Source organism: Microbulbifer sp. SE14 (assembly GCF_059834885.1).
The window spans coordinates 172,750-230,420 of sequence record NZ_JCBAJA010000003.1; the positions used below are offsets into that span (position 1 = coordinate 172,750).

General features: G+C 65.0%; 44 protein-coding genes (2 of these 44 only partly in view). 15 read left to right on the forward strand and 29 right to left on the reverse strand.

Annotated elements, in window-relative coordinates:
- The 10 genes from AC6R19_RS03730 to AC6R19_RS03775 all read right to left on the reverse strand — a co-directional run.
- Nucleotides 1-594: the 5' end (the start) of an ATP phosphoribosyltransferase regulatory subunit gene (locus tag AC6R19_RS03730; RefSeq protein ID WP_500578214.1), read on the reverse strand. 600 nt of this gene lie to the left of the window's left edge; only the first 594 of its 1,194 coding nucleotides appear in the window; it begins with the start codon at nucleotides 592-594; its stop codon lies beyond the left edge, outside the window.
- Nucleotides 595-1,005: 411 nt separating this feature from the next.
- Nucleotides 1,006-1,878 (reverse strand): protease modulator HflC, encoded by an 873-nt coding sequence (gene hflC / locus AC6R19_RS03735; protein WP_500578216.1) that lies wholly within the window; start codon nucleotides 1,876-1,878, stop codon nucleotides 1,006-1,008.
- Between the two features lie 11 nt (nucleotides 1,879-1,889).
- The gene (gene hflK / locus AC6R19_RS03740; RefSeq protein ID WP_500578217.1) at nucleotides 1,890-3,032 is read right to left on the reverse strand and encodes an FtsH protease activity modulator HflK; all 1,143 of its coding nucleotides are present in this window, start codon (nucleotides 3,030-3,032) and stop codon (nucleotides 1,890-1,892) included.
- 239 nt (nucleotides 3,033-3,271) lie between these two features.
- Entirely contained in the window at nucleotides 3,272-4,585 is a 1,314-nt protein-coding gene (gene hflX, locus AC6R19_RS03745) for a ribosome rescue GTPase HflX (protein WP_500578219.1), read from the reverse strand.
- A gap of 292 nt (nucleotides 4,586-4,877) precedes the next feature.
- Nucleotides 4,878-5,159 carry an RNA chaperone Hfq gene (gene hfq / locus AC6R19_RS03750; protein WP_500578222.1) on the reverse strand — a complete coding sequence of 94 codons (282 nt, stop codon included), beginning with the start codon at nucleotides 5,157-5,159 and terminating at the stop codon, nucleotides 4,878-4,880.
- Nucleotides 5,160-5,331: 172 nt separating this feature from the next.
- Nucleotides 5,332-6,255 carry a tRNA (adenosine(37)-N6)-dimethylallyltransferase MiaA gene (miaA, locus tag AC6R19_RS03755; RefSeq protein WP_500578224.1) on the reverse strand — a complete coding sequence of 308 codons (924 nt, stop codon included), beginning with the start codon at nucleotides 6,253-6,255 and terminating at the stop codon, nucleotides 5,332-5,334.
- Between the two features lie 73 nt (nucleotides 6,256-6,328).
- Complete coding sequence (mutL, locus tag AC6R19_RS03760; RefSeq protein WP_500578226.1) at nucleotides 6,329-8,209, reverse strand: DNA mismatch repair endonuclease MutL; 1,881 nt, start codon at nucleotides 8,207-8,209, stop codon at nucleotides 6,329-6,331.
- Between the two features lie 112 nt (nucleotides 8,210-8,321).
- Complete coding sequence (locus AC6R19_RS03765; protein WP_500578227.1) at nucleotides 8,322-9,623, reverse strand: N-acetylmuramoyl-L-alanine amidase; 1,302 nt, start codon at nucleotides 9,621-9,623, stop codon at nucleotides 8,322-8,324.
- Nucleotides 9,624-9,750: 127 nt separating this feature from the next.
- Nucleotides 9,751-10,242, reverse strand: a complete 492-nt coding sequence (gene tsaE, locus AC6R19_RS03770) for a tRNA (adenosine(37)-N6)-threonylcarbamoyltransferase complex ATPase subunit type 1 TsaE (RefSeq protein ID WP_500578229.1) — start codon at nucleotides 10,240-10,242, stop codon at nucleotides 9,751-9,753.
- A complete protein-coding gene (locus AC6R19_RS03775; protein WP_500578231.1) occupies nucleotides 10,242-11,723 on the reverse strand; it encodes an NAD(P)H-hydrate dehydratase in 1,482 nt (493 codons plus the stop codon). The genes tsaE and AC6R19_RS03775 overlap by 1 nt, the downstream gene beginning before the upstream one ends.
- Before the next feature lie 94 nt (nucleotides 11,724-11,817).
- On the opposite strand from AC6R19_RS03775, the gene queG reads away from it, so the two are divergent.
- Nucleotides 11,818-12,921 carry a tRNA epoxyqueuosine(34) reductase QueG gene (queG, locus tag AC6R19_RS03780; protein WP_500578233.1) on the forward strand — a complete coding sequence of 368 codons (1,104 nt, stop codon included), beginning with the start codon at nucleotides 11,818-11,820 and terminating at the stop codon, nucleotides 12,919-12,921.
- Nucleotides 12,922-12,949: 28 nt separating this feature from the next.
- Here queG and orn read toward each other — a convergent pair whose 3' ends face one another.
- Complete coding sequence (gene orn, locus AC6R19_RS03785) at nucleotides 12,950-13,489, reverse strand: oligoribonuclease (RefSeq protein WP_500578236.1); 540 nt, start codon at nucleotides 13,487-13,489, stop codon at nucleotides 12,950-12,952.
- 88 nt (nucleotides 13,490-13,577) lie between these two features.
- Between orn and rsgA the strand changes: the two genes are divergently transcribed.
- The 4 genes from rsgA to AC6R19_RS03805 all read left to right on the forward strand — a co-directional run bounded on the left by rsgA (nucleotide 13,578) and on the right by AC6R19_RS03805 (nucleotide 17,199).
- On the forward strand, nucleotides 13,578-14,612 hold the full coding sequence (gene rsgA / locus AC6R19_RS03790) for a small ribosomal subunit biogenesis GTPase RsgA (RefSeq protein WP_500578238.1): 1,035 nt from the start codon (nucleotides 13,578-13,580) through the stop codon (nucleotides 14,610-14,612).
- 2 nt (nucleotides 14,613-14,614) lie between these two features.
- Nucleotides 14,615-15,409 carry a sulfurtransferase gene (locus AC6R19_RS03795; RefSeq protein ID WP_500578240.1) on the forward strand — a complete coding sequence of 265 codons (795 nt, stop codon included), beginning with the start codon at nucleotides 14,615-14,617 and terminating at the stop codon, nucleotides 15,407-15,409.
- 187 nt (nucleotides 15,410-15,596) lie between these two features.
- Nucleotides 15,597-16,460 (forward strand): archaetidylserine decarboxylase, encoded by an 864-nt coding sequence (gene asd / locus AC6R19_RS03800; RefSeq protein WP_500578242.1) that lies wholly within the window; start codon nucleotides 15,597-15,599, stop codon nucleotides 16,458-16,460.
- A gap of 199 nt (nucleotides 16,461-16,659) precedes the next feature.
- Nucleotides 16,660-17,199: an MFS transporter gene (locus tag AC6R19_RS03805; RefSeq protein ID WP_500578341.1), complete on the forward strand. Its 540-nt coding sequence runs from the start codon at nucleotides 16,660-16,662 to the stop codon at nucleotides 17,197-17,199.
- 99 nt (nucleotides 17,200-17,298) lie between these two features.
- On the opposite strand, the gene AC6R19_RS03810 is transcribed toward AC6R19_RS03805, so the two are convergent.
- From AC6R19_RS03810 to AC6R19_RS03860, 11 genes are all read right to left on the reverse strand, one after another.
- The gene (locus AC6R19_RS03810) at nucleotides 17,299-18,669 is read right to left on the reverse strand and encodes an HD-GYP domain-containing protein (RefSeq protein WP_500578244.1); all 1,371 of its coding nucleotides are present in this window, start codon (nucleotides 18,667-18,669) and stop codon (nucleotides 17,299-17,301) included.
- 172 nt (nucleotides 18,670-18,841) lie between these two features.
- Nucleotides 18,842-19,921, reverse strand: a complete 1,080-nt coding sequence (hemE, locus tag AC6R19_RS03815) for a uroporphyrinogen decarboxylase (protein ID WP_500578245.1) — start codon at nucleotides 19,919-19,921, stop codon at nucleotides 18,842-18,844.
- 251 nt (nucleotides 19,922-20,172) lie between these two features.
- Complete coding sequence (locus tag AC6R19_RS03820) at nucleotides 20,173-21,600, reverse strand: FAD-dependent oxidoreductase (RefSeq protein WP_500578246.1); 1,428 nt, start codon at nucleotides 21,598-21,600, stop codon at nucleotides 20,173-20,175.
- 13 nt (nucleotides 21,601-21,613) lie between these two features.
- Entirely contained in the window at nucleotides 21,614-26,062 is a 4,449-nt protein-coding gene (gene gltB / locus AC6R19_RS03825; protein WP_500578247.1) for a glutamate synthase large subunit, read from the reverse strand.
- Between the two features lie 313 nt (nucleotides 26,063-26,375).
- Nucleotides 26,376-27,461: a 3-dehydroquinate synthase gene (gene aroB / locus AC6R19_RS03830; protein ID WP_500578248.1), complete on the reverse strand. Its 1,086-nt coding sequence runs from the start codon at nucleotides 27,459-27,461 to the stop codon at nucleotides 26,376-26,378.
- 97 nt (nucleotides 27,462-27,558) lie between these two features.
- The gene (gene aroK / locus AC6R19_RS03835; protein WP_500578343.1) at nucleotides 27,559-28,083 is read right to left on the reverse strand and encodes a shikimate kinase AroK; all 525 of its coding nucleotides are present in this window, start codon (nucleotides 28,081-28,083) and stop codon (nucleotides 27,559-27,561) included.
- Complete coding sequence (locus tag AC6R19_RS03840) at nucleotides 28,083-30,353, reverse strand: type IV pilus secretin PilQ (protein WP_500578250.1); 2,271 nt, start codon at nucleotides 30,351-30,353, stop codon at nucleotides 28,083-28,085. Before AC6R19_RS03840 ends, aroK begins: the two co-directional genes overlap by 1 nt.
- On the reverse strand, nucleotides 30,353-30,883 hold the full coding sequence (locus tag AC6R19_RS03845; RefSeq protein ID WP_500578252.1) for a pilus assembly protein PilP: 531 nt from the start codon (nucleotides 30,881-30,883) through the stop codon (nucleotides 30,353-30,355). The genes AC6R19_RS03840 and AC6R19_RS03845 overlap by 1 nt, the downstream gene beginning before the upstream one ends.
- Nucleotides 30,880-31,500, reverse strand: coding sequence for a type IV pilus inner membrane component PilO (locus AC6R19_RS03850; RefSeq protein ID WP_500578254.1), 621 nt, complete (start codon nucleotides 31,498-31,500; stop codon nucleotides 30,880-30,882). The genes AC6R19_RS03845 and AC6R19_RS03850 overlap by 4 nt, the downstream gene beginning before the upstream one ends.
- 12 nt (nucleotides 31,501-31,512) lie before the next feature.
- On the reverse strand, nucleotides 31,513-32,091 hold the full coding sequence (locus AC6R19_RS03855) for a PilN domain-containing protein (protein ID WP_500578255.1): 579 nt from the start codon (nucleotides 32,089-32,091) through the stop codon (nucleotides 31,513-31,515).
- A 1-nt stretch (nucleotide 32,092) separates the two neighbouring features.
- Complete coding sequence (locus AC6R19_RS03860; protein ID WP_500578256.1) at nucleotides 32,093-33,169, reverse strand: pilus assembly protein PilM; 1,077 nt, start codon at nucleotides 33,167-33,169, stop codon at nucleotides 32,093-32,095.
- Nucleotides 33,170-33,315: 146 nt separating this feature from the next.
- Here AC6R19_RS03860 and AC6R19_RS03865 point away from each other — a divergent pair, with 146 nt between their 5' ends.
- The gene (locus tag AC6R19_RS03865) at nucleotides 33,316-35,964 is read left to right on the forward strand and encodes a penicillin-binding protein 1A (protein ID WP_500578257.1); all 2,649 of its coding nucleotides are present in this window, start codon (nucleotides 33,316-33,318) and stop codon (nucleotides 35,962-35,964) included.
- 65 nt (nucleotides 35,965-36,029) lie between these two features.
- Here AC6R19_RS03865 and AC6R19_RS03870 read toward each other — a convergent pair whose 3' ends face one another.
- The 6 genes from AC6R19_RS03870 to pilG form a co-directional block, all read right to left on the reverse strand.
- A complete protein-coding gene (locus AC6R19_RS03870) occupies nucleotides 36,030-36,512 on the reverse strand; it encodes a chemotaxis protein CheW (protein WP_500578259.1) in 483 nt (160 codons plus the stop codon).
- Nucleotides 36,513-36,603: 91 nt separating this feature from the next.
- A complete protein-coding gene (locus AC6R19_RS03875; RefSeq protein WP_500578261.1) occupies nucleotides 36,604-42,783 on the reverse strand; it encodes a hybrid sensor histidine kinase/response regulator in 6,180 nt (2,059 codons plus the stop codon).
- A 134-nt stretch (nucleotides 42,784-42,917) separates the two neighbouring features.
- A complete protein-coding gene (locus AC6R19_RS03880) occupies nucleotides 42,918-45,062 on the reverse strand; it encodes a methyl-accepting chemotaxis protein (protein ID WP_500578262.1) in 2,145 nt (714 codons plus the stop codon).
- A 170-nt stretch (nucleotides 45,063-45,232) separates the two neighbouring features.
- A complete protein-coding gene (locus AC6R19_RS03885) occupies nucleotides 45,233-45,775 on the reverse strand; it encodes a chemotaxis protein CheW (RefSeq protein ID WP_500578263.1) in 543 nt (180 codons plus the stop codon).
- A 279-nt stretch (nucleotides 45,776-46,054) separates the two neighbouring features.
- Entirely contained in the window at nucleotides 46,055-46,417 is a 363-nt protein-coding gene (gene pilH, locus AC6R19_RS03890; protein ID WP_500578264.1) for a twitching motility response regulator PilH, read from the reverse strand.
- 254 nt (nucleotides 46,418-46,671) lie between these two features.
- A complete protein-coding gene (pilG, locus tag AC6R19_RS03895; RefSeq protein ID WP_067084389.1) occupies nucleotides 46,672-47,067 on the reverse strand; it encodes a twitching motility response regulator PilG in 396 nt (131 codons plus the stop codon).
- Between the two features lie 494 nt (nucleotides 47,068-47,561).
- Here pilG and gshB point away from each other — a divergent pair, with 494 nt between their 5' ends.
- From gshB to AC6R19_RS03940, 9 genes are all read left to right on the forward strand, one after another.
- The gene (gene gshB / locus AC6R19_RS03900; RefSeq protein WP_500578265.1) at nucleotides 47,562-48,518 is read left to right on the forward strand and encodes a glutathione synthase; all 957 of its coding nucleotides are present in this window, start codon (nucleotides 47,562-47,564) and stop codon (nucleotides 48,516-48,518) included.
- Nucleotides 48,519-48,581: 63 nt separating this feature from the next.
- The gene (locus AC6R19_RS03905) at nucleotides 48,582-49,490 is read left to right on the forward strand and encodes an energy transducer TonB (RefSeq protein WP_500578267.1); all 909 of its coding nucleotides are present in this window, start codon (nucleotides 48,582-48,584) and stop codon (nucleotides 49,488-49,490) included.
- 93 nt (nucleotides 49,491-49,583) lie between these two features.
- Entirely contained in the window at nucleotides 49,584-50,168 is a 585-nt protein-coding gene (locus tag AC6R19_RS03910) for a YqgE/AlgH family protein (protein WP_500578269.1), read from the forward strand.
- Entirely contained in the window at nucleotides 50,168-50,608 is a 441-nt protein-coding gene (gene ruvX / locus AC6R19_RS03915; protein ID WP_500578270.1) for a Holliday junction resolvase RuvX, read from the forward strand. The genes AC6R19_RS03910 and ruvX overlap by 1 nt, the downstream gene beginning before the upstream one ends.
- 75 nt (nucleotides 50,609-50,683) lie before the next feature.
- A complete protein-coding gene (gene hemC / locus AC6R19_RS03920; RefSeq protein ID WP_500578271.1) occupies nucleotides 50,684-51,616 on the forward strand; it encodes a hydroxymethylbilane synthase in 933 nt (310 codons plus the stop codon).
- A 10-nt stretch (nucleotides 51,617-51,626) separates the two neighbouring features.
- Complete coding sequence (locus AC6R19_RS03925; RefSeq protein ID WP_500578272.1) at nucleotides 51,627-52,448, forward strand: uroporphyrinogen-III synthase; 822 nt, start codon at nucleotides 51,627-51,629, stop codon at nucleotides 52,446-52,448.
- 119 nt (nucleotides 52,449-52,567) lie between these two features.
- Nucleotides 52,568-53,866: a uroporphyrinogen-III C-methyltransferase gene (locus AC6R19_RS03930; protein WP_500578273.1), complete on the forward strand. Its 1,299-nt coding sequence runs from the start codon at nucleotides 52,568-52,570 to the stop codon at nucleotides 53,864-53,866.
- The gene (locus AC6R19_RS03935; protein WP_500578274.1) at nucleotides 53,863-55,113 is read left to right on the forward strand and encodes a heme biosynthesis protein HemY; all 1,251 of its coding nucleotides are present in this window, start codon (nucleotides 53,863-53,865) and stop codon (nucleotides 55,111-55,113) included. The genes AC6R19_RS03930 and AC6R19_RS03935 overlap by 4 nt, the downstream gene beginning before the upstream one ends.
- A 40-nt stretch (nucleotides 55,114-55,153) precedes the next feature.
- A complete protein-coding gene (locus tag AC6R19_RS03940) occupies nucleotides 55,154-56,161 on the forward strand; it encodes an alpha/beta fold hydrolase (protein WP_500578276.1) in 1,008 nt (335 codons plus the stop codon).
- A gap of 1 nt (nucleotide 56,162) precedes the next feature.
- On the opposite strand, the gene AC6R19_RS03945 is transcribed toward AC6R19_RS03940, so the two are convergent.
- Nucleotides 56,163-57,671, reverse strand: the 3' portion of a protein-coding gene (locus AC6R19_RS03945) for a serine hydrolase domain-containing protein (protein WP_500578277.1). It continues 360 nt past the right edge of the window; only the last 1,509 of its 1,869 coding nucleotides appear in the window; its start codon lies beyond the right edge, outside the window; its stop codon occupies nucleotides 56,163-56,165.

The following is a 57,671-nucleotide window of genomic DNA, read 5'->3' on the forward strand; positions in this document are numbered from 1 at the left end:
CACATCGGCGCTGGCCTTGCTCTGCAGCAGGGCGAAGAGCTCGCGGCGCTGCTCGGCGTCCAGCCCCGCGGCGTCGGCGAGGCTGCGGTAGATGGCGACGTGGCCCAGGTCCAGGTGTATCTGCTCGACGCCGGCGACCTGCAGGCTCTCCAGCATCAGTGAGATGACCTCGATATCCGCCTGCAGGCTGTCGACGCCGTACAGCTCGGCACCTATCTGTATCGGCGCCCGCGAGCCCATGGCCGTGCGCGGGCGGGTGTGGAGCACATGGCCGGCGTAGCAGAGGCGGTTGGCGCCGGCGCGGGGGAAGCTGTGGGCGTCGATGCGCGCGGCCTGGGGGGTGATATCGGCACGGATACCGAGGGTGCGGCCGGAGAGCTGGTCGGTGACCTTGAAGGTACTGAGTTCCAGGTCGCGCCCCATGCCGATCAGCAGGGACTCGGTGAATTCCAGCATCGGCGGTATCACCAGCTCGTAGCCCCAGCTGTGGTAGAGGTCCAGCAGGCGGCGGCGCAGGGTTTCTATCTGCAGGGCATCCGCGGGCAGGATTTCCGCGATGCCGTCCGGCAGCATCCAGCGATCGGCTTGGGTCATGGTGAAAAAACAGTTTTGTCGGCGGTGCGTTAAGGGCGGGAGCGGCCCTCACAAAAAAACCGGGCGGGGCCCGGTTTGCGTGATTTTACCATCAAGTGTTTGCGGGAAGGTAGAGGTATTGCGCCATGCGGTTCCGCAAAACCTGACTGTAGGGGCGAATCTTGTGTTCGCCCTTGCCTGGAGCGGCACCTGACGCCGGGGCCTGCAACCGACTCCGTGGCGGCCCTGCTGCCGGGGGATGTTTGCGGGACACGCCGTGAATACGTCCCTGTAGGCTCGTAGTCGACATCCCTGTCTCATACGGTCCCGCAAACATCCCCCGGCACCAGGACCTTCGCATCATCTTTCGAGTCCCGAGTCCCGAGTCCCGAGTCCCGAGTCCCGAGTCCCGAGTCCCGAGTCCCGACAATGTTACTTGCCCTCCGGATCCTTCAGATAGCGGAAGAACTCGCTCTCCGGATCCACCAGCAGCATGTCGGACTTGCTCTGGAAGGTCTCCTGGTAGGCCTTGAGACTGCGGGTGAAGCGGTAGAACTCCGGGTCCTTGTTGTAGGCGCTGGCGTAGATGGCCGCGGCCTCGGCGTCGCCGGCACCGCGCAGCTCTTCCGACTGGCGGTAGGCCTCGGCCTCGATCACTATCTTCTGGCGATCGGCGTTGGCGCGGATGCGCTCGCTGGCCTCCTGGCCCTTGGCGCGGTGGTCGCGGGCCTCCAGTTCGCGGCCGGCGCGCATGCGCTGGAAGACGGACTCGGACACTTCCGGCGGCAGGTCGATGCGTTTCACGCGCACGTCGACGATTTCCACACCCAGGTCCTTCTGCGCGGTCTGGTTCAGGTTCTTGGTGATCTCCGCCATCAGCTCGTCGCGCTGGCCGCTGACCACTTCGTGCAGGTCGCGCACACCGAACTGGTTGCGCAGGCGGTTGTTGATCTGCTCCGCCAGCAGGCGCACCGCGTTGCGCTCGTCGCCGCGGGTGGCGACATAGAAGCGGCCCACGTCGAAGATGCGGTACTTGGCGTAGGAGTCCACCATCATGAACTTGTTTTCGCTGTTCAGCATGCGCACCGGGCTGGAGTCCACGGTCTGGATACGCGCGTCGAACTTGCGCAGTTCGTGCACCAGCGGAATCTTGAAGTAGAGCCCCGGCTCGTAGTCGGTGCGGATCAGCTCACCGAAACGCAACAGCACGGCCTTTTCGGTCTCCTTGACCACGAAGGCGCTGGAGGAGATGGCCAGGACTGCGAGCAGCAGGGCGGCGATGATTACCAGTGTTCTGTTGTTCATTGCGTCACCCCTCAACGGACATTCTGGTTGCGGCGCCGGTTGGCGGCCTCGGCGCTCAGGCGGTCGAGCACCCGCTGGTAGATCTCGTCCACCACCTGCGGCGACACATCCTTGCGCTGCACCGCCTGGGTGCCGCTCTGCTGGGCCAGCTTGTCCAGCGGCAGGTACATCATGTTGTTGCCGCCCTCGACGTCCACCATCACCTTGGAGGCGTTGGCCATCACCTGCTGCACCGCATCCAGGTATAGGCGCTCGCGGGTCACCTGGGGCGCGCGCTCGTATTCCGCCAGCAGTTTCTCGAAGCGCACCGCCTCACCGCGGGCGCTCTCCACCACGCGGGCCTTGTAGGCCTCGGCCTCCTCGATGATGCGCTGGGCCTGGCCGCGCGCGACAGGGATCACCTGGTTGGCGTAGGCCTGGGCCTCGTTCTGCAGGCGCACCTCGTCCTCGCGGGCCCGGACCACGTCGTCGAAGGCGTCCTGCACTTCCCGCGGCGCCTTGGCGTCGGTCAGGTTGACCACGTCGACGCGGATACCGGTCTGGTAGAGGTCCAGATAGCGCTGCAACCGCTCCTGGGTATCCGCGGAAACCTGGGTGCGGTTCTGGGAGATGACGCCGTTCAGCGTCAGGGAACCGACCACGTGGCGCAGGGCGCTGTCGGTGGCCTCCTGCAGGCTCTTGAGCGGATCGCGCACGCGCAACACAAAGGATTCTGCGTCGTCGATATGCCACTGCACCTGCAGCACTACGTCCACGATGCTGGCATCCTCGGTGAGCATCTGCCCGGTGGTGCGTTCGGTGCGCACCTCGGTCATGTTCACCTTGGTGACTGTGTCGATCAGCGGCGGATTCCAGTGCAGACCGGAAGTCTCTGTGGAGTGGTATTTGCCCAGGCGCAACACCACCGCGGACTCGTTGGCATTGACCTGGTAGAAGCCCAGCAGGCCGTAGAGTACGGCCAGCACGATAAACACCAGCGACCAGGGGAACTTGCCCTGGCCGCCGGCACCGGACGCGGAGCCGCCGCCAAACAGGTTATTCAGTTTCTGCTGCAGCTTGCGCAACAGTTCATCCAGATCCGGCGGGCCGTCATTGCGCTTGCCGCCTCCACCCCAGGGATCCTTGCCGTTACCACCCGGTTCGTTCCAGGCCATCGAAACACTCCAACTCTGGTCGTTAAACTTCTTGTACCGCGGGATTTTAGCCCGGATATCGCACCGAGGGCCACGCCATCGCTTGATCTCTGCACGCGCAGTGTTTTTTTGCGGCCAATACGTGCAAAAGCATGCATATACGCCACAAAAAAACACTGCGCGCACAGATCTCGGCGCGCTCATCGCGGCCCTCGGCACGATAACCGGGCTAACACTCTTCGCCGGCGAATTATTGCCGCTTATCCCGACATAGCCTCGCTATAAGGCTGCCACTGCGGGGCATTTTCCCCCTCTTTGTACGGCGCCAGCAGCCGCTGCAAATCGCTGCGCGGCAGCAGCAGCCGCAGTTCGCAGTCGCCGTTGTCACGGTAGCGCTCGCCCTGCACCGCGTTGATTTCGTAGAGCTGCGCGCGCAGGCGCGACTGCTGGGGTGTGGTCACCAGCAGGCCGCTGACCATCTGCTCACCGAGGCGCTCGGCGATAGCGTCGATCAGCAGGTCGCAGCCGGCACCGGTGATGGCAGACAGCCACACGGCGCGCGGCACACCCTGCTCGTCCCGCTCGATTCTGGGCGCATTGTCCTGCAGCAGGTCGATCTTGTTGTAGACAATCAGCTGCGGCAGCTCCGCCGCATCTATCTCCTCCAGCACGGTCTGCACCTCTTCCATCAGGTGCAGCCGGTCCTCCGCTGCCGCGTCCACCACGTGCAGCAGCAGGGTGGCATTGGCGGCCTCCTCCAGTGTGGCGCGAAAGGCCTCCACCAGCTTGTGCGGCAGGTGGGACACGAAGCCCACGGTGTCCGCCAGCACCATGGCCCCCACGTTGGGCAGGTCCACCCGGCGCATGGTCGGGTCCAGGGTCGCGAACAGCTGGTCGCGCACATAGACGCCGGCGTCGGTGAGGCGGTTGAACAGGGTGGATTTGCCAGCGTTGGTGTAGCCCACCAGGGAGACGGTGGCGATCTCGGCGCGGGAGCGGGCGCGGCGGCCCTGCTCGCGCTGGCGGCGGACCTTTTCCAACTTCTTCTCGATGGAATCGATGCGCGCGCGCAGCAGGCGGCGGTCGGTTTCCAGCTGGGTCTCGCCGGGACCGCGCAGGCCGATACCGCCCTTCTGCCGCTCCAGGTGGGTCCAGCCGCGCACCAGGCGCGTGGCCATGTGGCGCAGCTGCGCCAGCTCCACCTGCAGCTTGCCCTCGTGGGTGCGGGCGCGCTGGGCGAAGATGTCCAGGATCAGGCCGGTGCGGTCCAGTACCCGGCACTTGAGCTCGCGCTCGATATTGCGCTCCTGGGAGGGCGACAGCGTGTGGTCGAAAATCACCAGCTCGGCGCCGTGATCCACCACCGCCTGGCGTATCTCCTCCAGCTTGCCGCGGCCCACAAAAGTCTTGGGATCCGGCGTGGCGCGCTGTCCGAAGATAAAGGCCACCGGATCCGCGCCGGCGGAGAGCGCCAGCTCTTCGAATTCGCGCGGGTCGTCGGGGCTGTCGATGGCGGAAAGTTCCAGGTGGACCAGCACTGCCAGTTCACCGGATTCCGGTCGTTCAAAAAACAATAGGAAATCTCTTGTGTGGGCTTGGGTCCGAATGTCGCTGAGTTAAGGACTCTGGATTGGCCCTGCTGCCGGAAACCACCCGGGGAAAAGCCCCATCGGCACTATTAATTGACCAGCCGCAGGCGCTTTTCCCGGAGGGCTGCCGGCAGCAGGACCTTGCTCCGAGCCAGCCTAAAGGTCAATACCGGCTTAACTTGCTTTCGCTAGCCCGGATTGGGGCCCGATTTCACGGCGCCAAACTGCAGGCGCCCCGGCAAGCCGAGGCGCAGGTCAAACCGGGAAACGGGACGGGTTAACCGAAGGTTTCTCGCTCACCGCCCTCACCGGCGCCCTCGCCCTGCTGAGCCTGGGGGTTCAACAGCGGCACGCGCACCGCACGGGACGGGACTACGGTGGAAATGGCGTGCTTGTACACCATCTGGCTGACGGTGTTTTTCAGCAGTACCACAAACTGATCGAAGGATTCTATTTGCCCCTGAAGCTTGATGCCGTTGACCAGATAGATAGAAACCGGGATACGCTCTTTGCGCAATACGTTGAGGTAAGGGTCTTGTAAGCTGTGCCCTTTTGACATCTTTTTTCTCCTTGTCAAAAGCTGGAAGCGAATGCAGGCCGCAATCGCGCCCACGAAGCCCGTGGACTAAGAGACGACTGTGGTTGAATACGCGTATAAATAAAGAGCCGGAAGTGGCCGGACTCTGTGAATAAACTGACTGAGCGGGCTTGCCCAATCACGTTATGGATGCTCAGGCAAGAAATTTCAAGGCCTTCGCCAATATTTCGTCATTTTTGCGCACTCGGCCATCGCTATCCTGTGCGTAAATAAGCGCCAGGTCCGGCCAGCGCCTCAGCCAGGTCAGCTGGCGCTTGGCCAGTTGGCGGGTGGCGGCGATTCCCGCCTCCACCATCTCGTCGTAGCCGAGCCGCCCCTCCAGGTACTGCCACACCTGGCGGTAACCCACCGCGCGAATGGCCGGCAGGTCCTCGTGCAGGTCTCCGCGCTCGCGCAAATGCCGCACCTCGTCGACAAAGCCCGCATCCAGCATGCGCCGGAAGCGGATGGCGATCCGCTCGTGCAGCAGTGCCCTGTCCCGCGGCAGCAGCGCCAGCTGGCGCAGGTCGTAGTGCTCGGCCACCGAATCCCGCGCCTGCGCGCGGCGCAGCTCCGACAGGGGCCTGCCGGTCAGCCGGTAGACCTCCAGGCCACGCTCTATACGCACCGAGTGATTGGGGTGCAATTGGGAGGCCAACTCCGGGTCCACCCGGACCAATTCCGCGTGCAGGGCCGGCCAGCCCTCGCGCGCGGCGCGCGCCTCCAGTTCGGCGCGGATGGCGGGGTCCGCCTCCGGCAGCTGCGCCATGCCCTCCAGTAGAGCGCGAAAATACAGCATGGTTCCACCGACTAACAGCGGAATTTTGCCGGCGGCGACAACTTCGGCCATGGCCGCCAGCGCGTCCTCGCGGAAACGGCCGGCGGAGTAGGGCTCGGAGGGGTCGCAGATATCGATCAGCCGGTGCGGGTAGCGCGCCAGCTCGGCGGCCGAGGGCTTGGCGGAGCCGATATCCAGGCCCCGGTAGACCAGCGCCGAGTCGACGCTGATCAGCTCCACCGGCAACCGCTCGGCCAGCGCCATGGCCAGGTCCGTCTTGCCCGACGCCGTCGGCCCCATCAAAAATATTGCGCGGGGTTTGGATTTGCTTCCCGAGTCCCGAGTCCCGAGTCCCGAGTCCCGTCTGTTCAACTCACTGCCCACGCATAAACCACTTGTCCATATCGGCGAGCTTCACCTGGGTCCAGGTCGGGCGGCCGTGGTTGCACTGGCCGCTGCGCTCGGTGCGCTCCATATCGCGGAGCAGTGCGTTCATCTCCGGCACCGTCAGCTTGCGGTTGGCGCGCACGGATCCGTGGCAGGCCATGGTGGAGAGTATCTCGTTGATGCGCTCGCCGATGCGGTCGCTGCCGCCTTGGGCCAGCAGGTCCGAGAGCACGTCGCGCACCAGTTGTTCCACCTCGGCGCCGTGCAGCATGGTGGGCACCTGGCGCACCAGCAGCGTCTCGGGGCCGGCCCGCTGCAGCACGAAACCCAGTGCCGTGAACACTTCGCTGCGCTCCTCGAAGCAGTCCGCCTCCCGTTGGCTGACCGCCAGGCTGACCGGCACCAGCAGCGGCTGTGCCTGTATGCCGCCGGCGGCGTGGGCGGCCTTCATCTGTTCGTAGACGATGCGCTCGTGGGCCGCGTGCATGTCGACGACGACCAGGCCCTGCTCGTTCTGGGCCAGGATGTAGATGCCGTGGAGTTGGGCCAGGGCGTAGCCGAGGGGTGGGGCATCCTCGGGACTGGGGGTAAAGCCGGGACTCGGGACTCGGGACTCGGGACTCGGAGGTCGGGCTTCCGCGACGCCATTGTAGGATTGGTGCAGGGCGCCGTAGTTCTGCATCTGCTGTTGCAGGTCGCCGGGCGATGGGCGCGAAGTGAGCGGCATCTTCTGTTGGCCGGCGAACTCGCCGACGGCAATACCGCCGGCGACTTTCGGTTGACCCGAGTCCCGAGTCCCGAGTCCCGAGTCCCGATCCACCCCCGAGTCCCGAGTCCCGAGTCCCGAGTCCCGATCTCCGGGCCTCACATCCGCCAGGGCCCGGTGCAGGGAGCCGAACAGGAAATCGTGCACCAGGCGGCTGTCCCTGAAGCGCACCTCGTGCTTGGTCGGATGCACATTCACGTCCACCGAGGCCGGATCCAGCTCCAGGTAGAGCACGAAGGCCGGGTGTCGGCCGTGATAGAGGACATCGGCGAAGGCGCGGCGCACCGCGTGGCTGACCACCTTGTCGCGGATGGCGCGGCCGTTGACATAGAAGAACTGCAGGTCCGCCTGGGAGCGGGAAAAGGCCGGCTCGGCCACCCAGCCCCACAGGCGCAGGCCGTTGCGCTCTACGTCGATATGCAGCGCATTCTGCATAAAGGCCGGGCCACACACCTGGGCCACGCGCCGCTCCATCTCCACGCGGCCGCTGCCGGCGCGCAGGTTGTGCACGCCCTTGCCGTTGTGGCGCAGGCTGATGGAGACATCGAATCGGGACAGGGCCAGGCGCTTGATGGTCTCGTCGACCCGGTTGAATTCGGTCTTTTCGGTGCGCAGGAACTTGCGCCGCGCCGGGGTATTGAAGAACAGATCGCGCACATCCACGGTGGTGCCGCGGGGATGCGCCGCCGGCGCCAGCTGCGCCTGCATGTCGCGGCCCTCCGCGCTGACCTGCCAGCCCTTGCCGCTGTCGTCGCGGCTGCTGGTCAGCTCCAGCCGCGCCACCGAGGAGATACTGGCCAGGGCCTCGCCGCGGAAACCGAGGGTGGCCACCGCCTCCAGGTCCTCCAGCGCGTGGATTTTCGAGGTGGCATGGCGGGCCAGCGCCAGCGGCAGGTCGTCCCTGTCAATGCCCTTGCCATTGTCGCGCACCTTGATGCGCTTGATGCCGCCGTTGTCGATCTCCACCTCCAGGCGCGAGGCGCCGGCGTCGAGACTGTTCTCCAGCAGCTCCTTGATCACCGAGGCCGGGCGCTCCACCACCTCGCCGGCGGCGATCTGGTTGGCGAGGCGGGGGGACAGCTGCTGGATTCTATCGGACATATCAAAATTCCCAGTAGGAGCGGCGGGGCGGCCGTCCGCCGTTGGCCGCGATCAGGCTTTCGGCTGCCCCGGACATCGATGGCGGCCAACGGCCGCTCCTACGTGTTGTGGTTCAACCCGAGGGGATGGTCAGTGTCTGGCCGACGCGGATCACCGAACTGTCGATACCGTTGACTTTCTTCAATTCGGAAAGCGACACATTGTACCGCGCGGCGATGCCGGACAGGGTGTCGCCGCGGGCGATGGTGTGGCGGCGTTCGACGCTGTCGCGATTGGCGGCCAGCCAGCTGCCCGCCGGCGGGCGGCTGGTGAAGTGCGCCACTATACCGTCGCTGACTTTTTGCGCCAGCCTGCGCTGGAAGGCCGGGTCGCGCAGGCGCCTGGCCTCCTGGGGGTTGGTGATAAAGCCGGTCTCCACCAGGATCGAGGGCACGTCCGGGTTGCGCAGCACGGCGAAATTGGCCTGCTCCACGCGCTTCTTGTGCAGATGGGTGATCGAGCCCAGCTGCGACAGCACGCTGGCGCCAATATCGAGGCTGGCGTTCATGGTGGCGGTCATCGACAGGTCCAACAGCACCCCGGCCAGAGTGTCGTCCTTGTCGCCCAGGTTCAGGCTGCCGGCGCCACCGATCAGGTCGGATTCGTTTTCCCGCTGGGCCAGGAAGCGTGCCGTCTCACTGGTGGCGCCGCGGGAGGACACTGCGTAGACACCGGCACCGCGGGCGTCCTTGCGGGTAAAGGCATCGGCGTGAATGGATACGAACAGGTCGGCGCGCATCTGGCGGCCCTTGTTCACCCGCTCGCGGTGCGGGATATAGTAGTCGCCGCTGCGCACCAGCTTGGCGGAGAAGCCCCGCCGGCCGTCGATGGCCCTGTGCAGCTGTTTGGCGATGGCCAGCACCACGTCTTTCTCGCGCAGTCCGCCGGGGCCCAGCGCGCCGGGGTCCTCGCCGCCGTGACCGGCGTCGATCGCTATGACGATATCCCGCTCGCGACTGACCTGCTGCAGGGTTTTCTCCTCATTCTTTATCCTGTCGTAGAGATCGATCACCAGCCGGTCCGGCAGATCTCCGTGGCGGCCGAGGGCGAAGCTCTTGGGCTTGACCTGCTGCTTCAGGTCCAGCACCACGCGCAGGTCTTTCCTGTCGTGGCGGCCGTGGCGCACGCGCTCTATCGGGGTGTTTTCCAGCTCCAGGCCGTCCAGCGCCGCGGCGAGGCGGGTGTCGGCCACGTCGACCACCACCCGGTGCGGGTCGTTCAGGGTGAACAGCTTGTGCTCCGCCGGGCCGCTGAGGTCGAACACCAGGCGCGTGTGGTCCGGCGCGCGCCACAGGCGCACCCCCTCCACTTCCGTTGCCGCCCGGGCAACAAGGGCGAGCGAGCACAAAAGCGCGAGTATGAAAATTCTGAGCATTGTTTTTTTGCTGGCCTCTTGCCAATCACTTGATCGCACTTAATCGCAGGTTGGGTGAGTTCCACCCCAACTCAGGGGCGGGCCGCGGGTTGTCGGGGTTCGAGCTCACCCCAACCTACGCATTTCCTTATAGCAGTTTCTTCATTGCGTCCAGCACCGCTTCGCCCTCGGAGGAGTGCGCAATGAAACGTAATTCTCGACCGCTGTCCGGCACCGTCAGTTCCAGCTCCAGGTCCGGTTCCGGCAGTACGCCGGCGCCGCGTTCCGGCCACTCCACCAGGCTCAGGCTTTGCGGGGCGAAGTAGTCCCGCACTCCCATGAATTCCAGTTCCTCCGGGTCCCCAAGCCGATACAGGTCGAAATGGAAGACCCGCTGCACACTCCCCGCAAGGGGAAAGTCGTAGGGCTCCACCAGCGTGTAGGTGGGACTCTTCACTGCGCCCTCGTGGCCAAAGGCGCGCAGCACACCGCGGCAGAAGGTGGTCTTGCCGGCGCCCAGTTGACCGTGCAGGAAGAGCGTCAGCCCGTTCTGCATGCCGGTGGCGAGGCAGGCGCGGCCGAGGGCGAGGCCTGCGGCGACGGTGGCCTCTTCGTCGGCCAGTGCCAGTGTCAACTCCATCAGTCCACCAGTTTCCGGAGATGGGGCAACAAATCCGTGGCCAGCAGGCCGCGCTGGCCATCCTGCGCGGCGCGGTTGCCCGCCTCGCCGTGCAACCATACTCCCAGGCGCGCCGCCTCCAGCGGTGTCATATGCTGGCCGATCAGCGCGGCGATGATGCCGGTGAGCAGGTCGCCCATGCCGCCGGAGGCCATGCCCGGGTTGCCGCTGTTGACCAGGTCGACACCGCCAGCGTGGGCAATCAGTGTGCCCGCGCCCTTTAGTATCACCACGCCACTGAATTTCTGCTGAATCGCGATGACCGCCGCGCGCGGATCGGCGAGCACCTCGGCGGTATCCCGGTCGAGCAGCCGCGCCGCCTCGCCGACATGGGGGGTCAGCACCCAGTCGTCGCGCCGGAAACCGGCCAGCACGCGGCCACCGGCGAGGATGTTCAGCGCATCAGCATCCAACACCAGCGGCACTTCGGCACGACCGGCGCGGGCGAGCAGCTGCTCGCCCCAGGGCGCGCGCCCGAGGCCGGGGCCTACGGCAATCACATCGGGGCCCTCCAGCAGCGGCTCCAGTTCCTGGCCGGAGATCACCGGGTGCGCCATCACTTCCGGGCAGCGGGTCAGGGACGCCGCCAGGTGCTGGGGATGGGTGGCCAGGGAGACGAGGCCGGCGCCGGCGCGGGCGGCGGACTCCGCCGCCATCAGTGCGGCGCCACCGGTGCCGCTGTCGCCACCGACCACCAGCACGTGGCCGAACTGGCTCTTGTAGCTATCCGCCGCGCGCGGGGCCAGGCGCCTGATGCTGGCGCCGCAGAAGCGCTGCGCCAGCGGCTCGACTTCGGCGTATACCTGCTCCGGTGCGCCCAGGCGCTCGAACACCACCTCGCCGCACAGGGCGGGACCGCGGCCGCAGTGGAGGCCCAGCTTCCGGCCGATAAAGGTCACGGTGACATCCGCGCGCACCGCATGGGCCGCACTGCCGGTATCGGCGTTCAGGCCGGAGGGGATATCCACCGCCAGCACCGGCGCCGCGCTCTTGTTGATGCGCTCCACCGCGTGGCCCACCGGCTCGCGCAGCTCGCCGGCAAAGCCGGTGCCGAGCAGCGCGTCCACGATCACCGTATCGCCGTCGGCGCTATCGAGTTCGGTCAAAGAGGTCACTATATGCACCCCCTCGCGGCGGGCGTATTCACAGGCCTCCAGCGCATCGCCCACAAGCTTTTGCGGCTCGACGCAGGCGTAGGCGGTCACCGGCATCTGCTTTTGCGCCGCCAGCGCCGCTATCACGTAGCCGTCGCCGCCGTTGTTGCCACCGCCGCAGAACACCTGGATCCGCTTCACGTCCGGCCAGCGCTCCAGCAGCCGCGCGAAGGCGGCGCGGCCGGCGCGTTTCATCAGCGCTACGGAGGGAATCTTCAGCGCGGCGATGGTGCGGCGGTCGAGCTCGCGCAGCGATTCGGCGCTGTACAGGGGTTGGGGCGTGTCCATGCGGCTCCTGTGGTCACTTTTTAAACTGTGGCAAAATAGCGGAAATTATACCTTTCCGGGCGCGCAATTTGCTCCCGGTGGACCGAATCCGCCCATGACTGAATCTGCACTCGCCGAGCTGGCGGCCCTGGTCAAGACCTGGGGCCGCGAGCTGGGCTTCCAACAGATAGGTATCACCGACTGCCGCCTGCAGGAGCACGGCGAGCGGCTGTGCGCCTGGCTGGAAGCCGGCCACAACGGCGATATGGAGTGGATGGGCGCCCACGGCGAGAAGCGCTGGCACCCGGAGCTGCTGCAGCCCGGCACCCTGCGTGCCATCAGCGCGCGCCTCGACTACCTGCCGCCGGACACCGAGCCGGTGCGGGTTCTGAAGGATTCCCGCAAGGCCTATGTATCCCGCTACGCGACCGGACGCGACTACCACAAGCTGATCCGCAAGCGCCTCGCACAGCTGGCGCAGAGGATAGACGCCTGGTGCGACGAGCGGGGACTCGAATCTTCCGGCCGCGCCTTTACCGACAGCGCGCCGGTGATGGAACGCGCCCTGGCGGAGAAGGCGGGGCTGGGCTGGATCGGCAAAAACTGCATGGTGATCAACTCGAATGCCGGCTCCTGGTTCTTCCTCGGTGAGATATACACCAACCTGGCGCTGCCAGTGGATCAGAGCGAGGAGAAGAACCAGTGCGGCGACTGCAGCGCCTGCCTGAAGGTCTGCCCCACGGATGCCTTCGTCGGCCCCTACCAACTGGACGCGCGCCGCTGCATCTCCTACCTGACCATCGAGAACAAAGGGCCCATCCCGGAGGAGTTCCGCGAGCCGATGGGCAACCGGGTGTTCGGCTGCGACGACTGCCAGATCATCTGCCCCTGGAACAAGTTCGCCAAGCCCACTGCGGAGCGGGACTTTCACCCGCGCCACGGGCTGGACGACGGCGAACTGCTGACACTGTTTGACTGGAGCGAAGCCGAGTTCCTGCGCAGGACAGAGGGCTCGGCGATACGGCGCATCGGCTACGAGCGCTGGCAGAGGAACCTGGCGGTGGCGCTGGGGAATGCGGAGCCTTCGGCGGAAATTGTCGCCGCCCTGGAGTGGGCGCTGCCCGGCGCCACGCCACTGGTGGCGGAGCATATCGAGTGGGCGCTGGCGCGCTTGCGCAGCAGCCGGCGGAGAAAACGGAAGATCAAGCGGGCTGTGTAGGGGCGAACCTTGTGTTCGCCCGGCCGGATCACAGCCGGAAAAAATGCTCCCGGTAGTGCTTCAGCTCCTCGATGGAATCGCGGATATCGTCCAGGGCCAGGTGGTTACTCTGCTTCTTGACCCCTTTGAGCACATCCGGCCGCCAGCGCCGCGCCAGCTCCTTGACCGAGCTGACATCCAGGTTGCGATAGTGGAAGTAGGCCTCCAGCTGCGGCATGTATTTGACCAGGAAGCGGCGGTCCTGGCCGATCGAGTTGCCGCACATGGGCGAGGCGCCCTCCGGTACCCAGTGGCGCAGGAACGCGATGGTCTCCCGCTCCGCCTCCCGTTCTGAAACCGTCGATTCCCGCACTCGCTTCACCAAGCCGGAGCCGCCGTGCTGCTCGGTGTTCCAGTCGTCCATCGCGTTCAGCAGCGCATCGCTCTGGTGCACCGCCATATTCGGCCCCTCGGCGAGGATATTCAGTTTCGAATCGGTCACTACGGTGGCTATTTCGATGATGCGCTCTTTTTCCGGATCCAGACCGGTCATTTCCAGGTCGATCCAGATCAAATTATTCTGGTCCACAAGGCCTCCTTAGTCGATTCGAGCAAGTTACCGCATTGGACCGCCGTTGCAAGCTATAATCCGCCGCGAATCGTGTACCGAGCCCCGAATGAGCAAACGCAAACTGAGCCGGCGCCAGCAGTGGCGTATCGACAAGATCCAGAAAGAGCGCGAGGAGCGCGCGCAGAAGCGTGCGCAGAGCGCCGAGCAGGCGCTAGACGAGGGCCATCTGGGACCGGAACAGACGGGCCTGGTGATCGCCAACTACGGCTCTCAGGTGCTGGTTGAAAGCGAGGCCGACCCCGGGCTGCGCCAGCGCTGCCACCTGCGCGCCAATATCGAGACCCTGGTCACCGGCGACCGGGTGGCCTGGAGCCCCGCCGTCGGCGACAGCAGCGGCGGCTACGGCGTCGTGGGCGCGCGCCTTGAGCGCCACTCGGAGCTGCAGCGGCCGGACCGCTACGGCGACCTGAAGACGGTGGCCGCCAATATCGATCGCATAGTGATCGTGATCGCCCCCTACCCGGAGCCCTTCGCCAATGCGATAGACCGCTACCTGGTGGCCGCCGAAACCACCGGCATTCACCCGATTCTGCTGCTGAACAAGACAGACCTGATCGACGACAGCAACCGGGAACCGCTGGAGGAACTGCTGACCCCCTACCCGAATCTCGGCTATGAAGTGCTGCGCCTGTCCACCAAGACCGGCGAGGGGCTCCCGGAACTGCTGGAAACCCTAGCCCAAGGCACCAGCGTCTTCGTTGGCCAATCCGGCGTCGGCAAATCTTCGCTGGTCAACGCCCTGCTGCCGTCCGCCGGCGCGCGCACCGGCGCCCTTTCCGAGGCGAGCATGAAGGGCACCCACACCACCACCGCGGCGGAACTATTCCACCTGCCCGGCGGCGGCGATCTGATAGACTCCCCCGGCATTCGCGAATTCGGCCTCTGGCATATGGACGCGCAATCGCTGCTGGAAGGCTTTGTGGAGTTCCGCCCCTTTATTGGCCACTGCCGCTTCCGCGACTGCCGCCACCAGGGCGAGCCCGACTGCGCCATTCTCGAGGCACTGGAACGCGGCGATATCAGCGAAAGGCGCATGAACAGCTTCCTGCACCTGCGCAACAGCCTGGAATCGGAGAATTGAATTTGGACCTGATCATAGAACCGGAAGAACTGGCCCCGCAGCTGGAGCGTGAAGACCTACTGCTGGTGGACCTCAGTTCCGAGCAGAACTATCGCAGCGGCCACATCCCCGGCGCCCTGCACCTGCCCTTCCAGGCGCTGATGGCGGGCACGCCCCCGGCACCCGGCAAACTGCCGAGCGCCGAGCGGCTGACACAGGTGTTCCGTGCCATCGGCCTGCGTCCCGAACACCAGGTGGTCGCCTGCGACGACGAGGGTGGCGGCTGGGCCGGGCGCTTCCTGTGGACCCTGGAAGTGATCGGCCACAAAAATTACAGCTATCTGAACGGCGGCATGCATGCCTGGCGCGGGGCCGGATTGCCACTGTCCACCGAAGCGGTGGAGCCGGTACCCAGCAATATAGAAATCTCCATCGATTCCGCCCCGGTGATGGAAGTGGATGAGATCCGGCAGCACCTGGGCGAGGAAGACTTTCTCGTCTGGGACGCGCGCTCCCCGCAGGAATACAGCGGCGAGCGGGTGGCGGCGATGAAGGCCGGACATATTCCCGGTGCGATCAACTGCGAGTGGACCCGGCTGATGGATCCGCAGCGCGACCTGCGCATCCGCGCGGACGCGCGCGAGTTTCTCGCCAGGCTGGGCATCGACGAGAACCGGAAAATCGTCACCCACTGCCAGAGCCACCACCGCTCCGGTTTTACCTGGCTGGTGGGCAGGTCCCTGGGCTTCGATATTTGCGCCTACCCCGGTTCCTGGAGCGAGTGGGGCAACCTGCCGGATACTCCGGTGGAGCGATAAACGGGACTCGGGACTCAAAAAGAATAGCGGAGTTAGATGCGAAGGCCCTGGTGCCGGGGGCCGTCCGGGAAATGTTTGCCGATGAGGCTTTTTCCCGGACGGCCACCGGCAGCAGGGCCGCCACCGACCTCTCTTACCGGTAAGAGGGACAGACAAATAAGAACTTATATGGACCAGAAGTAACCCTATGCACCCAAAACTGTTTGCCGCACTGCAATACCTGACCCCACAGCGGGCCCTGTCCCGCGCCGCCGGCTGGCTGGCGGAGACGCGCATCAAGTGGATCAAGGATCCCTTCACCCGCTGGTTCGTGGACAAGTACGATGTGGATATGACCGAGGCCGAGCAGAGCGACTGCCTTGCCTTCGACAGCTTCAACGATTTCTTTACCCGCGCGCTGAAAGAAGGCGCGCGCCCGATCGCCGAGGGCGAACACACCCTCGCCTGCCCGGCAGACGGCGCCGTCAGCCAACTGGGCGAGATCCACAACGGCCGTATATTCCAGGCCAAGGGCCACGACTTCAGCCTGCTGGAACTGGTCGGCGGCGACCCGCAGATTGCCGCCCAGTTCACCGGCGGCCACTTCGCCACCGTCTACCTGTCGCCCAAGGACTACCACCGGGTGCATATGCCGGTCGCCGGCACCTTGAAGAGTATGACCTATGTGCCGGGACAGCTTTTCTCGGTCAACGATGTCACCACCGAGACAGTGCCGCGACTCTTCTCCCGCAACGAGCGCGTGGTGTGTATCTTTGACACCGCCGCCGGCCCCATGGCGATGATCCTGGTCGGCGCGATGATCGTCGCCAGTATCGAGACCGTCTGGGCCGGGCTGGTGACGCCGCACAAGCGCCGCGTGCGCACCACCAGCTACGGCGACAATACGCCGATTCACCTGGAGAAGGGCGAGGAGATGGGCCGCTTCAAGCTGGGTTCCACGGTGATCATGCTGTTCGGCGCGGACAAGGTGCGCTGGCTGGAAACCCTCGGCGCCGAATCTTCGGTGAGGATGGGACAACGTTTCGGCGATATTCTGCCCGCAGAAAAATAATCGAGCTCATCCGGGCGAACACAAGGTTCGCCCCTACACATCACTCTATGTTGCCCGGATTTATTCGCCACAAGGTCAATCTCGCCTTCTTCGCCTCTGTTTTCGGCGGCACGCTCAGGGCAGAATTTGACCTCAGCCACGCCCAGTACGGCGCCACCTACAGCAGCGCCACCCTGGCTTCGGCACTGGCCCTGCTCGCCTGCGGCGGCCTCGTCGACCACAACAGGCTGCCACTGATAACCAGAGCGTCGGCAGTTCCGCAGATTTTACCCGCGCCCAGGTGCTGCGCGATCCGGGTTTCTACCTGCTGCTGCCTGCGGCGCTGATGACGCCCTTCGTGGTGACCGCGCTGCTGTTTCACCAGGGCGCCATCGGCGAGAGCCGCGGCTGGCCCCTGGCGCTGATGGCCGGCGCCTTCGGCGGCTATGCCCTCGGCCACCTGCTGATGCTGTTTGTGGCCGGCGGCCTGGTGGATCGCTTCGGGGCCAGCCGCAGCCTGCCGCTGGCACTGCTGCCAATGCTCGCCGGCCTGGTGTTGTTGGCGACGGCGGAGCAGCAGTGGGTGCCCTACGCCTACCTGACCCTGCTCGGCATCACCCAGGCGGGCACCGGCACCGCCGCCCGAGCGCTACGGCAGTCGCCACCTGGGCGCCATACGCTCCGTGTCCCAGGCGGCGATGGTGTCTGTCCACGGCGGTATCGCCGCTGCTGGCGGGGTGGCTGCTGGACAGGGGCATAGGCGTCGCGGCCCTGGCGGGTCTGTTTGCCACACAGGTACTGGTGTCGGCAATACTCGCGCTGCTGGCGCGCAGCTCGCAGGAGGAAGAGGTAGGGGGAATTAGCCTTTGATCAGGCGCGAGAGAAATGCCGGCAGCTTCTGCTGGCTGAACAGGTAGGCGTCGCGCACCGCGGCCACGTCCACTTGGGGATACCTGCCCGGCTCCACGTCCTTGAGGATGGTGATCTTGTCCTGGGGACCGAGCTTGCCGCGCTCGATCAGCTTCTGCTTGCGATCGTCGTCGGCGGCCATATCGAAGAGCCGCGTTTCCGCCAGCGGCTGCTTATTGCGGTCCAACACCAGCATCACCTTCGGTTTCAGGCGGCGCTCGTAGGTCTGCTCGACCACTACGCCTACCTCGCCGCTGGAAAGCTCTACCTGGGTGCCGGTGGGATAGAGACCGATGGACTGGATAAACTCCACCACCAGTTGCTCCTGGTAAGCGATGCCGCGCAGGTCATAGAGCTTCGCCACCGCCTTCGACGGCGCCGCCGGCTGGCTGGCGCCGCGGGGATTGGTGGCCTCGTCGTAGAAGGTCACTATGCCGCACATGCGCGCCAGCACCGGAATCTTGTCGCCGCGCAGCCCCTGTGGGTAGCCGCTGCCGTCGTGCTGCTCGCGGTGGCAGCGGACGATATCGATCACCTGTGGGTCCACCTGCGCATCCGCGGACAGCAGTTTCACGCTGTGATCGACGAACTTGCGATATTCCAGTTCACTGCGCGGATCTCTTTGCGCCGCCTGCAGCACCTCGTCGGCGATCATCAGCTTGCCCACATCCTTGAGCAGCGTCGCCACCCCCAGCTGCACCAGTTCGTGGCGGCGCAGGCCGATATGGCGGCCGAAGACCACCGCCCAGATACTGGCGCGAATGGAGTGACTGTAGGTGTGCTCGTCCCTGTCCCGCACGCGGGCCAACCAGGCGAAGGCGTCGGGGCTGCGCAATACGCTTTCCACCAGATCCTCGACCACCCGCTGAACCTGCTGCACAGGCAGCGGACGGTCACTGCGGACCTGCACCATTACCTCGTGCATGCCGACCAGTATGCGACTGTGCAACCTGCGTGCCCTGTCCGCCTCGCGGCGCGCAGGCTCGGGAGGCGGGTAGGCCTTGTGGGATACCTGGACCGGGCGGCAGGGAATGGCCACCGGCACTCGCCCGGCGCGACCACTCCGTGGGTTTGCCGCGGCGGAATCGCGGGTGCCGGCGCGGGTCATGCGGCGCAGCTTGATGCCCGCGTCGCCGACCGTCTTGATCACGTCGACGTAGACGTAGCGGCAGTACTTCTGCAGCTGACGTACCTCTTCCAGGTCGCGGATATAGAAGCCCTGAAGCGCAAAAGGTGTGCGCGTCCAGGGCCGGTCCAGCCTGGACACGAACATGCCGCGCTGCAGGTCCTCTACGAAGACTTTTGCCTGTTCGATCGCCACTTGATGTGTTGCCGTCGGGTTTTGTGGTTGTGGGGCCGCCCGCGCAGTCGCGAAGACAGCAGTCCTTTATAGCACGACAGTCTAGTGGTTAGCAGCCACCCCAATTGTGAAGCTGGTCACGGAAGCAGATTTTACTTTGCACATTCGCGCAAAGTGAGGCGCCCCGAACGAGTTAGCAGTGATAATCGGGCGACAGTTCCTGCACCGCCTCGATCATCACCCGCGCATGCTCTGGATCCACCTGGGGTGTAATGCCGTGCCCCAGGTTGAAGACGTGGCCGGGGCCAGAGCCAAAGGACTCCAGTATTGCCGCCACCTCGGCGCGAATCCGCCCGGGCCCGGCATAGAGCACCGCCGGGTCCAGGTTGCCCTGCAGGGCCACCCTGTCGCCGACCCGCGCGCGGGCCTGCCGCAAATCCGTCGTCCAGTCGAGCCCCAGGGCGCTGGCGCCGCTGTCCGCCATGGCCTCCAGCCACTGGCCGCCGCCCTTGGTAAAGAGTATCGCCGGCACCGGGCGGCCGTCCGCCTCTTTAATCAGCCCGCCGACGATACGCGCCATATATTGCAGGGAGAATTCGCGGTAGGCGCTGTGGCTCAGGGCGCCGCCCCAGGTGTCGAAGATCTGCACCGCCTGGGCGCCGGCGCGGATCTGCGCGTTCAGGTAGTCGGTGACCGAATCCGCCAGCACCGCCAGCAGATGATGCATCAGCGCCGGCTTGCTGTAGAGCATCTCTTTGCAGCGTGCGAAGTCGCGACTGGAGCCGCCCTCGATCATATAGGTGGCCAATGTCCAAGGGCTGCCGGAAAAGCCGATCAGCGGCACGCGGCCGTTCAGCTCGCGGCGGATGGTGGCTACCGCGTTCATCACATAGTCGAGGTCCCGCTCGCCGTTCACAACCTCCAACGCCTCGATATCGGCGGCAGTGCGCAGCGGCTTGCGAAATTTGGGCCCCTCGCCCTCCTCGAAATAGAGGCCCAGCCCCATGGCATCGGGGATTGTCAGGATGTCCGAGAAGAGGATGGCTGCATCCAGCGGGTAGCGCTCCAGCGGCTGCAGCGTCACCTCGCAGGCCAATTCGGTGTTGCGGCACAGGTCCATAAAGCTGCCCGCCCGGGCGCGGCTGGCGCGGTACTCCGGAAGGTAGCGGCCCGCCTGGCGCATCATCCACACCGGCGTGCGGTCCACCGGCTGGCGCAGCAGGGCGCGCAGGAAGCGGTCGTTTTTCAGTTCGGAGGGCTTGGATTCGGACATGGGCTGTACAACTGGCTGGCTAAAAAGGCGGCTATTGTACAGGCGGGCGGTGCCGGACGACAGGTTTGCAGCCATCGCAAGCCACAGCGGCGGCAGTAAAGAGCCCAGGATCTGTCGCACCCACGAAAGGCGCAGCGGTGGCCGTCCGGCAAATATTTACCGATCAGGTTTTTTGCCGGACGGCCACCGCTGCGCCTGCCTTCTTACGGAGCGCCGCCTAAAAGGCGGCTTGGAGCTCCGCGGTCCCGGGGTTAGACATCGAGGTAGTCGAGAATACCCTCGGCGGCCTGGCGGCCCTCCCAGATGGCGGTGACGACCAGGTCCGAGCCGCGCACCATATCGCCGCCGGCGAAGACCTTCTCGTTGCTGGTCTGGAACTTGTATTCCTGCTTTTCCGGCGCGACCACGCCACCCCAGTCGGCGGTCTCGACACCGTGATCCGCCAGCCACTGCGGGGGGCTGGGGCGGAAGCCGAAGGCCACCAGGACTATATCCGCGGGAATGATCTCCTCGGAGCCGGGTACCACCTGCGGACGGCGGCGGCCGTTCTCGTCCGGTTCGCCCAGTTCGGTGGTGACCAGCTTGACGCCGGTCACGCCGCCGTTCTGCCCGCCGCCGACGATTTCCACCGGCTGGCGGTTGAACAGGAAGCGCACGCCCTCCTCCTTGGCGTTGGCCACCTCGCGGCGGGAGCCGGGCATGTTTTCCTCGTCGCGGCGGTAGGCGCAGGTGACCCTCTTCGCGCCCAGGCGAATGGAGCTGCGGTTGCAGTCCATCGCGGTGTCGCCGCCGCCGAGCACCACCACGCGCTTGCCCTCGACCGAGATGAACTCCTCCGGGTTCTTCTCCCAGCCCATATTGCGGTTCACATTCCCGATCAGGAACGGCAGGGCGTCGTGCACACCCGGCAGGTCCTCGCCAGGGAAGCCGCCCTTCATGTAGTTGTAGGTGCCCATGCCCATAAACACGGCGTCGTAGTCGCGCAGCAGCTCCTCGAAGCTGATGTCCACACCCACCTCGGTGTTGAGGCAGAACTCTATGCCCATTTCGGTGAAAACCTGGCGGCGCAGCTGCATCACCGACTTTTCCAGCTTGAACTCCGGGATACCGAAGGTGATCAGGCCGCCGATCTCCGGGTACTTGTCGAACACCACCGGCTGCACGCCGTTGCGCACCAGTACGTCGGCGCAGCCGAGGCCGGCGGGGCCGGCGCCGATCACCGCGACGCGCTTGTCGGTCTTCTGCACATGACTCAGGTCCGGGCGCCAGCCGAGGGCGAAGGCGGTGTCGGTGATGTACTTCTCCGCACTGCCGATGGTCACGGCGCCGAAGCCGTCGTTAAGGGTGCAGGCGCCCTCGCACAGGCGGTCCTGGGGGCAGACGCGGCCGCAGACTTCCGGCAGGGTATTGGTCTGGTGGCTGAGTTCCGCCGCCTCCATGATGTTGCCGTCGGTCACAAGCGCGAGCCAGTTGGGAATGTAGTTGTGCACCGGGCAGCCGGTCTCGCAGTAGGGGTTGCCACAGTCCAGGCAGCGGTGCGCCTGGCTGGCCACCTGGCGCTCGCTGAACGGCTGGTAGATCTCCACGAACTCGTTGGTGCGGGTGATGATGTCCTTCTTCGGCGGGTCGCTGCGGGCCACGTCGACAAACTGGAAATCGTTGCTCAGTCTCTCTTTCATCTCTGTCGCCCCCTTATTCGCCGCGCTTGCGCACATCGGCCAGCAGGCCGGCCAGGCTCGCCGCCTTGGGTTTCACCAGCCAGAACTTGCTCAGGTAGTCGTCGAAGTTGTCCAGCAACTCCGCGCCCCAGTCGCTGCCGGTCTCGGCCGCATACTCCTCGATCACTTCGCGCAGGTGGCTCTGGTAGGCCTCCAGGCTCTCGCTGCTGATGCGGCGCAGTTCGATCAGCTCGTGGTTGCACTTGTCGAAGAAGTTGCGCTGCAGGTCCAGCACATAGGCGAAGCCGCCGGTCATGCCGGCGCCGAAGTTGACGCCGGTATCGCCCAGCACCGCCACCATGCCGCCGGTCATGTATTCGCAGCAGTGATCGCCGGCGCCCTCCACCACCGCAAAGGCGCCGGAGTTGCGCACACCGAAGCGCTCGCCGGCGCGGCCGGCGGCGAACAGCTTGCCGCCGGTGGCACCGTAGAGACAGGTGTTGCCGACGATGCTGGTGTCCTGGGAGGCGAAGGCGCTGCCCGCCGGCGGGCGAATCACCAGCTTGCCGCCGGCCATGCCCTTGCCCACATAGTCGTTGGCATCGCCCTCCAGGTACATCTCCAGGCCGCCGGCGTTCCAGACGCCGAAGGACTGGCCGGCGACACCCTTCAGGTGCAGCTTCACCGGCGCCTCCACCATACCCTGGTTACCGTGACGCCGGGCTATCTCGCCGGACAGGCGCGCGCCTATGGAGCGGTCGCAGTTGGTGATCCGGTAGCTGTAGTTGCCGCCGGACAGGCTCTCGATCGCCGGCAGTATCTCCGCCACCATGCGCTCCGCCAGCTCGCCCTTGTCCCAGGGCTCGTTCTTGGGCAGGCGGCAGGTCTGCGGCTTGCTGTCGAGCAGAGCGTCTGTGTGCAGCAGCGGCGACAGGTCCAGCTTGCGGTGCTTGTCGGTCTCGCCCTCGAGCACCTGCATCAGGTCCACGCGGCCCACCAGTTCCTCGATGGAGCGCACCCCCAGGCGCGCCATCCACTCGCGGGTTTCCTCGGCCACGAAGCGGAAGAAGTTCATGGCCATCTCCGCGGTGCCTATATAGTGCTCGTCGCGCAGGTCCTTGTTCTGGGTGGCGACGCCGGTGGCGCAGTTGTTCAGGTGGCAGATGCGCAGGTATTTGCAGCCCAGTGCCACCATCGGCGCGGTGCCGAAGCCGAAGCTCTCGGCGCCGAGGATGGCCGCCTTGACCACGTCCAGGCCACTCTTGAGGCCGCCGTCGGTCTGCACCCGCACCTTGTCGCGCAGGTCGTTGGCGCGCAGCGTCTGGTGCGTCTCCGCCAGGCCCAGCTCCCAGGGGGAGCCGGCGTAGCGGATGGAGGTGATCGGGCTGGCGGCGGTGCCGCCGTCGTAGCCGGATATGGTAATCAGGTCGGCGTAGGCCTTGGCCACGCCGGCGGCGATGGTGCCGACGCCGGGGCGCGACACCAGCTTCACCGACACCAGCGCCTCGGGGTTGACCTGCTTCAGGTCGTAGATCAGCTGCGCCAGGTCCTCGATCGAGTAGATGTCGTGGTGCGGTGGCGGCGAGATCAGGGTCACGCCGGGCACGGAATAGCGCAGGCGCGCGATCAGGTCGTTGACCTTGCCGCCGGGCAGCTGGCCGCCCTCGCCGGGCTTGGCGCCCTGGGCCACCTTGATCTGCAACACCTCGGCGTTGACCAGGTAGTGGGGCGTCACACCGAAACGGCCGGAGGCCACCTGCTTGATCTTGGAAACCTTGTCGGTGCCGAAGCGCGCCGGGTCCTCGCCGCCCTCGCCGCTGTTGGAGCGGCCGCCGAGGCGGTTCATGGCCTGGGCCAGCGACTCGTGGGCTTCGGGGGAAAGCGCGCCGAGGGACATGGCGGCGGAGTCGAAGCGGCGCAGGATGTTTTCCGCCGGCTCCACTTCGTCCAGCGGGATCGGCTGGATACCCTCTTTGAAGGCGAGCAGGTCGCGCAGCGTGGCCACCGGGCGTTTGTTCACCAGTTCGGCGTATTCGCGCCAGGCGGCGTAGTCGCCGGTGCGCGCGGCGCGGCGCAGGGTGTTGACCACGTCCGGGTTGAAGGCGTGGTATTCCTGGCCCCAGACGAACTTGTGCAGGCCGCCCGGGGACACCGGCTTGCGAGGCTTCCACGCCAGTCTAGCGCGCGCGGCCGTGTCGGCCTGCAGCTCGGCGAAGCCGGCGCCCTGGATGCGCGTCGGTGCGCCGGGGAAACAGAGGTCGACCACATCGCGATCCAGGCCCACCAGTTCGAACAGCAGCGCACCGCGGTAGGAGGCCACGGTGGAGATACCCATCTTGGACAGGATCTTCAGCAGGCCCTTGTTGATGCCCTTGCGGTAGTTCTTCTGCGCCTCGGCGGCATCCAGCAGCAGCTCGCCGGTGTCGATCAGGTGGTTGATGATGCTGTAGGAGAAATAGGGGTGCACGGCGGTGGCACCCACGCCGACCAGGCAGGCCAACTGGTGCGCATCGCGGGCGCTGGCAGTGTCCACCACCACGTTGGAGTCACAGCGCAGGCCGGCGTGCACCAGGTGGTGGTGCACGGCGCCGGTGGCCAGCAGCGCGTCTATCGGCAGCCGGTCCTCACGGATTTCGCGGTCGGACAGCACGACGAGCACGGTGCCATTGCGCACCGCGGCTTCCACGTCCGCGCAGAGTTTCTCGACCGCGCCTCTCAAGTCCAGCTGCGCCGGATCGTAGTTCAGGTCGAAGATCTTCGCCTCGAACCCGGGCCTGTCCAGTTCCAGCAGCGCCGTGTACTTCATGTGCGACAGTACCGGCGACTTGAGGATCACGCGGTCGGCGTGCTCCGGCGTCTCCTCGAACACGGATTTTTCGCGCCCCAGGCAGGTCTCCAGGGACATGACGATGGTTTCCCGCAGCGGGTCTATCGGCGGGTTGGTGACCTGGGCGAACTGCTGGCGGAAATAGTCGTACAGGCAGCGGTTGTGACGCGACAGCACTGCCATGGGCGTGTCGTCGCCCATGGAGCCCACCGCCTCCTGGGCGGACTCGGCCATGGGCCGCACCACCTGGTTGCGCTCCTCCAGTGAGGAGCTGAACAGCTTCTGGTAGACCTTGAACTGCTCGTAAGAGAAGTTGTTGTCCACCGGCGCGGTGACCAGGGTAGAGCGGATGCGGCGCGCCTTGTCCTTCAGCCAGCGCTTGTAAGGCTGGGAGCGCTTGAGGACATCGTCGATATCGGCGGTGTGCAGCAACTTGCCTTCGCGGGTATCCACCGACAGCATCTGCCCCGGCCCCAAGCGGCCCTTGGCCACCACGTCCTCCGGCGCATAATCGTAGGTGCCGACTTCCGAGGCGACCGTGATGATGTCGTCTTTGGTGATCACCCAGCGCGACGGGCGCAGGCCGTTGCGGTCCAGGGTGCACACTGCGTAGCGGCCGTCGGTCATCACCAGGCCGGCGGGGCCGTCCCAGGGCTCCATGTGCATCGAGATGTATTCGTAGAAGGCGCGCAGGTCCGGGTCCATGTCCTCCACGTTCTGCCAGGCCGGCGGCACCAGCATGCGCACCGCGCGGTGCAGCTCCATGCCGCCGGCGAGCAGCATCTCCAGCATGTTGTCGAGGCTGGAGGAGTCGGAGCCCTCGCGGTTCACCAGCGGCGCCAGCTCCGCCAGCTCCGGAATCAGTTCGGTGGAGAACTTGGGTGTGCGCGCCACCGACCAGTTGCGGTTGCCGGTGATGGTGTTGATCTCGCCGTTGTGGGCCAGCAGGCGGAACGGCTGCGCCAGCGGCCAGCGCGGCATGGTGTTGGTGGAGAAGCGCTGGTGGAAGACACAGATGGCGGTTTCCAGGCGCGGGTCCGCCAGCTCCGGGAAGAATTTCGGCAGGTCCGCAGGGATCATCAGGCCCTTGTAGGACAGCACGCCGGTGGAAAGGCTGGCGATATAGACACCCTCCGCCAACTGCTGCTCCGCCCGGCGCCGGGCGACGTAGAGGCGCGCGTTGAACTTCGCCTCGCCCAGGGGCTCCTCGGCGTCGTTGACCAGCAGGTGCTCGAAGCGCGGCAGGGATTCCCGCGCAATCGGGCCCAGGCAGTCCGGGTTGGTGGGTACCGGGCGCCAGCCGGCGACTCTGAGTCCCTGGGACTCCAGCTCGCGCTCGAGAATCTCGCGGGCGCCCTGGGCGGCGGCCTCATCCAGCGGCAGCATGATGGCGCCGACGGCGTAGGCATCGGTCAGTTCGGCGCCGCAGGCATCGCGGGCCTCGGCGCGCAGGAAGGCGTCGGGTTTCTGCAGCAGCAGGCCGCAGCCGTCGCCGGTCTTGCCGTCGGCGGCGATACCACCGCGGTGCGTCATGCAGGTCAGGGACTCGATGGCGGTCTGCACCAGCTTGTGGCTGGTCTCGCCCTTCAAATGCGCGATCAGGCCAAAACCGCAGTTGTCCTTGAACTCATCCAACCGATACAGACCGCTACCCATAGAATTCCTCATCGTTATCGTTTGGGGGACCTCCGGCGCCAGCTACTAGTCACGCCGCGAGCCTGGGCCGCAATCCACACCGGGCGGTTCGCGACACCCCAGACAAAAAAAGCCCGCTTGCGGGGCTTTTTCTTGTTGGCTTTTTTCTCCCCCGGTTTTCCCCAGGGGGCGCGCAATATTACTGGCGCCCCCCTAGAATTGCAAGGATTGGCAGATTTATGTTCTGCCAAGGGTCAAATAAACCGACTTATCTCCTATTTTCGACCAACACTGTCAAACAGTCCTCACCTCGCGCAAATTCTTGTGCTGCCTGTCACACGGCAGCGCAATTCCGCAGCGCCTCGACCAGCAGTTCCCGCGGCGTATCGTCGACTATCTGCGCGTCTCCCAGCGCCCGCAGCAGCACCAGGCGCAGGCGCCCGTCCAGCACCTTCTTGTCCACCGCCATGGCCTCCAGGAACTGTTGCACACTCATGCCCTCCGGGGCCACCCGAGGCAGCTGCGCGGCACCCAGCAGGGCACGGATACGTTCCACCAGTTCAGCACCTATGCTGCCGCGCAGCCGCGACAGCTCCGCCGCCATCACCATGCCCGCCGCCACCGCCTCGCCGTGCAGCCAGTTGCCGTAGCCCTGCACCGCCTCTATCGCGTGGCCGAAGGTGTGGCCAAAATTCAGTATCGCGCGGCGACCGGACTCCCGCTCGTCCTCCGCCACCACCGCGGCCTTGTCGCGGCAGCAGCGGTCCACCGCATAGGCCAGCGCCTGCGGGTCCCGCTCCAGCAGCCGCGGCATATTGGTTTCCAGCCAGTCGAAGAAAGGGGCGTCACAGATCAGTCCGTACTTGATGACTTCGGCGAGTCCGGCGGAGAGTTCGCGGGCGGGCAGGGTCTGCAGGGTGTCCATGTCCGCCAGCACCAGCCGCGGCTGGTAGAAGGCGCCGATCATATTCTTGCCCAGCGGGTGATTGACGCCGGTCTTGCCGCCGACGGAGGAGTCCACCTGGGCGAGCAGGGTCGTTGGAATCTGCACGAAGTCGACACCGCGCTGGTAGCAGGCGGCGGCAAAGCCGGTCATGTCGCCGATCACACCGCCCCCCAGGGCGATCAAGGTGGTGCTGCGGTTGTGGCGCCGCTCCAGCAGCAGGTCGAAGATGCGGTTGACGGTATCCAGGGTCTTGAAGGCCTCGCCGTCGGGCAGCTCCAGGGTGTCGACCTTATCGAATTCCGACAGACCCTCGAGCAGCCGCGACAGGTACAGCGGCGCGACCGTCTCGTTGGTCACCACGCAGACCTGCCTGCCGCGGATATAGGGGAGTAGATGCTGCGGGTCGCCCAACAGCTGCGATCCGATGACGATGGGGTAGCTGCGCTCCCCCAGTTCCACATTCAGGCAGTGCACGTCGCCCTCCTTGCCGGCCAGAGTTGAACTTCGCTCGCACCAGCCCTTGTGTCGACCGCGAGCAGAAGCGCACTTTAGCACAGGAATGCGCGAGCCCTCAGTCGGCGGTGGAGTCTCGGCCCAGACGCTCGGCCACCATCAGGGCCGCCTGCTTGGGTGTGCAGTGGTCGGTATCGCAGACGATATCCGCCACCTCGCGGTAGAGGGGATCGCGCTCTTTCAGCAGCTCGACGATCCGCGCGCGGGGATCGGCCACCTGCAGCAGGGGCCGGTTGGTGTTCTTCGAGGTGCGCTCCAGCAGTTGGTCGATGCTCGCCTGCAGGTAGACCACCAGGCCGTGCTTCTTCAACTGCTGGCGGTTCTCCTCCAGCAGCACTATACCGCCGCCGGTGGCGATCACCTGGACGGGGCCGCGGCACAGGTCCTTCAGCACCTCGCTCTCGCGGCGGCGGAAACCCGCCTCGCCCTCGACATCGAATATCCACGGGATATCGGCGCCGGTGCGCTCCTCCAGCACCTTGTCGGAATCGGCGAAAGGCAGCTGTAACTCGGCTGCCAGTAACTTGCCGATGGTGGATTTGCCGGCCCCCATGGGGCCGACCAGGAAGAGGGAACGGTTGATCACTTGGCGCCGGAGAAGAAAATCTCGTTTTCGACAATGCGAGGGGTGATGAAGATCAGCAGTTCGCGCTTGTCATCACTGCGCACTGTCTTTTTGAACAAGTTGCCGAGATAGGGGATATCTCCCAGCAGCGGGATCTTGGTTTCGCCTTCGACCAGAGAGCTCTCGAATATACCGCCGAGCACCAGCGTCTCGCCGTTGCCCACCAGCACTCTGGTCTGCAGAGAGTTCACGTTGATGGTCGGAACGCCGGTTGTACCCGCCAGCTGCCCGATACTGTCCTGATTGATATTCAGGGCCATGATGATGTTGTCGTCCGGAGTAATCTGCGGAGTCACGTTGAGCTGTAGCACCGCCTCGCGAAAGGTGATAGACGCGGCGCCGGACGAGGTGGCTTCCAGATAGGGGATTTCCACACCGGACTGGATATTGGCTTCCTGCTTATCACCGGTCAACACCTTGGGTTGAGAGACGATTTCCGCCTTGCCTACATTCTCCAGTGCGGAGAGTTCCAAACCGAGGAAAAAATCACCTTTGATTAATGAATAGGCAACGCTCCCAGCGGCATCCACGACCCCGAGGTCGGTAATCAGGGTATCACTAAAACTCGGAGTCCACGCGACCACCTCAATGGGTTCGCCGTCTGGGCCGAGAATCTTCTGGCCAGTCTGCGGGTCAAACGCATCCGCCTCAGTTTGATTGTCTTCCAGAAAGTAGGAACCATCGAGGGAGCCTACACCTTCCCCAATGCCACCGGGAATGTTGTGATGCTCAGCGTAGGCCCAACGCACACCCAATTCCTTCATGAAGTCGGAATTGGCATTGACGATGCGCGCCTCGATCATCACCTGGCGGATGGGGATATCGATGGCCTCGATCAGATCGCGGAACTGGGCGATCTTCTCATCGGTATCAGTCAGGATAATAGTGTTGGTGCGCTCGTCTACAATTGCGCTGCCGCGGGATGACAGAATGCTGCGCGTGTCAACGTCCTGGCGACCACCGGCAAAACTGCCTTGGCCTGCACCGCCGCCACCCTGCTGGCCGGAGAAGAGAGTAAACAGCTCGCGTGCATCCGCGTAGCGCACGTGGATGTATTCGGTGCGCAGCGGTGCCAGTTCCTCGAGCTGCCGACGGGTTTCCAGTTCCTGGCGCTCGCGCTCGGCGATCTCCGCGGCCGGCGCCACCATAATCACATTGCCCTCCTGGCGCTTGTCCAGCCCCTTCGCCTTCAGGATCAGCTCCAGGGCCTGGTCCCAGGGCACGCCGTCAAGGCGCAGGGTGATACGGCCGGTTACGGTATCGCTGGCTACCAGATTCAGGTCTGTGAAGTCGGCAATCAGCTGCAGGACCGAACGCACCTCGATATCCTGGAAGTTCAGCGACAGCTTCTCGCCAGTGAACTGGAATTCCTTTTGTTTCTCCCGAACTTCCGCCACGGTCAGCGGCTTGACGCTCAGCACATACTCGTTGTCCGCCTGGTAGGCCAGGTAGTCGTAATCGGTGCCCGCGGGATCGACGGAGATAACGGTATTACGGCCATCGTAATCCACGGTAATCGCGTTCACCGGAGTGGCGAAGTCGGTGACGTCCAGGCGCTGGCGCAGGGATTCCGGCAGATCGGCTCCGAGGAAAGTCAGCAGTATCTTGCCCCTGGTGCGCTCCACATCGATATTCACCGCCGGATCCGTCAGGGTGACTATCACCTTGCCCTCACCGGCCTCGCCGCGGCGAAAGTCCACGTTGCTGACCGCCACATTGCCGGCGGCGCGGAACTGCTTTTGGCCGCCGAGGCTCAGGCCCTCTTCGTGGGTGCGCTTCACGGGGGCCGCGGTAACGGAAGCGGTGGTCGCCGAGTCGGCGCCGATTTCCATCACCACCTGGTTGCCCTTGCGCTCACTGGTGTAGACCGGCAACTGATCCAGGTTGACGATCAGGCGGGTGCGGTCCTCACTGGAAACCACCACTGCGCTGCGTGCACTGCCGATACCCAGGGAGTATTTCTTCTGCGGCAGCGCACTTTCCACACCGGCAAAATCCATCACGATACGCGCCGGCTGTTCGATGGTATAGCCGGTCGGTTCCGGCGGCACATCGCTGAACGTCAGCCGCAGCTGTACGCGCCCCCCGGGCAGTTCGGAAAACTGGATATCATTGAGCTGGTTGGTCTGTGCCTGCAATACCGCGGGCGCTCCTGACAAAATCAGCGTCAGACCCAGCAACAGAACCCGAAAGGGAGCCAACACTTTGGCGAGTTGCTTGTTGATCATTATCGGTTGTCCTTCTCTTCCAAAGTCAGCGCCCGCGGCCGCTCAATCCAGCCACCAGTGCCATCCGGTACGATTTCCAAAACATCGAGCTGTGCTGTCGAGGCGTTTACCACCCGGCCGTGGTTCTTGCCCATATAGTTGCCGACGGTGATGCGGTGAATGCCGCCCTCGCCGTCGTCGATCAGCGCCCACAGCTGGCCGCCGCGTGACAGGGTGCCCACCATGGACAAGGCATCAAAATTGAATCCTTCCAGCAGTTCGCGCTGGCGGTTCATATTCGGCGCCACATCGAGCCTGCGCCCCACCAGCCGCTGATCGGATTCCAATACTGGACGAGCGAAGGGGCTGCGTTGCGCCGCTGCGCTGTAGACATAGGGGCTGTACGGGGTAAAAGTTGGAATAGGTTCTATCTGCCCCTTGGGTTTGTGTTTTACAGCAGCCATTTTCTGGCGTAGGTCGCTGTGGCTCCCGTCGAGGCTACAGCCGGCCGCAGCCAGCAGGACGGCGACAAGGGCAATGTATCTGGTCATCCCTCTTCCCCCTGGTCCTTGTAGCGATAAGTCTTGGCGTTGATCACCATGTTGAGCAGAGCCGCTCCATCTTTGCTATTTTCGATATTGAAGTCGTGCAAAGTCACGATGCGCGGCATCCCGGCGATACCGCTGACGAAGGCGCCGAATTCGTGGTATCCGCCCTGCACCTCGATGCGGATAGGCAGCTCCACGTAGAACTCCCCAATCTGCTCATCTTCAAGTTCCACCTTCTGAATAGTCAGCCCACTGCCGCTGCCGTACTCATCGATATCTTCCAGCAGACCGGGAACCTCGGTGTCCTTGGGCAGCTGTTTCAACAATGCGCCGAAGGTCTCCTCCATCTCTGCCAACTGCTCCCGGTAGGCATCGAGGTTGGCGGCCTCGAAAGATTTCTTCTCGAACTGTGTAAACAGCTCCTTTTCCTTATTCGCAGCAAACTCCAACTGCTGGTAGCGGTCTTTGATAAAGACCCAGTAACCACCGCCGATCAGTACAGCAGCTATTACAATCAGCAGCGCTATGCGCCCGGCCAGCGGCCAGACTCCCACGCGCGAGAAATCGATATCGTTGATATCGAGTTCGTTCAGTTTTTTGAGCGTATCCTCCAGTGCCATGGTCGGGACCCTTTAATTAGCCGCGTCAGCTTGTTCTTCGTCTTCTTTCTTGCGCCCGCTGACGTTGACCGTCATCTGGAAGGCGCTGGCCTGTTCACCAAACTCGGGCTTGGCGGTCACACCGGTGAGATTAGGGGACTCGTACCACTCGGACTGATCCAGGTTGCGCATAAAGGACGACACGCGATTGTTGGACTCGGCCACGCCGGCGATTTGCATGGTTTTTCCGCTGCGCTTCAGATTCGTCAGCCACAGGCCTTCGGGGGCCGCGCGCACCATTTCATCGAAATAGCGCACCGCCAGCGGTCGGTTGCCCTGCAGCTCCTGGATCACCCGCATGCGGTCGATCAGCTGCTGGCGGCGCTTCTTCAGGTCCTTGATTTCCTGCACCTGCTTGTTGAGCGCAGTGATTTCCGTCTGCAGCAGCTGGTTGCGCTCGTTCTGGTTGGAGATCTGGCCGTCGACGGTTTTCATCCATAGAAACACGGAAAAACCGGCGGCCATCACCACCAGGACGGCGACCTGCTGGAACTCTTTCTGCTTCTGCGCCCGGTATTCCTGGCGCCAGGGGAGTAGGTTGATCTTGGCCATATCAGTACTCCTTCTCCCGCATCGCCAGGCCGGCGGCGATCATCAGCGACGGTGCCTCGTTGGCCAGCGCCTGGCGGTTGACCCGCGAGGCCACCGCCATATCGAGGAAGGGGTTGGCCACCACCGTGGGCTTGTTCAGTTTCTGGCTGACCAGGTCCGCCAGTCCGTCCATCGCCGCCACGCCGCCGCCGAGGAGTATGTAATCGACGTCGCTGTAGGAGGTGGACGAATAGAAGAACTGCAGGGAGCGGGTGACCTGTTGCACCACCGCGTCGCGGAAGGGCTCCAGCACCTCGGGGTAGTAGTCGTCCGGCAGGCCACTGCCACCCTGGCGCTTGGCCAACCCCGCCTCTTCCGCGGACAGGCCGTAGCGACGCTGTATCTCGTCGGTCAACTGGCGGCCGCCGAACAGCTGCTCGCGGGTATAGACGGTCTTGCCGTCCACCAGCACCGACAGTGCACTCATGGTCGCGCCTATGTCGATCACCGCCACCACCAACTGCTCCTGGGGCGGGAACTGGCGCTCCAGCAGGGTGTAGGCCCGCTCTATCGCGTAGGCCTCCACGTCCACCACCCCGGCCTGCAGCTCGGCGTCCGCAAGGGCGGAGACCCGCTGCTCGACATTCTCACTGCGGCACGCCGCCAGCAGCACCTCGACCTGGCCCTCGCCCTTGTCCGACGGACCCTGCACCTCGAAGTCCAGGTTCACCTCGTCCAGCGGGTAGGGGATGTACTGGTCCGCCTCCAGCGCTATCTGCGCCTCCAGGGCGTCGTCGTTGAGGTCTGCGGGCATCTCCAGGGTCTTGGTGATCACCGCCGAGCCGGATACGGCCACCGCCGCCTGGCGCAGGCGCGTCTTGGAGCGGCGCACCACCTTGCGGATGGCCTCCGCGGTCGCGCCCACATCGTTGATATTCTTGTCCACCACCGCATTCGGGGGCAGGGGCTCCACGGCATAACATTCGACCCGGTATTTGTCGCCATTGCGACTTAGCTCCAGCAACTTGACCGCCGTGGAGCTAATATCGAGTCCCAGCATGGCCTTAGGGCCTTTGTTGAGAAAAGGGAGCATCCCCATTTTTCTTATCTTTTCCGTGGGTTATGAAGATTTGATGTTATAGCACTTTAAATTACCGCCGCAACCGCCAATTGCATAGGTAACAGCGCACAATATTCGTATAATTATTCACCTGACCTGATACAGACGTACACAGAAGCATTTCCATGACCGAAAAAGCCCGCAATCGCCTGCTCTCCCTCCTCTGGCTCGGCCTGGCGGGGGCCGCCGCCGCAGCCATGGTCTTTGCCAGCATCTACCTCTACCTCAAGCCGGGTCTGCCGTCGGTGGAGAGCCTGCGCGACATCCGCCTGCAGACCCCGCTGCGCGTCTACTCGCGGGACATGAAGCTGATCGGGGAGTTCGGCGAGAAGCGGCGCCAGCCAATCGACATAGAGCAGACGCCGGAGCTGTTCGTCAAGGCGGTGCTGGCCGCCGAGGATGCAGGATTTTACTCCCACAACGGCGTTTCGATTAAAGGCTTAATGAGAGCTGCTTCACAATTATTGCAAAGCGGCTCCATCCAGTCCGGCGGCAGCACCCTGACCATGCAGGTCGCGCGGAACTTCTTCCTCAGCCGCGAGCAGCGCTTTGTGCGCAAATTCAACGAGATACTGCTGTCCCTGCAGATAGAGCGGGAACTCACCAAGAATGAGATCCTCGAGCTGTATATCAACAAGATCTTCCTCGGCAACCGCGCCTACGGCTTTCAGGCCGCCGCCCACGTCTATTACGGCCGCGATATCAACGACCTGAACCTTGCCCAATGGGCCATGATGGCGGGCCTGCCCAAGGCGCCCTCCACCTACAACCCGATCGCCAACCCCTCCCGCGCCCTGGTGCGGCGCAACTGGATACTGAAGCGGATGCTGGAGCTGGGTTATATCGACCAGGACGACTACAAGAACTCCATCACCGCGCCGGTCACCGCCAGCTACCACGGCCGCGACCTGGACCTGGACGCACCCTATATCGCCGAGATGGCGCGCAAGGAGGCCGTGGAGCTGTTCGGCGACAGCGCCTACACCGACGGCTACCAGATAATCACCACCGTCGACAGCCGCCTGCAGGACGCCGCGCGCAAAGCGCTGCAACACGGCCTCGAGACCTACGACACCCGCCACGGCTACCGCGGCCCCGAGCAGCGCCTGGACCCGGCGCTGCTGGAAGACAGTGACCAGTTGGTGGACCTGCTGAACGAGATCCCGGTACTCGGCGGCCTGGAGCCGGCGGTGGTCACCGCGGTGGAGCCCAGGCGACTGCAGGTGCAGCTGCGCGACCGCCGCGTGGTGGAAGTGCCCTGGGAAAACGGCCTGGAGTCCATTCGCCCCTACCTGTCGGAGAATGCCCGCGGTCCGCGCCTCAAGTCCGCCGACGAGATGTTCGCCCCCGGCGACGTGGTGCGCCTGCGCCGGGTGGAGATCACTCCCGGGGAGGCGGAGGCCCCGGCCGAACTGCCGGCCGAGGGCCGGGAACTGGCCGCCGACCCCTTTGCCGACCCCGGCGAGCAGGCCGCGCCGGTGGACGAGGAGCCACAGGTGCGCGAGGAGTGGCACCTGACGCAGGTCCCCGAGGCGCAGGGCGCACTGGTTTCGCTGGCGCCGGAGGACGGCGCCATTCGCGCCCTGGTCGGCGGCTACGACTTCCGCCAGAGCCACTTCAACCGCGTCACCCAGGCCGCGCGCCAGCCGGGCTCCAACTTCAAGCCCTTCATCTACGCCTCGGCGATAGAAAAAGGTTATACCGCCGCCAGTATCTTCAACGACGCGCCGATCATCTTCGAGGAAACCAACCTGCAGGACGTCTGGCGCCCGGAAAACTCCAGCGGCGATTTCCTCGGCCCCATCCGCCTGCGCCGGGCGCTGTACCTGTCCAAAAACCTGGTCTCCATCCGCCTGCTGCAGGCGCTCGGCATCGACTATGCGCTGGGCTTTGTGGAGCGCTTCGGTTTCGAGCGCAGCAAGCTTGCCCGCAACCTGACCATCGCCCTGGGCAGTTCGGCGCTGACGCCGCTGGAAGTGGCGCGCGGCTACGCCGCCTTCGCCAACGGCGGCTACCGCGTCGAACCCTACCTGGTGGACAGGGTGCTGGACGTCCACGGGGAGGTGGTCTACCAGGCCCTGCCGCTGACCGTGTGCCATAACTGCCCGGAACCGGGCAGCGAACAACTGCCGGCGGAGCCGATGAACCTGGCCGAATTGCAAACGGAAGCCAGCGCGGTTGAGCCGGGAGAGGAGCCTATCGAGCTGCGCACCCTGCCAGTGGCCCCACTGGACGGTGCCGAGCAGGCGCGCCCCCGCGCCCCCCGGGCCATATCGCCGCAAACCGCCTATATCATGGATTCAATCCTGAAGGACGTGATCAAGAAGGGCACCGGCCGCAGAGCCCTGGTGATGAAGCGCGGCGATATCGCCGGCAAGACGGGTACCACCAACGGCCCGCGCGATGCCTGGTTCTCCGGCTACAGCTCCTACCTGGCCACCAGCACCTGGGTCGGCTTCGACTCCAACGGCGAACTGGGCAAGACGGAGTACGGCGGCTCCGCCGCGCTGCCCATTTGGATCGACTTTATGACTACTGCGCTGGAGGGGCTGCCGGAACGCCACCTGCCGCAGCCGGACGACATAGTGACGGTACGCATCAACCCGCGCACCGGCCTGCGCAGCGCCCGCGGCGGCATGTTCGAGATATTCCGCTCCGACCGGCTTCCCGGGCGCGGAACCTACAGCTCCTTCCAGCCGGCCTACTCCGACGAAGACGGTGATACCCCCGACGACGAGCAGTCGCAGGAGGCGCTGCCGGAAGAGCTGTTCTGATCGGCGAGGCCGAATAAAAAACGGGGCCATCAGGCCCCGTTTTTGTATGTGTCGCAATAAGAAGCTCAGCGCAGGCGGCGGTACTCCAGGCAGGCCCGCTCCAGTTCGGGCAGGTCGGGGATCACCGCCTCCTCCCCGGACAGCGCCACATGCATCAGTTCGCCCTGCCGGCAGGACTGTTCACGGCCCGCCAGCTCATCCGGGGTCACGCGCACCAGACGCGGCGTGCCCTGCAGTACCAGGGCGAAAAACGGCAGGTCGCCCTGGGGATTGCCACTGTTGAGCACCGCGATGCGCCCGCTGTCGCTGGCGGTGGCCAGCGGCTGGCCGCGCATCACCTCGAAGGACAGCAACGGCAGCCGCTGCTCGCGCCAGTTGAGCTCGCCCAGGTACCAGGCCGGTGCGTCATAGGTGGCCACCGGCGTCTGCATGGCGATCACCTCCGACAGTGTATCCACCGGTACCAGCAGCTGGCCATCCGCCAACGGCAGCAGCAGGCTGCTGACTTCCTGGGGCAGATCCACCGGCAGTGCTTCAACTTCGCTCATTTCATTCTCTTCTCATCTTTGGGTGCGCTTAGGGGTTGATTCGCGGGCGCCTTCGGCGCCCAAATCAGTTATCCCGCGATTTGTATCCACCCTATCCGCTCACCACTTCCTTCCCGGTGTATTCGCGGATCGCCGCCAGCAACACCTCTTCCTGGTAGGGCTTGCCCAGATAGTGATTCACTCCCAGGGACAGGGCGTGGTCGCGGTGCTTCTTGCCGGTGCGCGAGGTAATCATCACGATGGGGATATCCCGCAGACGGTGGCTTCCGCGGATATGCCGCGCCACCTCGAAGCCGTCCATTCGCGGCATCTCGATATCCAGCAGTATCAGGTCGGGAATATTGTCCTGAAGCTGGATGACCGCGTCCTGGCCATCCTTCGCGGTACTGACCAGGTAGCCCTCCCGCTCCAGGAAGCGCGAGGTTACCTTGCGCACCGTCACCGAGTCGTCCACCACCATCACCGTCTGCTGGCGCTCTTCCGGCTCCGGGTGCGCCGGCTTCGCCTCCACCTGCAGCTGCGGCATCTCCGGGCGCGCCAACTGTGCGGCCTGGCGGCGCAGCAGCGCGTGGGGATCGAGAATCACCACTACGGTACCGTCGCCGGTCACCGTGGCGCCGGAAACCCCTTGCACGCCGGCGAACTGCGGACCCAGGCTCTTCACCACGATTTCGCGACTGCCCATGATCGCATCCACCTGCAGCGCCATGGCGTGCCCCTCGGAGCGCACCAGCAACACCGGCAGCTGCATATCCTCCACGCTCAGCTTGGGCTGCGCCTGTGACTGCAGTAGGGTGCCGAAGTAGCTCACCTGGTAGGGCTCGCCGGCGTACTCGAAGCGGGCGTCGCTGGAGCGGTAGTAGTGCTCCAGTTCGAAGGGGCTGAGGCGCACTATGCCCTCGATGGTGTTCAGCGGCAGGGCGAACAGGTCCTCGCCTATCTTCACCATCAGGGCGCGGTTCACCGACACGGTAAACGGCAGCCGCACGACGAACTCGGTACCCAGGCCCGCCTGGGAACTAATATGCACACTGCCGCCTATCTGCTTGATCTCGGCGGACACCACGTCCATGCCGACGCCGCGGCCGGAAATCTGCGTCACCTTGTCGGCGGTACTGAAGCCCGCCTGCAGGATGAACTGCAGTATCTCGTTGTTGGACAGCTCCGCATCCGGGCGCATCAGGCCGCTCTCCACCGCCTTCTGGCGCACCTTCATCAGGTTGATGCCGGCGCCGTCGTCGCTAATGGTGAGCACTACCTCACTGCCTTCCCGCGCCAGCGCCACATTGATACGGCCCCGCTCCGGCTTGCCGGTGGCGGCGCGTTGTTCCGGCATCTCGATGCCGTGGTCCACCGCGTTGCGCAGCATATGCTCCAGCGGCGCCACCATGCGTTCCAGCATGGACCTGTCCAGCTCGCCCTCGACGTTGGAGAACACCAGGTCCACCTGCTTGCCCAACTCGGCACTCACCTGGCGCACTATGCGGCGCAGGCGCGGCACCAGGCGCGAGAAGGGCACCATGCGCGAGCGCATCAGGCCCTCCTGCAGTTCGGTATTGACCCGCGACTGCTGCAGCAGCAGCGTCTCGGTATCGCGCGCCTTGTTGCCGAGGGTGGCGCGCAGCTCCAGCAGGTCCGAGGTGGATTCCAGCAGGGAGCGGGACAACTGCTGGATGGACGAGTAGCGGTCCATCTCCAGCGGGTCGAAGTTATCGTCCTGTTCCGCCAGCTGTTCCTGGCGGAAGAGTATCTGCGCTTCGGTTTCCATATCCAGGCGGCGCAGCTGTTCGTTCAGGCGCGACAGGGTGGCGTCCATTTCGTCGAGCGCCAGGCCGAACTCGCTGACCTGCTCCTCCAGGCGGCCGCGGGAGATGGAGGTCTCGCCGGCCAGGTTGACCAGCTCCTCCAGCAGTTCCGCGGCGACCCGCACCATCTCCTGGGGCTGGCCTCTCGACGAGGCACCGGACTCGCGCTCGCTGACACCGCCCTTCTTGCGGATAAACGGCAGCACATTGCTGGCGGACTCGGCGGCCGGTGCGGGCGAAGCCACTTGCGGCTGCTGTGCGGCCGGCGCCAGCACAGGCTCCGGTTCCGCTTCCAGCGGCGCTTCCGCGACTTTGGCAATCTCTTCCTCCGCAATGGTTTCCGCGCTCGGCAGATCGTGGTGCTCTATGGTCCAGTCCACGGGGTTGAGCCCCACCGGGCTGGCATCCTCCGCCAGCTGCCCGTCGGCCCACCGGGTGCTGAGCAGCTGTGCAAAGGCATCCAACTGGTCGCCGGCCATCCAGGCGCGCACGGTCTCCACCCCGGCGGCGATACGGTCGTAGATCGCGTGGGCGTCGGCAAAGAATTCCGCAGAGGGCTCGGCACTCCCCTGCATGCCCTCGATCACCGTCTCGAAGCGGTGCGCCACTTCGCCCAGGCCCATCAGCCCGGCCATGCGCGCGCCCCCCTTGAAGGTGTGCAGCACCCGCTTCAGGGCCTCGGCCTGGCCGTGGTCTGCCGGTGCCTGCTCCCAGCCCTGGATCAACTCCTCCAGTTCGTCGATCAGGTCGCCGGCCTCTTCCATAAACACGTCGACCACGTCCGGGTCGATCTCCGCCAGCAGCTTTTGCAGTTCGCCGTCGGCGGAAGCGGCACTGTCGGCCGCCACTTCCTGCGCGCCCGGCACGGGGGCTGCCGGCTCCTCTATCCACTCGGCCGCGAGCGGCAGCTCCTCTTCAGCCGTAAGCGTTTCAATCCCGCCGGCCGCAGCCGCTTCGCCCTCACCGGCTGTGAAGGCTTCCGCCGGGGGCACCTCGACCTGCGACTGCCGCTCAACGGCCAGCAGTTCGTCGAAGCTCAGCTCGCCGAATTCGTTATTGTTTGTCGCCGCCTCAACAGTGATTTCCTGTTCCGCGACGGGCAGGTTGGCGCTGTCTATGCCCAGCTCGGACCAGTCGTAATCGTCTTCCGCCGCGGGCGCACTGTCGCCCTGGGCCAGGTAGCGCAGCGCCTCACCGACCGCCTCGCTGACCTCGGGCAGGTCCTGGCCAACGGCCACGGCATCGACCAGGTCCAACAGCTCGTCGTGGCCCTGCTCCAGGGCTGACCAGAGCGCCGGTTCCTCCTCCAGGCGGCCGTCGATGACTTTGCGGTAGACGTCCAGCAGCAGCTGTGACAGTTCGGCCAGGGTCGGCAGCTGGGCGCGGCTGGCGGCCTCCTGCAACACATCCAGCTCTTCAGCAACCGGTGTCAGCAGCGACCTGTCGCCGGGGTGGGCGCGCCATTGATTCAGCATCTGGTCCGCGTCCAGCAGCACCTTCATACCGTCGGCCATGATGACCGCCAGCAGTTGCGGATCCACCGCTCTGGGCTCGTTGGCCTCGCGCTCGCGGATCAGGTGGCCGACCGCGCGCTCCTGCAGTTCCGCAACGCGGGCGAGGAACTGCTCAGACTTTTCGATCACCAGGGGTTCGCCGGCGCGGATCTGCACCAGCACATCGCGCACATAGTCGGCACCGTCGCCGATCAGCTCGTAGATGTCCGCATCTATCGGCACCTGGTAGGTACGCAGTTCCTTGGCGAAGCGCTCCAGTGGTGCCACCAGCTGCGCCACCACCGTGACTTCCGCCATATGAGCGGAGCCCTTCAAGGTGTGCAGGGCCCGGTGCAGGGGATCGGACGGCACGCCGTAGACAGGCGCCGCCTCGTGCATATCGGCGAGGAAGCCGTCCACCACGGCCAGGTGTGTCTCCGCCTCCTGGGCAAAGATCTCCCACAGCTGGTCGTTGTCTTCATCTACCTCGGTCGCTTCTTCGGCCACCTGCGCGGCTGCTACCGGCGACTCCGGTTGTACCTGGAGATCCGCAGGCACCTCGCCGCGACTCAGTTGCTGGGCCCAGCCCTCCAGTTGCGCGGTGCGCTCCGGCTCCGGGTCGCCCCTGCCTAAACGGAAGCCCTCGATCATGGACGGCAGCTTCTGGCGCACCTGCTCCACCAGTTCCGCGTGGACGCGGCCCGGCTTGACCGTGTCGTCGATGACCCGGTTGAGCATATTCTCTACGGCCCAGGCCAGTTCGCCGATCTCCAGCGCCTCGACCATGCGGCCCGAGCCCTTCAGGGTGTGGAAGCCTCTGCGGAATTCCACCAGCGCCTCGCGGTTGGCGAAATTCGCCGCCCACAGAGGGAAGTAGTGTCCGATGGTCTCCAGGACCTCGGCGGCCTCCTCCAGGAATATCTCGACTATCTCGTCGTCGATCAGGCTGTCGTCGTCTTGCGGCAGGGCTGCAGCCGGGGCCACCGGATCCCGGTCCGCCTCGGTTTCGGCGGCGGCGGCTTCCTTCTCGACGCGTTCGGTGGTGGCAGCTTCGGTCGCGACAGTGTCGGCCGATTCTGCGGTGGCGAACCAGCTGTCCTCTTCCCCTACCGCCGCAGGCGCTTCCGCCACGTCATTCACTTCCGGTGCTGCTGTCCGGCCACCGTCGAAGTCCGTATCGAAGCCATCCAGCACAGCGGCCTCTTCCGCCGCGGTGTCTTTCTCCGGAGCTGCCTCTTCGACAGCCGCGCTGACCAGGCTCTCGTCGGTCACTGCAAAGCCGAGGGTGGCGACGCTGTCTTCCGCCAGTGCCAGCAGCATGTCGGCGTCCTCGATACCGTCGGCGCGGCGCTCGAGGTAGTACTCGACACTGGTAATGGCGTCGGCCAGTGTGTCGAGCAGTTTCCACTCCGGCTGCTCGGCGGCATCGATCAGCTGTTCGCGGATATAGCGCCTGCAGGCACCGACGATCTCCGCGGCGCGGCTGTAACCGACCATGTCCAGGCCGCCGCAGACCTCCTGCAGCCGTTCCGGAACCCGGTTCAGGTAACTGATATCCCAATGGCTGGCGATGTACTCCACCACCGCCTCCTTGACCGCCTCCAGGCCGAGGCGCGCCTCGCGCAGCACCGTGTCGGTGGCGTCGCCCATCAGTGGCTGATCGCTGTCGACCTTCTTGTTGCGCGCCACGGTGGCAGCCAGCGCACTGTCCAATTGCACCAGGTCACCGGCAGCGCGCATCAGCAGTTCGTCGACGTCGCCGCCGCGGGAGCCCTCAGCCCCTAGAGAGCCCTCAGCCCCTAGAGAGCCTTCAGTCCCCCCTCGAGAGGCGTCGCGCAGGCATTCGTAGACACTGCGGGCGCGATTGCGCTGGTTCTCCAGCCCGAGGATGCCGAGGGTGTCCGCCAACCGCTTGGCGATGGCGGCGGTATCGGACAGCGGCGGCCGCTCGGCGGCGGCACCCGGCTCGAGCGCCTCGCGCACCAGCTGCAGCTCCTCGCGCAGTGCGGCCACGGCGGTACCCAGGGCCTCGGGACCCATGGCCAGGGCGTCTTCGGTATCCGGGCGCGGTGTGCCGGGCACTGCCCTGTCGAGGGCGTAGGCCTGGTAGAGGGCCTGGCAGCGCGGGCCGTTGGGGCCGGCCAGGTAGACGTAGAAGAGTAAATTGCGCACCAGGTCGCGATCCAGGCGCGCATCCAGTACAGGGGCACCGCGCCCCTGCAGCAGGCGGAACTCCACATCGATGCGGCGCAGCAGCTGACGCAATGCCGGCATCACACCGATGCGGTGCTCGCCGACGGCCTCGAAGATGCCGAGCAGTATCTGCCACAGCGGCTGGCGCATACTGCCGCTGTACAGCAGCGCCATCTTTTCGGTGACCTTGACCAGGTAGGCCAGGCTTTCGCCGCTGTTGACGTCGCGGATCAGGCCGGCACCGGCGACGTGGTACATCTTGCGCAGCTTGCCCACCAGCTCCTGCAGCCTGGTGTTGTCATCGAGGAGGGGCTGGCGCTTGCCGCTGGCCTGCTCCAGGGGAGACAGATCCGGGGCAAAGAGGGCGCCCTCGGTGATCAGGCGCTCGCGGCGCACCGCGCGCAGGTCGTTCAGCAGCGGCAGCAGCAGCACCGCGTTGTCGCGGCGCTGGTAGGCGACCTTATCCAGGTAGAGCGGCAGCTCGAGCAGGGCGCGCATCAGGAACTCGCGCGTCTCGTCACTGTTTTCCACTTCACCAACCGCCAGCGCTTGCACCAGCTGCTCCATCTCCTCGGCGAGCATGGCCGCGCCGGTCAGCTCGGCCATATGCAGGCTGCCGTGCACCTGGTGGATCAGCTCCAGGCAGTGCTTCAGCGGCGCCGGATCGGCGGTGGAGTCCGAGGCGAAAGTCTCCAGCAGCTGTCGCGCCTGCGCCAGCGTCTCGTTGATTTCGCCCGTCAGCCAGTCCAGGGCCAGGAAGTTCGGATTGTCGTGACTCACGCCAAGTCCTCAGTAATTCAATCTGTACGCGGCGCAACCTCCGGCTGCGGCCCGCAGCCGGGAGGGGTTCCCTGCACCTTTTCCGGTCGGCGCCCTTCTATATCGCGCCGGCCATGGAACGCTTCTGTGTCGGATCAGGCCAGGGCCCGGTCTTCGCGCTCTTCCAGGGCCTCTGCATCCTCGCCGTCCAGCAGCGGGAAGTCCTCGTCAGCCATTTCCGGCAGTTCCACATCGTACAGATCGCCAGTTTCCTCGACGCTCTCCTCGCTGGGCAGTTTGAAGCCGGCAACGGATTCGCGCAGGGCGTTGGCGGTCTTGGCCAGGTTACCGATCGACTGGGCAGTGGCCTGGGTACCGGCAGAGGTCTGCGAGGTGATCTCCTGAATCACGTTCATCGTGTTGGAGATGTGGCCGGCGGAGGACGCCTGCTGGCGCGCCGCGTTGGAGATGTTCTGGATCAGGGCCGCCAGGTTGGTGGATACGCCCTCGATCTCTTCCAGGGCGACACCGGCGTCCTGGGCCAGGCGGGCACCGCGCACCACCTCGGTGGTGGTCTGCTCCATCGACACCACCGCCTCGTTGGTGTCCGACTGAATCGCCTTTACCAGTCCCTCGATCTGCTTGGTCGCAGCGGCGGATCTTTCCGCGAGGCGCTGTACCTCGTCCGCTACCACCGCGAAGCCGCGGCCCGCGTCGCCGGCCATGCTTGCCTGGATGGCGGCGTTAAGGGCGAGAATGTTGGTCTGGTCGGCAATGTCGTTGATCAGGCTCACGATATCGCCAATTTCCTGGGAGGATTCACCCAGGCGCTTGATCCGCTTGGAAGTGTCCTGGATCTGCTCGCGAATGGTATCCATGCCCTTGATGGTGTTCTGTACCACCTTGGCGCCGTTGCTCGCGATCTGTACCGAGCGCTCCGCCACCTGGGCCGATTCGGCGGCGTTGGCGGATACCTGGTCGATGGTCACGGCCATTTCGTTCACCGCCGCGGAGGCACCGGCAATTTCCTGCGCCTGGTGCTCGGAGGCCTCGGCCAGGTGCAGGGCGGTCTGCTGGGTTTCCTGGGACAGCCCGGATACCTCCTGGGCCGCGCTGTTGATCCGCGATACCAGCACGCGCAGCTGGTCGATGGTGTAGTTAATGGAGTCCGCAATGGCGCCGGTGAAGGCCTCGGTTACCGTGGCGGTGGTGGTCAGGTCACCGTCCGCCAGGTCGGCCAGTTCGTCCAGCAGCTGCATAATTGCCTGCTGGTTGCGCTCGTTGGTGTCGGATTCCTCGCGCAGGCTGCGGCGGGTACCGGAGAAGGCCGCGATCATCATGCCGAAGATCAGGAGTACGAATACGCCGGCGGCCAGCATGATGGTCTGGTTGTTCGGCTGGCGCTCGCCCGACAGGTTGACGATGCGGTCGTTCAGACGCGACAGGGCTTCCAGCAACTGCGGCGAGGAGGCCTGGATACCGTCTGTCGCCTGGCGGGTGGCGAACAGCGCCGGAGTGGCCTCGAAGATCTCGCGCACCGAGGAGCTCACGAATTCGAACAGCTCGGTAATCTCGTCCAGCGACTGGCGGGCCTCCTCGTCGGTGACGCGGGAGATACCCATTACCACGTCGCCGCTCTTCATGCCCTCGACCACCTTACCGAAGAGACTGGCGTCGGTGTTGAACTGGTCCGCCGCGGCCTCGGCGTCTTCGCCGCCCTGCAGCATCTTGTCGATGTTGCGGCCGATGCGCTCGGCGCGCCACACCTGCAGCTGCGCCTGCTCCACCTGGTTGGCCGGGGCGCCGTTGGCCAGCAGGATTTCCACGATATTGTTGTGTTCGGCCTGCAGTTCCGGCAGTGAGTCGTTCAGGGTGCTGGCGACATCGTTCAGGAAGATGATCGAGTCCTTGTTACCGATGATGGTGTCGGCCTGCTCGCGCACCTGGCGCCACACCTGGCCGTAGCCGGCCAACTCGGATTCCAGTGCGCGGCGGGTGCCGGCGTCGGCGCCCTGCAGCTGGTTCCAGGTGGAGGCCATCTGGCCGACCACCGTTTCCAGTTCGGCGAAGGCCTGCTCGTCACCGGCAGTGGCCGCCGGCGCATAAGACACAATCTGGTAGGAAAGTGCGCGCAGTTCCGCAACCTGTTGCAGATACTCTTTGTCACGGTCGCCCTGGGACTGCACCAGGTAGATGATGACGATCAGCCCCGCCAGTGTGGCGAGTACCAGCAGACCCATAAACAACGCTGCGGGGTTACTGCGCAACGCGGAAAAGGAACTCTGGGAGCCTGTTTTCATAGTTTACTCCTGGCGGACCTGTGCATCAGGCCAATTCTTTTTTATCACCACTTTATTTAACGCTTTGTCCGGGACAGCCCTCACTTTCGCCGCGTGCTGCTCTCAGAAAGTCACCCAGCGGTCAAAGCGCCCGGATTTTCCCTCAAGGGAAAAATCAGAATGCCGCAGCCCTAATGGGCTGCGGCATCCATAAACTGAAAATCACTGATCAATGCCTGCATGTCGAAGACCAGCCAGCGCTCCTGCTGTAGCGCAAACTGGCCGTTGACCATGGGTGCAAAGGGTTCCATAAGATCCCCCGGCGCGCCCGTGGCATACTCCAGGGCCAGGTGCTGCATGCCGTGCAGTTCGTCGACGATCAGGCCTGCGTAAACCTTCTCATGCTCCACAACCAGCACCCGGCGCCGCTGGCGCGGGCCGCTGAGATGGCCGCCGAAAAAAGCCGCCAGGTCGAACAGCGGCAGCAGGCGGCCGCGCACATTGGCCACACCGCGCACCCAGGGCTGGACGCCCGGAACAAAGGTGTACTGGGGCACTTCGAGCAGTTCCACCACCTCGTCCATCGTAGCGACGAAACGGTGACCCAGGAGGGAGAAGCCGATACCCGTCCAGTAGGGTTTTACTTCCTGGCGGCCGGGCAGGCCGGCGGCCTGCGCCTTGGCGCGCCTGGCGATATCAACCAGTGCGAGATAGGGAGTCTGACGTGACTGCACTCTAGGGCCTGTTAACACTAAATTAGATGGCCGCGATGGAGGCCGTTTTTCCGCAAGACAAGGCGCAGTGAGCGCCGTGTGGTCCGCCGCATAAGCGAGCTGCAACGCAGGATTGCGGGGAAACGGCCCCGTCCCTCCGGGTTGCGCCCCGAAACGGGCCATGCGGCGTTGCTCGTCGTTCATTTAGCATACTAAACCACTCTCCTCGCGCCTTGCCTGGCCCGTTTTGGGGCGGCAACGCGGCTATCTAATTTAGTGTTAACAGGCCCAGCAGCTGGCCTAGGCCAACACCTCCTCGATGGTGCCCAGCAGCTTCCTCTCGTCTACCGGCTTGGTCAGGTAGGCGCGGGCCCCCTGGCGCATGCCCCAGACGCGGTCGGTGTCCTGGTCCTTGGTGGTCACAATGATGATCGGGATACCCGCGGTATTGTCGTCCTTGCTCAGTTGGCGGGTGGCCTGGAAGCCGTTAAGGCCCGGCATCACGATATCCATGAGGATCACGTCGGGGCGCTGCTCGCGCGCCACATCCACGCCGTTTTCGCCATTGGTGGCAGCGATCACAGCGTGGCCGTTCTTTTCCAGCATGGTGGTCAGCTTGTGTGTTTCTGTTGGCGAGTCGTCAACAATTAATACTCTTGCCATTGGTTCCCCGCGACATTTTTGTCCGCAACAACTCCGCCGGTAGCGGGCGCTGCAGGGTTTGTTGTCGTTATTGGCGAGCGGCACCCCAGAGAGGTCCCGCTCACACGCCCTTGCTCGATTGCTGTTCCTGCCTGCCCCAAAGGGGAAACGGCAGTGTTCGAATTTTCACCGCACTGCGACCGCCCGGCGGCCAACAGTGGAAACTATTCTACGCCAGCACTGTTAACAAAGTCACAGTACTTTGCCCCGGCATCTCAAGCCGCATGGTGCGGCTTGGCGTGCGCGGAAATTGCCCCCAGCAGCTCGCTCTTGCTAAACGGCTTGGTCAAATATTGATCGCAGCCAACCACACGGCCCTTGGCCTTGTCGAACAGGCCGTCCTTGCTCGACAGCATCACCACCGGCGTGGAGCGGAATTCGCTGTTGTTCTTGATCAGCGCGCAGGTCTGGTATCCATCCAGGCGCGGCATCATGATATCGACGAAGATAATGTCCGGACGGGAGTCGGCGATCTTCGCCAGTGCATCGAAACCGTCTGTTGCGGTGACGACCGTACAGCCTGCCTTCTGCAACAGTGTCTCGGCGGTGCGACGAATCGTCTTGCTATCGTCGATCACCATCACCGTCAGGCTTTCCCAGTTGAGCTCCATAGTGTTATTGAATCCCCTGTTTACTTATTGGGCACTTTTATAAATCTACAGCGCGTGCGCCTGGCGGTGTCCGGCGGTGCTGGTACGCCAGCCCGGTCGGAATGCTCATGTACTAAAGTACACTCCGCTTCCTGTGCCCCGGCGGCCACCACCAGCCACCCGCTCGCTACGATTTCTAAAGGTGCCCTTATTTTCGGGCACGCCTGAAAGCGTTGTCGGGAATGCCCTTTGTTCAACCACTTGCAGGGTCTGGGCGCCTCGGTTGGTTGAGGTCGCACATAGGGACCAACTTTTATCACAGAACCCCAAGTGAATCTACCGAAGGAATGGAGCCGGCAGCACTGCCGTACAAATTGTCACCAAAGTTCGGTGCAACAGAAAAATTCGCCGCAATTTGCTCACAAAATCGCCACAGCGAATCAGCATCAAACGGTTGCGCACCCGCCGGGCAACTCTTACCTTAAGCGCAAATTTCACCCGGCACGGACACAGGTATGAGTTACTCCCTCGGCGTGGTGATGGATCCCATCGCCAAGATCCATTTTAAGAAAGACACCACCCTGGCGCTGTTACAGGCCGCACAGCGCAGCGGCTTTGACCTTTTTTATTTTGAGCAGGGAGACCTCTACCTGGACTGCGGCAGGGCCATGGCCCGCGGCCGGCCGCTGAAAGTGTTCGACAACCCCGAGCGCTGGTTCGAGCTGGGGGTCGCCGCAGAGATGCCGCTGGGCGAGATCGACACCCTGCTGATGCGCGTCGACCCGCCCTTCGACAACGAGTACGTCTACTCCACCTATATCCTCGAGGCGGCGGAGCGCGAGGGCGCGCTGGTAGTGAACAACCCCCGGGCACTGCGCGACTGCAACGAGAAAATTTTTGCCACCACCTTTCCCCAGTGCTGTCCGCCGCTGATCGTCAGCCGCGACCTGCCGAAACTGCGCGAATTTCACAATAGTCACAAGGATGTGATCTTCAAGCCCCTGGATGGCATGGGGGGCACCGGCGTCTTCCACTGCAAACCGGACGGCGCCAACCTGGGCGCCATCCTGGAGATGCTCACGGACAACGGCCGCAGGCAGATCATGGGCCAGCGCTACATCCCGGAAATAAAGAACGGTGACAAGCGCATCCTGGTGGTAAACGGCGAGGCGGTGCCCTACTGCCTGGCGCGCATCCCCGAGGCCGGCGAGACCCGCGGCAACCTGGCCGCCGGAGGCCGCGGCGAGGCGCGCCCGCTGTCCGACCGCGACCGCTGGATCGTCGAGCAGGTGGCGCCGGCGCTGAAGGAAAGGGGACTGCTGTTTGTGGGCCTGGACGTGATCGGCGAATACCTGACCGAAATCAACGTCACCAGCCCCACCTGTGTGCGCGAAATCGACGCCGCCTACGGCACCGATATCGGCGCCCTGCTGATGAGCGCCATCACAGACCGGTTGGCACAAAAGGGGTAAACTGGGCGGCCGCTCCAAGTGATGGTTGGGCGGAACAGCATAAGCAGTAACCAATAACGAACAATGAACCCGACCGCCGACACCACGCAACTCCAGGCCACCCAGCAGGACCGCTTCGTGTTCGCCCTGTTTCTCGCCTGCGCCTTTCACGCGCTGGTGATCTTCGGTATCGCCTTTTCTGCGCCCGAGGCGCGGCAGGCGCCGCCGACCCTGGAGGTGACCCTGGCGCAACACCACTCCGTCCAGGCCCCCGAGGACGCCGACTACCTGGCCCAGCACAACCAGCAGGCCAGCGGCACCGCCGATACGCCGAAGGAACTGTCCAGCAACCGCCGCGCGGAGATCGCCGACACCGCCATCCGCGAGGTCAACCCGCTGCCGCAGCAGCAGGCCGCGCGCCCGGCGGAGCAGCGCCGCCAGCTGGTCACCACCATCGGCGACAGCCCGCAACAGGCGCCGGAACTGCCCGCCGAGGACAAGCCGTCGGAGGAGAAGCGCGGCGACGCGCCCAGCGACCTGCCGCTGACCAACCCGGAGATCGCCAGCCTGCAGGCGCGCCTGGACAAGATCCGCCAGACCATCGCCCAGCGCCCGCGGGTGCGCCGCCTGACCTCAGTGGCCACAAGAGCCTCCGCCGACGCCGCCTACCTGCACGACTGGCGCCAGAAGGTGGAGGCCGTCGGCAACGACAACTTCCCCGAAGAGGCACTGCAACAACAGATCACCGGCAGCCTGCGCATGATGGTGCGCCTGCTGCCCACCGGCGCGGTGGAGGAAGTGGTCATCCTCGAGTCCTCCGGGGAGCGTATCCTCGACGACGCCGCCCAGCAGATAGTGCGCCTGGCCGCCCCCTTTGCCCCCTTCCCGGCGGAGATCCGCAAGGAGGCCGACCGCCTGGAAATCATTCGCACCTGGCGCTTCGAGATGACCGGCTTCTCAACCGCGGCCGGGGGGCTGCCGAAGCGCGGCTAGCGGGGAAAAGCCCCACCGGCAAATATTTTCCGGGCGGCTGGTGGCGGCAGGCTAGAATTGTTTTTCGCGCCCGCAATCCGATGGCACTGACCTATGCACAACACCAACATCGACAGCGACCTGACCCACGACAGCCTGCGCGGCCAGTTCCTGCTGGCCATGCCGGGCATGCAGGACCCGCGCTTCAGACAGACCATCGCCTTCATGGTCGAGCACACCGGTGAGGGCGCCATGGCCATCGTCATCAACACGCCCAGCAAGGTGACCTGGAAAGCCGTGTTCGAACAGCTGTCGCTGGAGGATGTCAGCCTGCGCGGTGACGAGACGGTCCTGCTGGGCGGCCCCATGTCACCGGAGCAGGGCTTTGTGCTGCACGGTGCCGGCGTGAAGTTCGACTCCACCCTGGAGGTCAGTGACGACATCAGCCTCACCGCCTCCAAGGACATCCTCGAGTCCCTGGCCGCCGGCCGCGGCCCCGACGACGTGCTGCTGGCACTGGGCTACGCCGGCTGGGGTCCGGGCCAGTTGGAAGAGGAACTGGCGGACAACGCCTGGCTGACCCTGCCGGCGGAAGCGGAAATTCTCTTCGCTACTCCCTGGCAGAAGCGCTGGCACGCCGCCGCCGCCCGCCACGGCATCGACCTGTCCGGCATCGGCTCCCAGGCGGGACACGCCTAGTGAGTGCTGCGCCCAAACCCGTCACCGCGCTGGCCTTCGACTTCGGCACCCGCTCCATCGGCCTCGCCTTCGGCCAGAGCCTGACCGGCAGCGCCCGCGAACTGCCGCCGCTGCCGGCGAAGGACGGCAAACCGGACTGGGACAGGGTGCAAAAGCTGATCGACGAGTGGCGGCCGCAGTACCTGCTGGTGGGCCTGCCGCTGAACATGGACGGCAGCGAGAGCGAGTTCGGCGCCCGCGCGCGCAAATTCGGCCAGCGGCTGCACGGCCGCACCGGCCTGCCGGTGGAATATGTGGACGAGCGCCTCAGCACCCGCGCCGCCAAGGAGGAGGCGCGCGAGCGCGGCCACCGCGGCAGCTACGCCGACAACCCGGTAGACTCCATCGCCGCGCGGATCTTCCTCGAGGACTGGCTGCGCTCGCGCAGTGGTCGGTGGTGAGTGGTCAGTGATTGGTGGTTGGTGGTAGGCTCTCTCGCCACGAATCACTAACCACTAGCCACTGACCACTACCCTATGCCCATCACCCGCATCCGCATCGCCACCCGCGAGAGCGCCCTGGCCCTCTGGCAGGCCAACTACGTCAAGGACCGCCTGCAGCAACAGCACCCGGAAATCGAGATAGAACTGCTGCCGCTGACCAGTCGCGGCGACAAGATGCTGGATATCCCCCTGGCCAAGGTGGGCGGCAAGGGCCTGTTCGTGAAGGAACTGGAAGTGGCCATGCTCGAGGGCCGCGCGGACATCGCCGTGCACTCGATGAAGGACGTGCCGATGGAGTTCCCCGCGGGCCTGCACCTGCCGGTGATCTGCGAGCGCGAGGACCCTCGCGACGCCTTTGTGAGCAATCACTACGCAAGCCTGGACCAGCTGCCCGGAGGCGCCGTGGTCGGCACTTCCAGCCTGCGCCGCCAGTGCCAGATACTGGCCCACCGCCCGGACCTGGAAGTGAAGTTCCTGCGCGGCAATGTCCAGACCCGCCTGGCCAGACTGGACGCCGGGGATTTCGACGCCATAGTGCTGGCCTCGGCCGGCCTGCTGCGGCTGGAACTGCGCGAGCGCATCCGCGAATGCCTGCCGGTGGAAGTGTCCCTGCCCGCCGGCGGCCAGGGCGCCGTGGGTATCGAGTGCCGCGGCGACGGCGAACTGGAGGAACTGTTGCGGCCGCTGCACTGCGAAGCGACCGCCGCGCGCCTGGCGGCGGAGCGCGCCGTCGTGAAACGCCTGAACGGCGGCTGCCAGATCCCGATCGGCTGCTACGCGCAGTTCCTTGATGAAAACGGGCAGGATGGCGAGCTGTGGCTGCGCGGCCTGGTGGGCAGCCCCGACGGCCGCACCCTGATCCGCGCCGAGCGCCGCGGCGCCGCGGCAGATGGTGAGGCCATGGGCATAGCCCTGGCGGAGGAGCTGCTGGCTGCCGGCGCCGACAAGATTCTCGCCTCGCTCTGATTGCCGCCCCGTGGAGAAGAGCCCTCAGCCGCCTGGCAACAAGAGCCCTCAGCCTGCGAACAAAAGTCTGCGCGGCAAGCGCATACTGATCACCCGTCCGGCGCACCAGTCCCGCGGCTGGTGCCAGTTGCTGCAGTCCGCCGGCGCGGAGGTGGACAGCATCCCGATGCTGGCCATAGAGCCGATCGACAGCGGCCCCGGGTGGCAGGCACTCAAGCGGCGGATTCTCGACTTCGACCAGATAGATCACGCCATCTTCGTGTCCCAGAATGCAGTGCAGCTGGGGTGCGATCGGCTGGAGGACTACTGGCCGCAGCTTCCCCTGGGTCCGCGCTACTACGCCATAGGCGCCGCCACCGCGCGCGCCTTGCGCAACCGCGGCATCGAGTGCGCGAGCGGCGGCGACACCATGGATAGCGAGGCCCTGCTGGCCCTGCCGGCGCTGCAACAGATGGAGGGCCAGCGGGTACTGATCTTCCGCGGCAGCGGCGGCCGCACCATGATCGGCGACACACTGCGCGCGCGGGGCGCGCGGGTCGACTACTGCGAACTCTATCGCCGCGCCCTGCCCGCAGACGCCGCAGAACAACTCAAAGGCTACGTCGGGCGGCCGGACGCCGTCAGCGTGCACAGCGGCGAGACCCTGGCCAACCTGGCCCGCTGTATCCGCCAATCGGCGCGCGAGACATTGTTCGACGCGCTCATCGTCTGCCCCAGCCGCCGCGTGGCCGAACAGGCCCGCGAACTTGGTTTCGGCCGCGCCGTCGCCGCGCAAAATGCCGGCGACGAAGCCATGCTTGCGGCGCTGCAAGTGTCGCTGCAAAGTGCCTGAAACCAAATTCGCCGCACACTTCGAGCAAAAAATTTTAAAAGAGCGCCAGGCGTCGTATAAAGCGTGCCTCCAGTCGCTATAATTTGACGACACTTTCCACCCCTGCGCCTGCCACACCCATGACTGACGACAAATCCAAAGACGCCGCCCCCAACCCCAAAGAGAGGCCCGAAGAGGCTCCCGCAGCGCCGAAGGCGGAACCCAAGAGCAACTTCGCCAAGGCCGCGCAGGACAAATCCCTGAAAGGCGCCGCGGCGCCAAAGGCCAAGGGCGGCAAGGGTTGGCTGTGGCTGCTGCTGTTTGCCGCCGTGATCGGCGGCGGCGGCGCCTGGGGCTGGTTCAACTGGCCGCAGCTGCAGAGCCGGCTGGCCCAGCTGGATTTCTTACCCCTCGGGCGCGACGCCCACACCGAAAGTGAGGTGGCCGCAATCGAAGTCCCACCCACTCCGGATGGGCCGGTGGAGCCGCAGCCGGAACCACAACAGCCGGAACCCCGGCCGCAACAGCAGCCGGACCTGGCCCCGGACACGGATGCCGCTGCGCTGGAGGCCCAGCGGCAGGCCAACGCCGCACTGCAGAACCAGCTGCGCCAACAGAGCCACGTCATCAATCAGCTGCAGCAACAGTTGGCGACACTGCAGCGCGATGTCACCGCCCAGGGCAGCCGCCTAAGCGAACTCGGCAATGTCAGCCGCAGCGACTGGCAGCTGGCCGAGGCCGACTACCTGCTGCGCCTCGCCAACCAGCGGCTGCTGCTGGAGCGCGACAGTCGCGCCGCCCTCGGCCTGCTGGAGCAAGTGGACAATATCCTGCGCGGGACCAACCTGCCGGACCTCTACGGCGTGCGCCAGCAGCTGGCCAACGACATCACCGCCCTGAAACTGGTGCAAAACATCGACCGCGAGGGCCTCTACGCGCGCTTGCGCGCGCTGGAGGACAGGCTGATCCGGGTCAATATCCAGCCGGAATTCGATCTCGCCACCCTGGATGCGGCCGACACCCAGCCCGTTGAGGACAGCGCAGAGACCTCCGCCTGGCGGCGCAGCTGGGACAACTTCACCCAGTTCATGCGCGACTCGGTGCGCATCCGCGACGGCGATATAGATCCGGTACTGCTGTCGCCCCAGAGCGAGACGCGCTTCCGCCAGAGCCTGCGCCTGAATATGGAGCAGGCGGAACTGGCCCTGCTGCGCGGCGACAGCAATGTCTACCGGGACTCGCTGAGCCGTGCGCGCCAACTATTGCTGGAATACGGCGTCACCAGCCAGCAGCGCGACCTGCTGGCGCGGGAGCTGCAGGAACTGGGCCAGGAAAAAATCGAGGCGGAACTGCCCAGCCTGGCCGCCTCCCAGAGCGCGCTGCACAACTATATAGAGCGGCTGCACAAGACGGAGACGCAGGGAGGCGACATCCAGTGAAACGCTTCCTGTTCGCCGCCCTGGCACTGCTGCTGTTCGGCGCCTTCCTGGTGGAGGCGATACGCACCTATCCCGGCTATATGCTGATCGCCATCGGCGGCGACATCGACAAGCGCATCGAACTGAACCTCTGGGTCGCCGCCATAGCGCTGCTGCTGGCGGTACTCGCGCTGTTTTTTGTCATCTGGCTGTTGCGCAGCCTGCTGCGCGGTATCGGCGGTAGTGTCAGCCGCATCCGCTTCGGCCGCCAGCGGGTCGCGCGCCGGCGCCTGACCAACGGCCTGGTGGAATTTATGGAGGGCAACTGGGCCCGCGCGCGGCGCCAGTTGCTGAAAAGCGCCCCCCGCTCCGAGGCGCCGCTGATCAACTACCTGGCCGCCGCCCGCAGCGCCTTCGAACTGGGCTACCGCGACGAGGCCAACGAACTGCTGGCCAGGGCCGAGGCCAGCGGCGAGGACACCCAATTGGCCGTCGCCCTCAGCCAGGCGCGCATGCAGCTGCTGGACAAGCACTACGAGCAGTGCATCGCCAGCCTCGAGCGCGCCAAACAGGTGGAGCCCAGGCACCCGGCGCTGCTGCAACTGCTCAAGCAGGCCTACTACCGCCTCGGCGAGTGGAAGGGCCTGCGCGAACTGCTGCCGCAGCTGGAGAAGCACGCCAATATGCGCGAGGAGGAACTGCAGCAGCTGGAACTGGAGGTCTACCAGCACCTGTTGATGGACGCCACCAACCGCCGCGACAGGGACAAGCTGCGCGAGACCTGGCAGAGTCTCAGCGGCCGCTGGCAACGCAATATGGAGCTGCGCGGCCTCTACGCCCGGCAGCTGCACGAGATCGGCGATGACGCCGAGGCGGAAAAGCAACTGCGCTGGCTGCTGAGCCGCGAGTGGCAACCGGACCTGGCCAAACTCTATGGCTGCCTGACCGGCGCCGACGCCGCCACCCAGCTCACCGTCGCCGACGGCTGGTTGAAGGAGTATGGCGAAAACGCCGACCTGCTGACCTGTATCGGCCGCCTGTGCCTGCGCAACGAGCTCTGGGGCCGGGCGCGGCAGTTCTTCGAGAAGAGCCTGCTGTTGCGCTCCGACCCCGCCACCTCCGCCGAACTGGCGCGGCTGCTGTACGCGCTGGGGGAAGCCGAGGAGGCCGCCAGGCTCTACAAGGAGGGGCTGATGCAGGCGGTGGCCGACCTGCCGCAGCTGCCGCTGCCGGGCGAAGAGCGGCCGCTGCTCGGCGCCAGCGCCTGAGCAAAAAAATCGAAAACCTGACCCTGCACGGAGGGAAACCATGGACCTCCCCGCCGCACTGCTGCTCGTCTGCGCCACCCTGTTCAGTCTCTCTGCCGCGGCCGCCACCGAGGTAGAGCCGCAGGACGCCATGCTGAGCAGCTACGACTATCCCTACCCGGTAAAACAGTTTGACCTCAAGGCACAGCAGCAGCCGCTCACCATGGCCTATATGGATATACCGCCGGCGCGGGGAGGGAAGACCCGGGGCACGGTTCTGCTGCTGCACGGCAAGAATTTTTCCGGCGCCTACTGGAAAGACACCATCGCCGCGCTGAGCGACGCCGGCTACCGCGTCCTGGTACCGGACCAGATCGGCTTCGGCAAGTCCAGCAAGCCGCTGCGCTTCCAGTACAGCTTCCACGCCCTGGCCGACGCCACCCGCGCGCTGCTGGACCAGCTGGAAGTCGAAAAGGTAATCGTCGCCGGCCACTCCATGGGCGGCATGCTGGCCAGCCGCTTCGCACTGATGTACCCCGAGCGGGTGGAAAAGCTGGTCATGGTCAACCCGATCGGCCTGGAGGACTACAAGCGCTTCGTGCCCTACCTTCCATTGGATCAGGCCCTGGCCCGGGAGCAGGTGCAGACGCCGGAAAAGGTCAAACGCTACATGACCCGCGCCTACTTCGATGGCAAGTGGCGCCCGGCCTACGACCCGCTGCTGGATATCCAGGCCGGCTGGACCCTGGGCCCGGATGCGAAAAAAATCGCCGCGGTCGACGCGCTGACCGCGGACATGATCTTCACCCAGCCGGTGCTCTACGAATTTCCCGATATCAAAACGCCGACCCTGCTGATTATCGGCACCCGCGACCGCAGCGCCATCGGCGTCGACCGCGCACCGGAAGCGTTGCGGGCCAAACTCGGGCGCTACGACCGGTTGGGCAAAGCGACCGCGCGGGCCATCCCGGATGCCAAGCTCGTGGAGCTGGACGGCGTCGGCCATGTGCCGCAGTACGAGGCCTTCGACCGCTATATGTCCGCCCTGCTGGAGTTTCTGCAGCAGTAGCCTAGGCCCAGAGCCTGAGACCGATGACGCCGTAGCCGAGCAGGTACAGGCCGACCAGCAGGTTGAGCGCGATCAGCAGCGTGGAGTGATATTTCACCCAGCGATTCATCTCGCAGCCCCAGAGCCGGAACCAGACCCGGGCGCTCCACAGAGCGCAGGCAAAGAAAGCGATGGTGCCGGCAAAAACCATCAGTGACGGCAGGCTGACCCGGCCCGCCATCGCGTAGGGCGCGGGGCCGCCGGCGGCCAGTTTTGCCCCGACCACCGCGACGGCAATCGCAACAACCGCAACCAGTGGCCAGAAGCGCAGAGCAACTTGCGGGCCCTTCCCGATACTGCCGAGCAGGTAGCGCGGCAGCCAGACCAGTGCGAACAGCAGGGCTGTAAGGGCGCTCAGCACCCACAGGGCCAGGACGAGCAGCTTCCCGTAGACACCGAATCCGCCGACCCGCTTCAGGGCCATGGGCCCGTAGTGCAGTACCTCACCCGCCTGCGGATCGCTGACCTTTACCAGCGCCACCCTGCCGGTGGAATCCTGCTTGAAGCTGGAACCGGGTCCGGCAATCAGTTTACGCGGCGGCGCACCGATTAGCGGACGGATGGCGGCGCTGTCCCTCTGCACCGTTAGCGACCAGGGCAGCAGGTCGGTCAGGAAAGCCGACATTTCCCGCACCGGGCTGATGACCCGGTAGAAGCCGCTCAGTGCCAGGTCGCTGTCATCGTGTTTGCGGTCCGGCGCTATCCGTGCGGGCGAGAGGTCCCGGGTGACATAGTCGGCCAGTAGCCGATGTATTTCAGCCACCGCCGGGCCATCGCTGTTGGTCATAACCACATGGGCCGCGCCCATTTCCGGCTGGTAGGCCAGCATTGCACCGGCACCGGGCAGACTGCCCTCGTGGCCGTAGAACACCACACCCTTGTGGTGGAAGATGTTGTTGCCGAGCCCCCGGGAAAGCTGCAGCCCCGCCTCGGCCGCCAGGGTCTGTTGCGGGCGCTCGGTCTGCGCAATAGAGTCCGCGCCCAGCAGTTTTTTCTCTCCAACCTGCCCCCGCTGCAGCAGCAGCTGCGCGAACTTGACCATATCGTTCGGGCTGGCGTGCATGCCTCCCGCGGCGCGGTTGTTCAAATGCCAGTATGACTGGGCCCGTCCGGCGCGGTACGGGGTGGCGGCGTTGCCGCGGTAGTCATCGGAGTAGAAGAAGCCACTGTCCCTCATATCCAGGGGTTCAAGGAAATGCTGCCGCACGAAGTCCTCGTACCTGAGACCCGACAGCTTTTCCACAATATAGGCGGCCACCAGGGGGCCGGTGTTGTTGTAGGCAGTACGCGTACCCGGTGCCCAGCGTGATCTTCTCGAGTGCGGATGCATCGACAGCGCCGTGCGAATAGCGACGGGCTCCCCCTGATGTCCGACCAGCTCCGCAAAATGGGGGGCATCCCAACCGCTGCTGTGGTTCAGCAGATGCACCAGCCGCAGCGGGTAGCGGTCCTCCCAGGGATTGTCGAATAC

Coding starts and splice junctions, on each gene's coding strand:
- AC6R19_RS03930 (WP_500578273.1), top strand. CDS start 52,568: ATGACTGACGACAAATCCAAAGACGCCGCCCCCAACCCCAAAGAGAGG.
- miaA (WP_500578224.1), bottom strand. CDS start 6,255: ATGGGGCCGACGGCGTCGGGCAAGACGGACCTGGCCATGGCGCTGGCC.
- AC6R19_RS03870 (WP_500578259.1), bottom strand. CDS start 36,512: ATGAGCGAAGTTGAAGCACTGCCGGTGGATCTGCCCCAGGAAGTCAGC.
- AC6R19_RS03855 (WP_500578255.1), bottom strand. CDS start 32,091: ATGGCCAAGATCAACCTACTCCCCTGGCGCCAGGAATACCGGGCGCAG.
- rsgA (WP_500578238.1), top strand. CDS start 13,578: ATGAGCAAACGCAAACTGAGCCGGCGCCAGCAGTGGCGTATCGACAAG.
- gltB (WP_500578247.1), bottom strand. CDS start 26,062: ATGGGTAGCGGTCTGTATCGGTTGGATGAGTTCAAGGACAACTGCGGT.
- gshB (WP_500578265.1), top strand. CDS start 47,562: ATGAGTTACTCCCTCGGCGTGGTGATGGATCCCATCGCCAAGATCCAT.
- pilG (WP_067084389.1), bottom strand. CDS start 47,067: ATGGAGCTCAACTGGGAAAGCCTGACGGTGATGGTGATCGACGATAGC.
- asd (WP_500578242.1), top strand. CDS start 15,597: ATGCACCCAAAACTGTTTGCCGCACTGCAATACCTGACCCCACAGCGG.
- AC6R19_RS03765 (WP_500578227.1), bottom strand. CDS start 9,623: ATGCTCAGAATTTTCATACTCGCGCTTTTGTGCTCGCTCGCCCTTGTT.
- queG (WP_500578233.1), top strand. CDS start 11,818: ATGACTGAATCTGCACTCGCCGAGCTGGCGGCCCTGGTCAAGACCTGG.
- mutL (WP_500578226.1), bottom strand. CDS start 8,209: ATGTCCGATAGAATCCAGCAGCTGTCCCCCCGCCTCGCCAACCAGATC.
- AC6R19_RS03820 (WP_500578246.1), bottom strand. CDS start 21,600: ATGAAAGAGAGACTGAGCAACGATTTCCAGTTTGTCGACGTGGCCCGC.
- AC6R19_RS03840 (WP_500578250.1), bottom strand. CDS start 30,353: ATGATCAACAAGCAACTCGCCAAAGTGTTGGCTCCCTTTCGGGTTCTG.
- hemC (WP_500578271.1), top strand. CDS start 50,684: ATGCCCATCACCCGCATCCGCATCGCCACCCGCGAGAGCGCCCTGGCC.
- AC6R19_RS03850 (WP_500578254.1), bottom strand. CDS start 31,500: ATGGCACTGGAGGATACGCTCAAAAAACTGAACGAACTCGATATCAAC.
- AC6R19_RS03860 (WP_500578256.1), bottom strand. CDS start 33,169: ATGGGGATGCTCCCTTTTCTCAACAAAGGCCCTAAGGCCATGCTGGGA.
- AC6R19_RS03880 (WP_500578262.1), bottom strand. CDS start 45,062: ATGAAAACAGGCTCCCAGAGTTCCTTTTCCGCGTTGCGCAGTAACCCC.
- pilH (WP_500578264.1), bottom strand. CDS start 46,417: ATGGCAAGAGTATTAATTGTTGACGACTCGCCAACAGAAACACACAAG.
- hflK (WP_500578217.1), bottom strand. CDS start 3,032: ATGGCCTGGAACGAACCGGGTGGTAACGGCAAGGATCCCTGGGGTGGA.
- AC6R19_RS03905 (WP_500578267.1), top strand. CDS start 48,582: ATGAACCCGACCGCCGACACCACGCAACTCCAGGCCACCCAGCAGGAC.
- hemE (WP_500578245.1), bottom strand. CDS start 19,921: ATGTCCGAATCCAAGCCCTCCGAACTGAAAAACGACCGCTTCCTGCGC.
- hflC (WP_500578216.1), bottom strand. CDS start 1,878: ATGAACAACAGAACACTGGTAATCATCGCCGCCCTGCTGCTCGCAGTC.
- AC6R19_RS03775 (WP_500578231.1), bottom strand. CDS start 11,723: ATGGACACGCCCCAACCCCTGTACAGCGCCGAATCGCTGCGCGAGCTC.
- AC6R19_RS03910 (WP_500578269.1), top strand. CDS start 49,584: ATGCACAACACCAACATCGACAGCGACCTGACCCACGACAGCCTGCGC.
- AC6R19_RS03845 (WP_500578252.1), bottom strand. CDS start 30,883: ATGACCAGATACATTGCCCTTGTCGCCGTCCTGCTGGCTGCGGCCGGC.
- tsaE (WP_500578229.1), bottom strand. CDS start 10,242: ATGGAGTTGACACTGGCACTGGCCGACGAAGAGGCCACCGTCGCCGCA.
- hfq (WP_500578222.1), bottom strand. CDS start 5,159: ATGTCAAAAGGGCACAGCTTACAAGACCCTTACCTCAACGTATTGCGC.
- AC6R19_RS03940 (WP_500578276.1), top strand. CDS start 55,154: ATGGACCTCCCCGCCGCACTGCTGCTCGTCTGCGCCACCCTGTTCAGT.
- AC6R19_RS03865 (WP_500578257.1), top strand. CDS start 33,316: ATGACCGAAAAAGCCCGCAATCGCCTGCTCTCCCTCCTCTGGCTCGGC.